The organism is Thalassobius vesicularis (assembly GCF_004799325.1).
In the GTDB taxonomy this organism is placed as follows: domain Bacteria; phylum Pseudomonadota; class Alphaproteobacteria; order Rhodobacterales; family Rhodobacteraceae; genus Thalassobius; species Thalassobius vesicularis.
The window spans coordinates 55,496-112,709 of sequence record NZ_SSMD01000005.1 but is presented as its reverse complement, the minus strand read 5'-3'; the positions used below and the strand labels follow the sequence as shown (position 1 = coordinate 112,709).

The following is a 57,214-nucleotide window of genomic DNA, read 5'->3' as shown; positions in this document are numbered from 1 at the left end:
GGGAAACACCGCCGGATCGGGGCGGGTCAGGCCGGGTGCGGGCGGCAGCACAAGGAAACCGCGCTGGTCGGGGATCGGGGAATGGACACCTAAGCAGTCGTAATCGCTCAGTAATTTCCACGCCTCATCCAGCGGGCCGGCGATAAACGTGTCGGTGTCGAGATACAGAAACGGCTCTGCCTGCGCTGCCTGATCGGCGATGGCGCGCAGTTTCATCAGCGGATCGTGCCAGTCCGAGGGGCGCTCGGCGACCGGGGAAACGACCACCTCGACCGGCAAATTCCACAGGTTTTGTGTGAAATCGGCCGAGGACCACACAACAATCCGCGCCTCGGGGTGCCATGCCTTCAGCGAGCGCACGGATTGCGCCAGCTGATCCGCATATTTCGCCGCGCCATAGGCGCAATAGACCACTTTCACGGCGTCCCTCCTGCCCTTGTCTTTGCATACGCCAAAACGGCCCATCGGAAAACCTGACGTGACGCTGCTGCGCGCGCCCTATGGTCAATCCCGATATCCCGGATTAGGGTGCACGGGAAACGTATGACAGATCCGTGGCCGCGACGATGAAGAAGACCGACAACCCAGCCGATCCGTTCAAGAAAGCCCTGGCCGAAGCGACCAAGGTGCTGGCGGACGATCCCGAATTGACCGTGAATTACTCGGTCGATCCGTCGGGCCTGACGGGCGACACGATGCGCCTGCCGCAGGTGACCCGCCGCATGACCGCGGACGAGGTGCTGCTGGCGCGCGGCACCGCCGACGCGCTGGCGATGCAGCGCAAGTATCACAACGACAAGATCCACGCGCGCTATGTGCCGCCGGGGGATATGGCGCGCTCGATCTACGAAGCGATGGAGACCGCCCGCTGCGAGGCGATGGGCGCGCGCGACATGCCGGGTACGGCGGGCAATATCGACGCCAAGATCCAGACCGACGCCAAGCGGCTGGGCTATGACCAGATCACGCAGGCCGCCGACGCGCCGCTGCACATGGCGGCGGGCTACATGGTGCGGCATCTGGCGACCGGGCGGGCCCTGCCCCCGGCTGCGGCCAACGTGATGGAGCTGTGGCGCGGGTTCATCGAGGACCAGGCCGGCGGCACGCTGGAAGACGTGAAGGAAAAGCTGTCGGACCAGGCGGAATTCGCGCGCTTTGCCCGTCAGATCATCGAAGAGCTGGGATACGGCGATCAGTTGGGCGATGACCCCGACCAGCCGGACGAAGACCAGCAGGACGAGGCGCAGGAAGACGCCGAAGAGCAAGAGGATCAGGAAAGCGGCCAGGATGATCAGGACGATCAGGACGCCGAGGCCGATCCCGAGCAATCGCAGGACGAGACTCAGGATAGCTCCGAGGCGCAGGTCACCATGGATGACATGGCGGACGAGCAGATGTCCGACGAGACCGAGCTGCCCGAGGGCGAGGCCCCGCTGGAGCCGCCGCCCCCTGCCCCGCTGTCGGACGCGGACCCGAATTATGGCGCCTACATCACCGATTTCGACGAGGAGATCGCCGCCGAAGAGCTGGCCGAACCCGCCGAGCTGGAGCGCCTGCGCGCCTATCTGGATCAACAGCTGGAGCCGCTGAAGGGCGCTGTCAGCCGACTGGCCAACAAGCTGCAACGCCGCCTGCAGGCACAGCAGAACCGCAGCTGGCTGTTCGACATGGAAGAAGGCATCCTGGACGCCGGACGTCTGGCGCGCGTGGTGGCGAACCCGACGACTCCGCTGTCGTTCAAGGTGGAAAAAGACACCGAGTTCAAGGACACGGTGGTGACGCTGTTGCTGGACAACTCGGGCTCGATGCGGGGTCGGCCGATTTCCATTGCGGCGATCTGCGCCGACGTTCTGGCCCGCACGCTGGAGCGGTGCGACGTCAAGGTCGAGGTGCTGGGCTTTACCACCCGCGCGTGGAAAGGCGGCCAGAGCCGTGAAAAATGGCTGGCCGACGGGCGCCCGCAGCTGCCGGGCCGCCTGAACGACCTGCGCCACATCGTCTATAAGCGCGCGGACGCCCCGATGCGCCGGACCCGCACCAATCTGGGCCTGATGATGAAAGAGGGCCTGCTGAAGGAAAACATCGACGGCGAGGCGCTGGAATGGGCGCACCGCCGCATGATGGCGCGGCACGAGCAGCGCAAGATCCTGATGGTGATCTCGGACGGTGCGCCGGTGGATGACAGCACCTTGTCGGTCAACCCCGCGAATTATCTGGAAAAACACCTGCGCGACGTGATCTCGATGATCGAGAAGAAAAAGATCGTCGAGCTGATCGCCATCGGCATCGGCCACGACGTGACGCGCTATTACCAGCACGCGGTGACGATCACGGATGTGGAACAGCTGGCCGGTGCGATGACCGAACAACTGGCCGCGCTGTTCGATCAGGACCCGCGCGCGCGTGCCCGCATGATGGGCATCAAGAAGGCCAGCTAAACCCTTGCACCCCCTGCGCGGATTTGCACAACTGTGCGTCAGCCAAGGGGGTGTGCTATGTTCCAGAGCTTTCACGAAACCTCGGACCCGTCGAAGGGGCCCGGACGTCTGGCGCAGCTGCGTGATCAGCTGCGGCGCGAGGGGCTGGCCGGGTTCCTGATCCCGCGCGCCGATGCGCATCAGGGCGAATACGTGGCCGCGCGCGACGACCGGCTGGCGTGGCTGACGGGGTTCACCGGCTCGGCCGGGTTCTGCGCGGCGCTGAAGGGCGTGGCGGGGGTGTTCATCGACGGGCGCTATCGCACGCAGGTCAAGGCGCAGGTCGATCTGGCGCATTTCACGCCGGTGCCGTGGCCCGAAACGCGGCTGGGCGACTGGCTGCTGGAGCAGTTGCCCAAGGGTGGCATCGTCGGGTTTGACCCGTGGCTGCACACCGCCGAAGAGGTCGAGGAACTGGAGCGCATCCTGCAAGGCTCGGACATCAGCCTGCGGGCGACGGATAACCTGGTGGATCGGATCTGGGCCGACCAGCCCGCCCCGCCGCAGGGCGCGATCATGATCTATCCCGACGATCTGGCGGGCGAGAGCCACGCCGCAAAACGCGCCCGGCTGGCCGAGGGGCTGCGCAAGGCGGGACATGAGGCCGCCGTCCTGACGCTGCCCGATTCCATCGCGTGGCTGCTGAATATTCGCGGCGCGGACATCCCGCGCAACCCGGTGGCGCATGCCTTTGCCATCCTGCACGACACCGGCCATCTGAGCCTGTTCGCGGACGCCGCCAAACTGAACAAAGACGTGCGCGCCCATCTGGGGGCCGAGGTGACGATCCGCCCGCCCTCGGGGTTCGAGGCGGGGTTGCGCTCCTTGACCGGGCCGGTGCGGGTGGACCGCGCGACCGCGCCCTTGCAGGTGAGCCTGGAGCTGGAGGAGGCTGGTGTGCCGGTCGCTTGGGCGCAGGATCCGTGCATCCTGCCCAAGGCCTGCAAAACGGATGCTGAGATCGCCGCCACCCGCGCCGCCCACCTGACCGACGCCGCCGCGATGTGCGAATTCCTGTGCTGGTTCGATGCGCAGACCCCCGGCAGCATCACCGAGATCGACGTGGTCAAATCGCTGGAGGGGTTCCGCAGGGCGACGAACGCGCTGCGGGATATCAGCTTTGACACGATCTCGGGCGCCGGGCCGAACGGGGCGGTGATCCATTACCGCGTGACTGAGAAGACCAACCGGACGCTGGAGGACGGCCAGCTGATCGTCGTGGACAGCGGCGGGCAGTACCTGAACGGCACCACCGACATCACCCGCACCCTGCCCATCGGCCAGGTCGGGGAGGAGGAGCGCGCCTGTTTCACCCGCGTGCTGCAGGGCATGGTCGGGATTTCGCGCGCGCGCTTCCCCCAAGGGCTGGCGGGGCGCGATCTGGACGCGATTGCGCGCTATCCGCTGTGGCTGGCGGGGTTGGATTACAACCACGGCACCGGGCATGGTGTGGGTGTGTTCCTGTGCGTCCACGAGGGGCCGGCGCGGCTGTCGCGGATTTCCACGATCCCGCTGAAGCCGGGGATGATCCTGTCGAACGAGCCGGGCTATTACCGCGAGGGCGCGTTCGGCATCCGGATCGAGAACCTGATCGTCGTGCAGGACGCCCCGGCGCTGGACGGCGCGGATGCGCGCGCGATGTTTGCCTTCGAGACGCTGACCTGGGTGCCCATCGACCGGCGCCTGATCGCGCGCGAGATGCTGTCGCCCGCCGAGATCGCCTGGGTGAACGCGTATCACGCTGCGTGCCGCGACAAAATCGGCTCTCGGTTAAGCGAGGCCGCTCGGATATGGTTGCGCGATGCGACTGCGCCGCTGTGAACCGGCTGTGACATCACTCTGTCATACCGGGCGGGCAGGACGCACAGGAGAGGGGAACTGAATTGGGGAATACGATGACGATACGCAAGGCCGAAGGCACATGGGTGGTGCGCGCAGGCGGTGCCGTTCTGGGCGAAACCAGCAACGCGCTGGAGCTGAGCGAGGGCGACAAGCCCGCCGCGATCTTTTTCCCGCGCGGGGATATCGCGATGGCGTTTCTGGACAAGACCGCCAAGGTGACCACGGGGGCCGCAGGCGCGGCCACGCATTATTCCATCGTCACCAAAAGCACGACGCTGACGGACGCCGCGCTGAGCTATGAGGCTCCGGTGGCGGATGCGGAACGTCTGAAGGACTACCTGTCGTTCTACGCGTCCGACAAGCTGGCGGTTGAGCGTCTTTAAGAGTGTTCCTCGGCCGCGGTTGCGGCCAGGGCGCGATTGAACGCTTTCAACGCATCGACATGGAACAAGGCGCCCCGGATCTGGGGCGCTTCGTCGTTTTCGCGGCTGATGACCGGCAGGAACGGCGCACCGGCGCGGTCGAACAGCGGCATGGCCTGTTCCAGCGTGGCGGTCATTTCAAGGTAGATGCCGTCCTCGACCATGTCCTCGCAGCGTTTGGGATCGGCGGCGCCGGGATCGTCGGGTTTGCGCATCAGCGTATCGGCCCGGAACATCGCCAACAGGTAGGCTTGCGGCCCGGCGGCAAGGTGGATATCGCGCCGCTCCAGCTGGGTCAGGAAGAACGACCGATCCACAAGGCGCGAGGCCAGCGCGGTGGACAGCGAGACGGTGACCATCACGGCCAGACCGGTCTGCCAGTCGCCGGTCAGTTCAAACACGATCATGGTGGTGGAAATCGGTGCACCCAGCACCGCCGCCGCCACAGCGCCCATCCCGGCCAGCGCGTAGAGGGTGTGCGAGCCCGAGACCTCGGGGAACACGCCGGTGGCGATCAGGCCAAAGGCCAGCCCGGTCAGCGCCCCCACCATCAGCGCGGGCGAGAACATGCCCCCGCCCATCCGCCCGGCCATGGTGATCGACACGGCGATCACCTTGAGCGCGGCAAAGACGATCGCCTCGTGCCACAACAGTTGCCCCGTCAGCGCGGCCGAGGTGGTTTCGTAGCCGACCCCGATGATATGCGGATAGGCGATGGCCAGCGCGCCCAGCAGCGCCCCCGCCACGGCGGGGCGCAGCCAGCGCGGCATGCCGGTGCCGGTCTGGATCTGGTTGGCGGCGTCCTCGGCGATGAAGACGGCGCGCATCAGGGCAAAGGCCACGACGCCGCAGATCAGGCCCAGCAGGATGAAGGCGGGAAGCTCGACATAGAATTCCAGCGTGTTGCCTTCGGGCAGGTGGAACTCGGTCACGCCGCCGAACTCTAGCCGGTTGATGATGGTGCCCGCGACGCTGGCAATGGCGATGGGCGCAAAGGCGTGGACGGCGAAATGGCGCAGCACCACCTCGAGCGCGAAAAGCGCCCCGGCGATGGGGGCGTTGAAGCTGGCCGAGACGGCGGCGGCCACGGCGCAGCCCAGCAGGTCGCGCCCGGTGATGCCGTTGGCGTGGATCTTTTCGCTGACCCAGCTGGACAGGACCGAGGCCAGGTGCACCACCGGCCCCTCGCGCCCGGTCGAGCCGCCGGTGGACAGGGTGACCAGCGAGGCAAAGGCCGAGGCGATGCCCGCCCTGCCCTCGACCCGGCCGTCATGCATGGCGGCGCCCTCGATCACGTCGGCGACCGAGCGGACGCGGCCATCGGGCGTGAACAGGTGCAGCACGATGCCGGTGATCAGCCCGCCGATGATCGGGACGATCAGCACCCAGTACCACGGCAGGCTTTCGGCAAAGCTGTGCAGGTGCGTCAGGTCACGGGTGCCGTAGATCGTGGATTGCAGCAGGTCGATGCCCTTGCGAAAGAACAGCGCCGCAAAGCCCGCCCCGACGCCGATGGACAGGGCCAGCAGCCAGAACTGCACCTGGCTGGGCCCCTGACGACGCATCAGCCGGAACGCGTCCACGGCGGATTGGCGCGCCTGTACCGCGACGCCAGCCAGCACTTTGCCCAGTTGCAATGCCATTAACCATCCCCGCAGTATCGGCGTATTCCTCTTTTCCGGCCCGCTTGCTTGGCCTAGTGTTCCCCAGCATCTTCCGGAGGAACAGTATGGCCATCCAGTCCGCGCTTGAGGAACTTTCCAACTTACTAGGACAACGGTTGAGCCGGTCCAAGTCCGATCTGGACCAACATGGCGCCTCTGAGACGCATTTTCCGCTGACCCCGCCCGATGCGGTCGCCTATCCCGAAACTGCCGAAGAGGTCAGCGAGATCGTCAAGATTTGCGCGCGGCACGGCTGTCCGGTGGTCGGTTGGGGGGCTGGCACCTCGCTTGAGGGGCAGGCACAGGCGTTTTCGGGGGGGATTTCCGTCGACTTCCGCAACATGAACAAGATCCTGCGGCTATCGCCCGAGGATATGGACGTGGCCGTCCAGCCCGGCATCACCCGCGAAGAGCTGAACACCGAATTGCGCGCCACGGGGCTGTTCTTTCCGGTCGATCCGGGGGCGAATGCCTCGATCGGGGGGATGGCGTCGACGCGCGCGTCGGGGACCACGGCGGTGCGCTATGGCACGATGCGCGACAACGTGCTGGGGTTGCAGGTGGTGCTGGCCGACGGGCGGATCATCCGCACCGGCACGCGCGCGCGCAAATCCAGCGCAGGCTATGACCTGACCGCCATGTTCGTAGGCGCCGAGGGGACGCTGGGCCTGATCACCGAGCTGACGCTGCGCCTGCGTGGCCAGCCCGAAGCCGTCACCGCCGCCGTCTGCGCGTTTGAACGGATCGAGGATGCGGTGTCAGCCGTGATCGACACCATCCAGATGGGCATTCCGATGGCGCGGATCGAATTTGTGGATGCCGCAACCGCGTCGGCGTTCAACGCCTATTCGGGGTCCGAGATGCCGGAATGCCCGCATTTGATGGTGGAATTCCACGGCTCGGAACAGGGCGTCGCGGAACAGGCCGAAACCTTTGGCGAGATCGTCGCAGATCACGGCGGCAAGGGGTTCGAATGGGCCACCAAGCCCGAGGATCGCACCGCGCTGTGGACGATGCGGCATCACGCGCATTGGGCGGTGATGGCCTCGAAACCCGGGGCGCGGTCGATCGTGACGGATATCTGCGTGCCGATCTCGCGCTTGGCCGAAGCGGTCAATGAAACCCGCGCGGATATCGAGGCGTCGCCGATCACCGGGCCGATCCTGGGGCATGTGGGGGACGGGAATTTCCACTCGATCCTGTTGTTCGATCCGACGAAGCCGGAAGAGGAACACGCCGCCGAGGATCTGGCTCACCGCATGGTCGAACGCGCGCTGGCGCTTGGCGGAACGGCGACGGGCGAGCATGGGATCGGCGTCGGCAAGCTGAAATACATGGAGGCCGAGCACGGCGATGCGTGGGACGTGATGGGACAGGTCAAGCGCGCGCTGGACCCGCAGAACATCATGAATCCGGGGAAAATGGTGCGCGGGAACTAAGCGCGGACCCGCGTCAGCCCGCCAGCAGCGCCTTGGCCGCGCCGCGCGCTTCGTCGGTGATCGAGTCGCCCGAGACCATGCGGGCGATCTCGTCCACGCGTTCCTCGGGGCTGAGCGGCACCACGGTCGAGGTGGTGATGTCCCCGTCCACCCGCTTTTCGACGCGCCAGTGATGCGCCCCCAGCGCCGCCACCTGCGGCGAGTGGGTCACGACCAGCACCTGCCCGCCCTGCGCCAGTGCCGCCAGACGGCGGCCCACCGCATCGGCGGTTGCCCCGCCGACACCGCGGTCGATCTCGTCGAAGATCATCGTCACGCCGTCCTGTTGCTGGCTCAGGCAGACCTTGAGCGCCAGCAGGAACCGGCTGAGTTCGCCGCCCGAGGCAATCTTGGCCAGCGGACCGGACGGCGCGCCGGGGTTGGTGGCGACGGTAAAGGCGACCTGATCCACCCCATCGGGCCCGGCATCGGCCAGTGTGATCTGGGTCAGAAAGACCGCGCGCTCCATCTTCAGCGGGGCCAGTTCGGCGGCGACGGCGCGGTCCAGACGCACGGCGGCCTCTTGCCGGGCGGCGGTCAGCCGGGCGGCGGCTTCGGCATAGGCGCTGTCTGCGGCGCGCAGCTCTGCGCGCAGACGTTCAAGATCGGCGTCGCCCTGATCCAGCGCGTGCAGACGGGCGCGCAGATCGTCGGCCAGCGCCCCCAGATCGTCTGCCAGAACGCCATGCTTGCGGGCGGCGGCGCGTATGGCGAACAGGCGCTCCTCGGTCTCTTCCAGCTCATGCGGGTTGAATTGCAGGCGGTCCAGCGCGGTTTCGACACCGGCGACCGCATCCGACAGTTCGGCAAAGGCGCGGCCAAGCGCGTCGATGGGGGTGTCCAGCATCCCCTCGGCACGGTCCGAGACCCCTTCGAGCCAGCGCAGCGCATCGCCCATCGAGCCCTCGGCCCCGTCATTGCCAAGCGCGTTCAGCGCCTTGGCGACGTCGTCGCGGATACGCTCGGCGCCCTGCATCATGCGGCGGTGGGTGTCCAGCTGGGTTTCCTCGCCGGGTTCCGGGGCCAGCTTGTCCAGCTCGTCCACGGCGTGGCGCAGGAAGTCCTCTTCTTTGCGGACCTCGGCCAGCGCGGTTTCGGCCTTTGACAGGGCCTTGCGGGCGGCGCTCATGGCGCGCCAGGCATCGCGGACGTCTGATTGCAGCACCGGGTAGGCCCCGAAGGCGTCCAGCAGCGCGCGGTGGCCCTTGGGGTCCAGCAGGCCGCGGTCGTCGTGCTGGCCGTGCAGCTCGATCAGCGTATCAGAGAGCGCGCGCAGCACCTCGCCCGAGCAGCGGCGGTCGTTCACCCAAGCGGTTTTGCGGCCGTCGCGGCTGTTGACGCGGCGCAGGATCAACTCTTCGCCATCCGGCAGGCCAGCCTCGGTCAGCACGTCATGGGCGGCGTGGCCATCGGGCAGGTCGAACACGGCGACGACTTCGCCCTGATCAGCCCCCGAGCGCACCAGTTCGGCGCGCCCACGCCATCCCAGCACAAAGCCCAGACTGTCCAGCAGGATCGACTTGCCCGCGCCGGTTTCGCCGGTCAGCACGTTCAGACCCGGCTGGAAATCCAATTCCAGCCGGTCGATGATCAGCATGTCGCGGATTTCAACGCTGCGCAGCATCGTGCCCTCGGAGGTAGATCAGATCCACTCGCCCTTGATCATCTGGCGGTAAACCTTGCTGAGCCAGTTGTTCCCCTTGGCCTTCATCTCCAGCCCCTGCCCGGTCAGCAGCTTGTAGCTGGCCTGATACCATTCGGTGGACTGGAAGTTGTGGCCCAGGATCGCGCCCGCGGTCTGGGCTTCGTCGGTCAGGCCCAGCGACAGGTAGGATTCGACCAGACGGTGCAGCGCCTCGGCGGTGTGGGTCGTGGTCTGGAAATCCTCGACCACCACGCGGAACCGGTTCACGGCGGCGGCGTAGTGGTGGCGCTTGAGGTAGTAGCGCCCGACTTCCATTTCCTTGGCGGCCAAGTGATCGAAGGCCAAGTCGAACTTCAGAATGGCCGAGCGTGCATATTCGCTGTCGGGATAGCGTTCGATCACGGCCCGCAGCGCCTGCAATGCCTGGAAGGTCAGGCCCTGATCGCGGCCGATCTCGTCGATCTGGTCGTAATAGGACAGCGCCAGCAAGTACGCCGCATAGGCCGCGTCATCCGAGGTCGGGTAGAAATCGATGTAACGCTGTGCGGCGGCGCGGCTGTTCTCGTAGTCCTGATCCTTGTGATAGGCAAAGGCCTGCATGATCAAGGCGCGCTTGGCCCAGTCGGAATAGGGGTACAGACGCTCGATCTCAGAGAAGAAGAAGGCCGCGCGCGCGGGCTTGCGCCGCTCCAGCTCAAACTCGCCGCGTTCAAAGATCTGTTCGGCCGTGTAGTTTTCCAGCGGAACTTCGCCGCGGTCCACCTTGCCGCCTTCGCCACAACCGGCCAGCACAACAGTGGCCAGAACCATGCCGAAGATCCATTTCCGGGAGCCGCCGCCTGTCATGCTGTAAATACCCTCGTCTGCACAAATGGGGGCACCGGGCCCCTCTGCTCAAACCGGTCCTAGCACAGAAATTTCCGGTGCAAAACGCCTTTGGTGCATTTCGGCGCAAGCGCGCCGCACCGCCATGCATGCCGCGTCAGGCGACGGCAGGCATCTCGTCCAGATGTGCGCCAACACCGGGCAAACGCGCCATTTTCACGGGGTCACACTCGACCATGCGAAAGTTGGTCGGATCGGCGAACAGGGCATGCAGCAAATCGTTGGTCAGCGCATGGCCCGCCCGGAACCCGGTGTAGTGGCCCAGAATCGGGGCGCCGGCCAGCGCCAGATCCCCCAGCGCGTCCAGCATCTTGTGGCGCACGGGTTCGTCGGCGTGACGCAGACCGCCGGGGCTGAGGATCGCGTCCCCTTCGACCACCACGGCGTTTTCCAGCGTGCCGCCCAGGGCCAGCCCGTTGGCATGCATGAAATCGACGTCGGCCTTGCGGCAGAAGGTGCGGCTGTCGCACAGCTCGCGCACGAAGGTGCCGTTGGACATTTTCAGCGACTTGTTCTGCACGCCGATCGCCGCGTCCTCAAAGTCGATGTGGAAATCGATGGTCAGATCGCTGCCGGGCTCCAGACGGGCCCAGGCCTCGCCCTTGCGGACCTCGACGGGTTTCAGCACTTCGATGGCGCGCACGGCGACATCCTGCGCGGCCAGGCCACGCAGCAGGAACGCGCGCACGAACGGGGCCGAGCTGCCATCCAGGATCGGCACTTCGGGGCCGTCGATCTCGATCAGGGCGTTGTGGATGCCGCAACCGGCCAGCGCGGCCATGACGTGTTCGACGGTCGAGACGCTGATGCCGCTGTCGTTTTCCAGCTTGGTGCACAGCGGCGATTGGTTGACCGCGCTCCAGCGCGCCTGAACTAGGGGATCGGTGTACAGAACGTCGGTCCGCTTGAACCAGATACCGTAATCGGCCGAGGCAGGGCGAACCGTCATGCGGACAGGTTTGCCAGAGTGCAGGCCCACGCCGTTGAAGGTGACGGCAGCTTTCAAGGTATTCTGCAAGGTTTTTCCCCAAGCCTTAACGGCTGTTTAACTTTGATTTGTGCACATAGTTATGCGTGACAACCTCTCGTCTCAATTCAATCTTTGTAACGGGTTGAAACATCCCTGAAACAAACTGGCACAAACCCGCTCACACCCCGCCTAACCGATTGTTACAAAACGAAAAAGCCGCCCCTGAGGGCGGCTTTTCGATCATCTTTTACTTAAGGTCAGTTTGCCTGACGACGCAGGAAAGCCGGGATCTCGATGCGGTCTTGCTCGGGATCGGCCTTCGGTTCGGCAGCCTGAACGCTGGGTTGCTGACGCGCGGCGGCCTGCGGGGCAGCCTCGTGGCCGTGGCCGGTCATGCGGTTGATCAGCGAGTTGATGCCGCCGAAACGACCAGCCTGTTCAGGCTTGGGCGCGGGCTTGGCGGCAACGCGTTCTGCGACGGGCGCGGCGGGGCGCTGGGGTGCGGCCGGGGCCTTTTGAACGGCGGCTTGCAGACGGGCCAGCGCCTCGGGCGAGGGCGTGCCAGCGGTCGGCGCTTTCGGGGCCACGAAGGTTTCGACCGGATCGTCGGCCACGTCAGGCTGCGGCTGGAAGCTGGCGACCTGCGGGCGGTACAGCGGCGGCGGCATGTCGTCCGCAGCTTCGAAATCGTCCTCGTAGGCTTCCTCGACCGGCGCTTTGGCCACGGGGGCGGCGACGGGCTTCGGTGCTTCCAGATCCTGGAACAGGCTGGGCTCTGCCGTTTGGGCAACGGGCGCTGCCTTGGCGGCGACGGGCTCGGCCTTCTTCTCTTCGACGGTGACGGTCTGCTTCAGCGGTGCGGCCATCGAGCGGCGCGGCACAGGGATTTCCGAGACCACTTCGGACGCGTCGATACCGGTCGCCACGACCGACACACGCATCATGCCGTCCATGTCGGTATCCAGCGTCGAGCCGACGATGATGTTGGCGTCCGGGTCCACTTCCTCGCGGATGCGGTTGGCGGCTTCGTCCAGTTCGAACAGGGTCAGGTCGTGACCGCCGGTGATGTTGATCAGCACGCCCTTGGCACCGCGCAGGCTGATTTCGTCCAGCAGCGGGTTGGCGATTGCCTTTTCGGCGGCCTGAATGGCGCGATCTTCGCCCGACGCTTCGCCGGTGCCCATCATCGCCTTGCCCATCTCGTCCATGACCGAGCGGACGTCGGCGAAGTCGAGGTTGATCAGGCCGGGCTTGACCATCAGGTCGGTCACACCCTTGACGCCCTGGTACAGCACGTCATCAGCCATTGCGAAGGCTTCGGTGAAGGTGGTTTTTTCGTTGGCCAGACGGAACAGGTTCTGGTTCGGGATGATGATCAGGGTGTCGACCATCTTTTGCAGGGTTGCGACGCCTTCTTCGGCCTGACGCATCCGCTTGGCGCCTTCGAACTGGAAGGGCTTGGTCACGACGCCGACGGTCAGCACGCCCAGCTCACGCGCGGCTTGCGCGATGATGGGGGCCGCACCCGTGCCCGTGCCACCGCCCATGCCGGCGGTGATGAAGCACATATGCGCGCCGGCCAGGTGGTCGACGATCTGTTCGATGCTTTCTTCGGCAGCGGCGGCGCCGACCGAGGCGCGCGCACCGGCGCCCAGACCTTCGGTGACCTTCACGCCCAGCTGGATGCGGTTGCCCGCCTTCGACTGTTGCAGTGCCTGAGCATCGGTGTTGGCAACGACGAAATCGACGCCTTCCAACTCTTTCTGGATCATGTTGTTGACGGCGTTGCCGCCTGCCCCGCCCACACCGAACACGGTAATACGGGGTTTCAATTCTTCCTGACCGGGCACCGAAAGGTTCAATGTCATTGATCTGTCCGCCTGATGTTGGCCTGCCTTGCGCAGGTGATTTTTCTGCCTATTAAGCGCCGAGTTTACTCGTAACAGGCCGGATCGTCACGCAAAAAAGCGCAAAAATACCCCAAAATATGGGATATTTTACAAGGCAACTACGCGGGATTTTGCCGAAATGACCAGATATTGGGCTTACCAGTTATCCCGGAACCATTTGACGGCACGACGCAGCGAACGGGCGGGGTAACGCTCGACCGGAAGGTCGAAATCCCACCATTCGTCCTGCGGATGGGCGGCGAACAGGCACAGGCCGACCGCGCTGGCGAAACCCGGTCCGGTGGCGGCCTGCGGCAGGCCGTGGACACGCAGCGGGCGGCCCAGGCGGACCTGGTGGCCCAGGATGCGGCTGGCCAGCCCGTCAAGGCCGGGGATCTGGCTGCCACCGCCGGTCAGCACGATCTGCTGGCTGGGCAGGTGGTCGAACCCGGCGGCGTCCAGACGGGCGCGCACCTCTTCCAGGATTTCCTCGACGCGGGGGCGCATGATGCCGATCAGTTCGGCCCGGCTGACGGCGCGGCGGTCGTGTTCCCAGTCGCCGGTGTCGCCTTCGAGGTCGATCATCTCGCGGTCGTCCATGCCGGTGGCGACGACGCCACCGTAGAAGGTCTTGATCCGCTCGGCGGTGTTGAACGGCACCGACAGGCCCATCGAGATGTCGCCGGTGACGTGATCGCCACCCATGCGCACGGTGTCGGCATAGATCATGTGTTTCTTCATGAAGATCGACAGGCTGGTCGCCCCGCCGCCCATGTCGATGCAGGCGGCGCCCAGTTCCTGCTCATCCTCGACCAGCGCGGAGATCCCCGCGACATAGGCCGAGCTGGCGATACCCGCCAGTTCCAGATCGCAGCGTTTGACGCAATGGGCCAGGTTCTGCACGGCGGTCGCATCCACCGTCAGCATGTGCATGTCGGTCGAGAGGGTCTGGCCGATCTGACCGCGCGGATCGGACAGGCCGGTGCGGTGATCCAGCGCAAAGTTCACGGGCTGGGCGTGCAGCACCTCGCGGCCCATGCCGTAGTCGGGCAGGTGGCAGGCGGCCAGCACGCGGCTGATGTCCTGCTCGGACACGACGTTGCCTTCGACGTCGATCGCCCCGGCCAGGCCATAGCTGCGCGGCTCGGCCCCCGAGAAGCAGGCGATCACGTGGTCCACCCGGATATTCGCCATCTTCTGCGCAGCCTGAATGGCGGTGCGAATGGCGCGTTCGGTTTCCTGCATGGCGTCGATTTCGCCAAAGCGCACCCCGCGCGAACGGGTCGTCGCGGCGCCGATCACCCGGAACCCGGCCTGCCCGGCCATCGGGCCAACCCCGTCGGTTTCCTTCAGCCGGTCCGAGCCGTCAAAGCGCAGAACAAGGCAGGCAATCTTGGAGCTGCCCACATCCAGAATGGCGATCACGCCTCGCTGCATGGCTGCCTTGCGCATGTTCCGCATCGCGCGTTGGGTTTCATAAAGCCCGGTCATGTCCCGTCAGTCTCCTGCACTGATCTTCTTGATACGCCACCATTCTGCCACCGCATCCGCATTCATCCGGATGGTCGGCCGTGCCGCGATGCGCATGTCCACATGCGCCAGATCGCGAGCCATCATGTCGTTCGACTGGTTCAGCACCAGCACGCGGTCCAGCGCCTGCACCGGATTGTCCACCGGCAGCAGGATGCGTTGGCCGCGATCCAGCACCATGTCCCAGCGCCGTTCGCCCATGCGGACAAGGCCGCGGATGCGCGGGGTCAGCGGTCCGGCGGCGGCCAGAAGGCGCATCGCCTCGCCCACCGCGCGATCGGCGCCCGCACCGGCCACGACCGGCAGATCCTTGTGTGCGGCGCGGGCCGTTGCCTCGCCGACATAGTTGCCCTCGGCGTCCAGCAGCACCAGCCCCTGGGCCGAGCGCCACAGCATCACCGGCACGCGTTCCTTCAGGTCCACCTGCAGCACGCCGCCCGGTTTGATCCGCACGCTGGCATCGGCCACGGCGGGCAGTTCCAGAATGGTGCTGCGGATTTCCTCGAGCGACAGATCGAACGAGCTGACCGGGAAGTCGATCCCGACGATCTCGCGGATGTCCTCGGCAATTTCGGGGCCGGCGCCGTCGACGGCCATCAGCTTGACCATGAATTCGGGGCGGGATTCGATCTTGTGCCGAATGTCCGAGACCGCAAGGCGGATATTGTCCACGCGCGCCTCGTCCGACAGGTAGATCCCGCCCGCCGCGATCGTAATCGCGAACGGAAGCCCAATGCGCAACAGACCCCGCACGAGCGGGGTCAGCATCATGCGCTGCATTCTGTAAGACAGGCGCGAGGGCGCCGGATCCGCGCGACGCATCACCTGTTGCATGAGGCGTCCTCCACCATCCAGCGGCACAGCTGGCCGAACGACATCCCGCATTTTTCCGCCTGCTCGGGCGATAGCGAGGTCGGCGTCATCCCCGGCTGGGTGTTGGTTTCCAGCAGGATCAGACCGTCCATGCCGCGCGCCTCGTCCCAGCGGAAATCGGTGCGGCTGACACCCCGGCACCCCAGCGCCTGATGCGCGCGCAGGGCATAGTCCAGACAGGCGTCGAAAATCTCTTGCGGCACCTCGGCGGGCACCACGTGGCGCGATCCGCCGGTGGCGTATTTGGCGTGATAATCGTACCAGCCGTCGGTGATGATATCCGTCACCGTCAGCGCGCGATCGCCCACCACGGTTGCCGTCAGCTCGCGCCCCGGCACGTATTGTTCGACCATCAGCACATCGGGCATCTGTTCGTTCAGCTGCGGCGGGCCGTGGGCGGCCTCTTGCACGATGTAAACGCCGACCGAGGAGCCCTCGTTATACGGTTTCACCACGTAGGGAGGCTCCATCACGTGGCGCGCCTCGACCTCGGCCTTGCTGGCCAGACAGCTGTCGGCCACCGGCAACCCGGCGGCGCGGTAAACCTGCTTGGTGCGCTCTTTGTCCATCGCCAGAGACGAGGCCAGCACACCCGAATGCGTGTAGGGAATGTTCAGCCATTCCAGCAGACCCTGAACGCAGCCATCCTCGCCCCAGCGGCCATGCAGGGCGTTGAACACGACATCGGGTTGGATTTCGGCCAGACGCGCAGGCAGATCGCGGCCTGCGTCGACCTCAACCACCTCGAATCCTTCGCCCCTCAGTGCCTTGACGCATTCGCGCCCGGATGACAGGGACACCTCGCGCTCAGCCGAGGGACCGCCCATCAACACCGCAACCTTGGGGTTTGTCCTGCTCGACATACCCACCGTTCGCCTCAATATTCCGGCCGTTTTTACGGCCTGTTCTGCTGCTTTTTCAGCCCGTCTTATGCGGACCTGATTTGGGGTTTGATCCCCGGATTACGCCGCCGGTTCGCCGACGCGCATGATTTCCCACTCTAGCGTGATCCCGCAGGAATCGTAAACCTTTTTTCGCACTTCTTCGCCCAATCCTTCGAGGTCAGCCGCCGTCGCCGCCCCCGTATTGATCAGGAAGTTCGAGTGCTTGGGGCTCATCTGAGCGCCCCCACGCGTGGCGCCACGCATGCCGGCATCGTCTATCAGCTTCCACGCCTTCAGGTCGTGCACATCGTCCGCACGCCCCGTGCTGGAGAACCCCGCCGGATTGCGGAAAGTGCTGCCTGCGCTGCGGTCCTTTGTCGGCTGGCTGGCGTCGCGCTTGGCGATCTGCTCGTCCATCCGCGCGGCCAGCTCTGCCGGGTCGCCTGCGGGGCCGTCAAACGTGGCCTCGACCAGCACCATGCCGTCGGGCAGGTGGCTCTGGCGGTACTCGAACCGCAGATCATCCGGCCCCAACGTCACCAGCGTGCCATCCCGCGCCACGGCCTGCGCGCTGACAAACGCATCCGCCACGTAAAAGCCATAGCAGCCCGCATTCATCCGCACCGCGCCGCCGATACTGCCGGGGATCGTGCGCAGGAATGTCAGGTCGACCCCCGCCTCGGCCGCCTTGCGCGCCACATGCGCGTCCAGTGCCGCGGCCCCTGCGGTCACACGGCGTCCATCCACCGAGATTCCGTTGAACCCGCGCCCCAGCCGGATCACCACGGCGCGCAAACCGCCATCCCGCACGATCAGGTTGCTGCCCACCCCCATCGGAAACACAGAAACGTCCGCACCAAGGCCGGCAAGGAAGCCCTGCAAATCCGCCAGGTCCGCCGGCTGGAACAGCCAGTCCGCCGGGCCGCCCACACGCAGCCAGGTCAGCTCGGACAGGGATTTGCCGGGGGTCAGCGCGCCCCGCACCTCAGGCATCTGCATCTTTCGCCTTTCCGCCGCGCTTGATCCAGCGCCACAGGTAGATCACGGGCCAGCGCAACACCGACATGGCAGCCGCCAGCACCAGCAGCCCGACCCAGGGACCCTGCTCATAGACCACCCAGCCCAGAATGGGAATGCCCACCGCGATCAGCCCATAGGCAAAGGGCCAATGCTTGCGCTTGCTGGGCAGCATCGCGCCGACATTGGCGATCACGAACCACGCACAGGCGGCAAACAGCGACATCATGAGCCCACCCCCAAGGTCATCGCCAGCGCCCCGGCGGCCAGCACCAGACCCACGACCGGCACCCACATCGCAACGGTGAAATCCGCCCGCGGTGCCTTGCGCTTGACCAGGATCAGCGCAGCATTCACCAGCACGAACACCGCCAGCAGGATCGACGAGGTCGTCCCCGCAAGCGACGCAATCGGCAGCCGCAACGCCGCCGCGATCACCCCGGCCCCCAGCAGAACCGTCGCCAGAACCGGCGTGCCAAAGCGCGGATGCGCGTGGTGGAACATCCGCAGCACCGCGTGTTTCTTGCCCAGCCCGAACAGCACCCGCGCGGCCATCACGATCTGCGCCAGAATGCCGTTCAATGCCGCCACAACGGCGATGCCTGCGAACATCGCAGCCCCGCCGCCAACGCCCGCCTCCCACACCAGCACCAAAGGCCGGTCCGAGTCGCCCAGCTCCTCCAGCGGAACCGCCCGGATCGCGGCCACCGCCACCAGCCCGTAAATCACGCTGGTCACCACCAGCGACAACAGGATCGCCCGAGGCAGCGTCCGCTCGGGGCGCTCGACCTCCTCGGCCATGTTCACGATGTCCTCAAACCCGATAAAGGCGAAAAACGCCAGCACGGCCCCTGCCCCCACGCCGCTCCACAACGGCGCCTCGGGCAGCGCAAAATCCGGCGAGGCCGGCGCCGCCCAGCCAGCATAGATTACCAGCCCCAGCCCGATCAGCTCGATCGCGGTGAACAGCGCGGCCATGGCCAGGCTCTCCAGCACCCCCAACACCGCCACCAGCGTCAGCGCCACGCCGACCCCGACAATCGCCCAATCAAACGGCACATCCACGATGCTGACCAGATAGCCCACGCCCCCACGCAACACCGCCGCGGCCGAGATCATGCCCGCCGCCACGATCGCCACCCCTACCAGCAGCGCCAGCAACGGCCAGCCGAAGCCCTTGGCGACATAGGCCGCCTCGCCCGCCGCCTCAGGCAGTCGCGTGGAAAACTCCGCATAGCTCAGCGCCGTCGGTGCCGCGATCAGCCCGGCCAGCACAAAGGCCAACGGCGCCCAGATCCCCGCCTCGGCCGCCACCGCGCCCACCAGCACGTAAATCCCCGCGCCGACCATGACCCCCACGCCATAGGCCGTCAGCAATCCCAACCCGATCCGTCGCTTCAACTGCTCTGTCACGACCAGCCCCTTCTTTCTGATCGAAAATACTCAACGGCGCAGGCCGCAAAGCCCACGCTGCGCTTCAGCATCAAGCCTATCACATTGCCGTCCCGGCAAAATGACGACGATCAAAGGGAAAGGGTCAGCCCTGCGAAAGACGCGCCGGCAACCCATGCGCCCAGGCGCTGATCGTGCCGGCACCCAGGCAGACCACCATGTCCCCCGGCCCGGCCTGTTCGCGCACCAGGCGCTCCAGATCGTCCTCGGTCAGGATGGCGCGGGCGTGGCGGTGGCCGTGGCGGATCAGCCCGGCGACCAGATCGTCGCGCGTCGCGCCCTCGATCGGAGCCTCACCGGCGGCATAGACCTCGGCGATACCCACCACGTCGGCATCGTTGAAACAGCTGCAGAAATCCTCGAACAACGAGTGCAAACGAGTATAGCGGTGCGGCTGATGCACGGCGATCACGCGCCCCTCGGACGCCTGACGCGCGGCCTTCAGCACGGCAGCGATCTCGACCGGGTGGTGGCCGTAATCGTCGATGATGGTGACGCCGTTGACCTCGGCCACCTTGGTGAAGCGGCGGTTCACGCCCCCGAACGCGGCCAAGGCGGCGCGGATTTCCTCGCCCTTCATGCCCAGGTGACGGGCCACGGCGACAGCGGCCAAGGCGTTGGAAACGTTGTGATCTCCGGGCATCGGCAGGGTGCAGCCCTCGATCTTGATGCCCTCGGGCTGCAGCAGGATGTCGAAATGCGCCACGCCCTTTTTATAGGTCAGGTTCGTGGCGCGCACATCGGCCTGCGCGTTGAAGCCAAAGGTCACGACGCGGCGGTCGGTGATCTTGCCGACCAGCGCCTGCACCTCGGGGTGGTCGGTGCAGCACACCGCCAGCCCGTAGAACGGGATGTTCGAGACGAAATCGAGGAACCCCTTGCGCAGGTTCTCGATGGTGCCCCAATGCTCCATATGCTCGGGGTCGATATTGGTAACGATGGCGATGGTCGCGGGCAGCCGGTTGAAGGTGCCGTCGCTTTCATCGGCCTCGACGACCATCCACTCGCCCTCGCCCATCCGCGCGTTCGAGCCATAGGCGTGGATGATCCCGCCATTGATCACGGTCGGGTCCACCCCGCCCGCATCCAGCAGCGTGGCGACCATCGTGGTGGTCGTGGTCTTGCCGTGGGTGCCGGCGATGGCGATGTTGGATTTCAGGCGCATCAGTTCGGCCAGCATCTCGGCCCGGCGCACGACGGGCAGGCCCAGACGGCGCGCCTCGTCCAGCTCGGGGTTGCCGGGTTTGATCGCCGACGAGATCACGACGACCTCGGCCCCGATCAGGTTCTCGGCGCGCTGGCCTTCGAAAATGGTCGCGCCCATCCCGGCCAGACGGTCGGTGATTTTCGAGGTTTTCAGGTCGCTGCCCTGAACGGTGTAGCCGTGGTTCACCAGAACCTCGGCGATGCCGGACATGCCGATGCCGCCAATGCCCACGAAATGGATGGGGCCCACATCGGTGGGCAGCTTGGTTGCGGCGTTCATGTCCTCAGTCCTTCCTTGCCAGTGCCTCGACCATTTGCACCAGCTCTTCTGTCGCTTCGGGCTTGCCCACGCTCAGCGCGGCATTCGCCATCATCTGCGCCCCACGGGGGTTGGTCAGCACCGTGGCTATTTGCTCTGCCAGCGTCGAAACCTCAAGCCGGTTTTCCGGGATCAGGATCGCAGCCCCTGCTTCCACCAGCCCGCGCGCATTGGCCGTCTGGTGATCGCCCGTGGCCGCCGCAAAGGGCACCAGGATCGAGGGACGCCCGATCACCGAGATATCCGCCACGCTGGACGCGCCCGAGCGCGAGATCACCAGCTGCGCCTCACTCATCCTTGCGGGAACATCGGTGAAAAACGGCTGCACGTCGGCCGAGATGCCGTGATCGGCGTAGAACTGCGTCACGCGGTCGAAATCCTCGTCCCGGGCCTGATGGCTGACGCGCAGGTGCTGCAGCACCTCGGGCGGCAGGGCGGCGATGGCCCCCGGCACCACGTCCGACAGGATGCGCGCCCCCTGAGACCCACCCATCACCAGAATGGACATCGGGTAGTCGCCCGGCGGGATATAGGCGGCCCCGGCGCGGTCATGCACGGCCTTGCGCACCGGGTTGCCGGTATGCACACCCTCGACCCCGGCAGGCAGGGTCGTCGGCCAGGTGCCGCAGGCCACCGCATCGACGCGGGTGGCGAAAATCTGGTTCACACGGCCAAGGATGCCGTTCTGTTCGTGGATCATGCGCGGCAGCTTCAGCAGCGTCGCCGCCCCGATCGCCGGAATGGACGGATAGCCGCCAAAGCCCACCACCACGGCGGGCCGGTCGCGGCGCATCCGCTTCATCATGCCCAGCACACCGCCCGCGATGCGGAACGGCACCGCCAGCTTGGCCAGAGCACCGCCACGAGCAAAGGTGGCGCTGGAAACCTGTTCAATCTCAACCATATGCGGGAAGCCGCCGGTGTAGCGCGCCCCGCGCGCATCGGTGGACAGCTTGACCCGCCAGCCCTTGCGCAGCATCGCCTCGGCCAAGGCCTGAGCGGGGAACATGTGCCCGCCGGTGCCCCCGGCGGCAATCACCAGCAGCGGCGCGTTCATCGGACGCGCCCCCGCAGGATGTCTCCGATCTCGCCCTGCGGACGCGAGCGCGTGAACGCCAGCAGCATCCCGACAGCCACCCCGCCCGCGATCAGCGACGAGCCGCCATAGCTGACGAACGGCAGGGTCATGCCCTTGGCGGGCAGCAGGCGCACGGCCACGCCCATGTTGATCATCGCCTGCACACCGAACATCGCGGTCAGGCCGGTGCCGGCCAGACGGATGAACGGGTCGCGTTCCTTCATCAGACGGAAGAACGAGCGCAGCACGATCACCGAGTAAAGCGCGATGATGAACAGCACCAGCACCAGCCCGTATTCCTCGGCCGCGACGGCGATGATGAAATCGGTATGCGCATCCGGCAGCGACCACTTGACCGAGCCTTCGCCGACGCCCGTGCCAAAGAAACCGCCCTCTTGGATGGCGTTGGTGGCATAGCCCAGCTGCGTGCGCGGATCGACCTCGGCGGTCAGGAAACCGTCGATGCGGCGGGCAAAGTGTTCCGAGTTGTTATAGGCGAACGTCCCTGCGGCCACGACCATCCCGGCCATGCCCACCAGCAGGGTCATCGGCGCACCGGCCACGAAATACATCACGCCCCAGCCGAACAGCACCAGCGAGGCCTGCCCGAAATCCGGCTGCAACGCCAGGATCGTCACGATGATGATGGTCAGCCCGAAGGACCACATCCGCCCCGGAGGGCCGTTGATCTCTTGCGCGGCGGCCAGCAGCCAGGCCGACACGATCACGAAGACCGGCTTCAGGAACTCGGACGGCTGCACGCTGGCAAAGCCCAGCGAGTACCAGCGCACCGCGCCCTTGCCGAAATCGGTGCCCAGAAACGGCAGGCCCAGCAGCGCAACAAAAGCGGCCAGAAAGCCCAGCGTCGCGATCCGGCGCACCATCTGCGGCGTCATCATCGAGGTCAGCAGCATCGCCACCATCGCCAGCCCGCCGAAAAACGCCTGACGCTGAACATAGTGGAAGGGGGCAAAGCCGTTCTTCTCGGCCAGCGGCGGCGAGGCGGCAAAGCCCAGCAGCAGCCCGACCGCGAACAGGATCAGGATGCAGGACATCGTCCATTTGTCGATTGTCCGCCACCACTTGGGAAGAACCGGATCGCCCGCCTGAATGGGAAGGGAACCATAGACCATCTCAGTCATGGGAATACCGCCGTTCGTTGCCTGTCTGTCTCTGCCTTCGCCCCGTTTTCGGGGTCTCGTGGGGCAACTGTACCGAATCACGCATCATCGCACCAGCGTTAAAAGGGGGCGCGGCGCGGCTCGGCACCCCCTTGCCAAGCGCGCGGGCTTCGGGCAGGGCTGGGCGCATGGAATTCGATACGATCATTCTGGGGGCCGGGGCTGCCGGCCTGATGTGCGCCGCCCATGCGGGCGGGCGTTGCTTGGTGCTGGACCATGCCAAGGCCGCGGGCGAGAAGATCCGCATCTCGGGCGGCGGGCGCTGCAATTTCACCAACATGGACCCGGGTCCGCGCAATTTCCTGTCGCAGAACCGGCACTTCGCCAAATCGGCGCTGGCCCGCTACACCCAGTGGGACTTCATCGAGCTGATCAGCCGCCACAACATCGCCTGGCACGAGAAAACGCTGGGGCAGCTGTTCTGCGACGGCTCGGCCAAGCAGATCGTCGCCATGCTGCTGGAGGAAGCCGCGAAAGCCGATGCCGCTGTCTGGCTGGAGGCCGCGATTGTCGAGGTCGCGCGCGAGGACAGCGGCTTTCGCGTGGTGACCGAGAATAACGGGCGGCGCAATACCCTGCGCGCGGCGAATGTGGTGGTCGCGACGGGCGGCAAATCCATCCCCAAGATGGGCGCGACCGGGCTGGCCTATGACATCGCGCGCCAGTTCGGGCTGGAGGTGACAGAGACCCGCCCTGCCCTCGTGCCGCTGACTTTTCCCGAGGGGCGTTTTGCCGGGCTGGCCGGCCTGTCACTGCCCGTGCGCATCACCGGCGGCGGCACCAGCTTTGACGAGGCACTGCTGTTCACCCATCGCGGCATTTCGGGGCCGTCGGTGCTGCAAATCTCGTCCTACTGGCGCGAGGGCGAGGCGATCTCGGTGAACCTGATGCCCTCGGGCACGCTGTTCGACCTGCTGCGCGCGCGGCGCACGCAAGACGGGCGCAAGAACCTGACCACCGTGCTGGGCCAGATCCTGCCCGGACGTCTGGCCGATCATCTGGCCACCGAATGGGGCCTGAGCGGCAACATGGCGGACCAGTCCGACAAGGCCCTGCGCGCACTGGTCGAGCGGGTGGAGAAATGGGACCTGGTGCCCAACGGATCCGAGGGCTACCGCACCGCCGAGGTGACGCTGGGCGGGGTGGATACGGGCGGGCTGAATTCGGCCACGATGGAGGCCAAATCGGTGCCGGGGCTGTATTTCATCGGCGAATGCGTCGACGTGACCGGCTGGCTGGGCGGGTATAATTTCCAGTGGGCCTGGTCCTCGGGCTGGGCCGCGGGACAGGCGATCCGGCAACGGATGCGCGGGTAGGACGGGCTGGGGCAGCTGGGGGCCAGCCCCCAGACCCCCGGAGTATTTCGATCAGAAAGAAGCCAAGGCCGCGCGGACGCGGGCGGTGAAGTCGTCGCCGCGTTCTTCGAAGTTGTTGTACTGGTCGAAGCTGGCAGCGGCGGGGGCCAGAAGGACGGTGTCGCCGTCTTCGGCCTCGGCCATGGCGCGGGCGACGGCGGTTTCCATCGTGGTGCAGATTTCGGCGTCGGTGCCTGTGAGCTGCATGGCGAAATGCGCGGCTTCGCGGCCGATCACGTAGGCCTTTTTGACGGAAGTCAGGGCGTCGCGCAGGCCGTCGAGGCCGCCCTCTTTTTCCAGGCCGCCGCAGATCCAGCGGATATTGGTGAAGGCACGCAGGGCCTTTTCGGCGCTGTCGACGTTGGTGGCCTTGGAGTCGTTGACGTAGCGCACGCCGTTCGCCTGGGCGATGGTCTGGCTACGGTGCGGCAGGCCGGCGAAGGAGTGGAAGGCGTCCTCGATCGTGCGCGGCGACAGGCCCAGGGCGCGGCAGGCGGCGTAGGCGGCGCAGGCGTTCTGGTGGTTGTGCGCGCCCGGCAGCCCGGGAATCGGGCGCAGATCGATGGAGGCGGTCTGACGCCCCTTGCGGTATTCAGCCAGGAACCCCTTGCGGGCGAAGACCTGCCAGCCCGGCCCGGTCAGTTTCTGCGCCGAGGAGATGCGGATCACCCGGTCATCCGCCGCCCCTTCGGAGAGTTGATTGGCGAGATACCGCCCCTCGTTTTCGTCGACGCCGATGATGGCGCGGTCGGGTCCGCCCTCGGCGAACAGGCGGCGTTTGGCGGCGAAATAGCCGCCTTTGCCGCCGTGGCGGTCCAAGTGATCGGGCGACAGATTTGTGAAGACGGCCACGTCCGGCGTCAGCGCGCGGGCGAGGTCGGTCTGGTAGCTGCTGAGTTCCAGCACCACGACGCCGCCATCCTCGGGCGGGTCGATGTCCAGCACGCCGCGGCCGATATTGCCCGCCAGCTGCGAAGGTTTGCCCGCCTCGGTCAGGATGTGGTGGATCAGCGCCGAGGTGGTGGATTTGCCGTTCGAGCCGGTCACCGCGACGACGCGCGGCGGGGTGTCGAACTCGTGCCACTCGCCCCCGGCCAGGGACCGGAAGAACAGGCCGATATCGTTGTCCACGGGCACACCGGCGGCCCAGGCGGCGGAGATCACCTTGTTGGGTTCGGGGTAAAGATGCGGGATGCCGGGGCTGACGATCAGGCTGGCGATCTCGTCAAAGGCGCCGGGCTGCATCAGGTCGGCGGTGGCAAAGCCCTCGGCCTCGGCCTTGTCGCGCGCGGCGGGGTTGTCGTCCCAGCAGACCGGGATCGCACCGCCTGCCTTCAGCGCCCGCGCCGTCGCCAGCCCCGAGCGCCCGAGACCCAGAACCGCCACCTTGTGTCCATCGAAGCCCTTGACCGGAATCATGCGTCTTCTCCCCTGCCCGCTGTCAGACTATCGCTACCCGATCCCGCGCGTTGCGGCCAGATGGCCTGCGTTCAGCGGACCTTTAGCGTGGCCAGGCCGATCATTGCCAGGATCAGCGCGATGATCCAGAAGCGGATCACGATCTGCGGCTCGGCCCAGCCCTTTTTCTCATAGTGGTGATGGATCGGAGCCATCAGGAACACGCGCTTGCCCGTGCGCTTGAAGTACAGCACCTGGATGATGACCGACAGCGCCTCGACCACGAAGAGGCCGCCGACGATGGCCAGCACGATCTCATGCTTGGTGGCCACCGCGATGGCACCCAAAGCGCCGCCCAAGGCCAGCGATCCGGTGTCGCCCATGAACACGGCCGCGGGCGGCGCGTTGTACCACAGGAAGCCCAGCCCGCCCCCGATCAGCCCTGCGACAAAGATCAAAATCTCGCCGGTGCCGGGGACGTAATGCACGTCCAGATATTCGGAAAAGTCAACGCGGCCAACGGCATAGGCGATCACCCCCAGCGTGGCCGAGGCGATCATCACCGGCATGATCGCCAGCCCGTCCAGACCGTCGGTCAGGTTCACGGCATTGGCCGCGCCCACGATCACGATCATCGCAAACGGGATGAACAGCAGGCCCATGTTGATCAGCACGTCCTTGAACACCGGCAGCGCCAAGCGGAATTGCAGCGCCTCGGGGTGCGAGACGGTGGCCCAGTAGCCCGCGATCCCGGCGATCACGAAGCCCAGCAACAGCCGCACGCGGCCCGGAACGCCCTTGGTGTTCTGCTTGCTGACCTTGGCGTAGTCGTCCAGGAACCCGATCAGGCCAAAGGCCATCGTCACGAACAGCACCATCCAGACATAGGCATTGTCCAGCCGCGCCCACAGCAGCGTCGCCACCACCAGCGCCGACAGGATCAGCAGCCCGCCCATCGTCGGCGTGCCTGCCTTGACGAAATGCCCGGCGGGGCCGTCCTCGCGGATCGGTTGACCCTTGCCCTGCTTCTTGCGCAACACGTTGATCAGCGGCTGCCCGAAGATGAAACCGAAGATCAGCGCCGTCATGAACGCTCCGCCAGCACGGAAGGTGATGTAGCGAAACAGGTTGAAGACATCGCCACCGTCCGACAATGCGGTCAGCCAATACAGCATGGTTCAGGTCCTTCCAGCCCGGCGCATCGCCGGTTAGTCGAGGGTTATTCGGGTTGCCGTGCCCCTTGGCCCAGTTTCTTGATCGCGTCAACAACAAGCGAGACCTTGCTGCCCTTCGAGCCCTTGACCAGCACCACATCCCCGGCGTCAATCAGCCGATGCGCGCGCTCGGCCATGGGTTTGGCCTCTTCGGTCCAGTCGCCGCGCTTGGCGGCGGGCAGCGCGTGCCACATCCGGTTCATGCGCGGGCCGACGCAATGGATCACGTCGATGTCCTGAATGAACGGCAGCGCGGCGATGCCTTCGTGCAGCGCCATCTCGTCGGGGCCCAGCTCCAGCATATCCCCCAGGATTGCCACCCGGCGCCCCTTGGCCACGCGGCCCAGCCCGTCGGTGGGTTTCGCGGCGGCCAGCACCTCCAGCGCCGCGGCCATCGAGGTCGGGTTGGCGTTGAACGCGTCGTCGATCAGATCCATGACCTGTTCGTCCAGCACCTTGTCCAGCTGCACCTTTTCGCGGAAACCACGCCCCGCCGGCGGCAGCCATTGCGCCAGATCGGCGGCGGCCATCGTGGTGTCCAGTTTCAGCGCCTGCGCCACGGCCATGACACCCATCGCGTTGACCGCGAAATGCCGCCCCGCCGCCATCACCTTGAACAGCACCGGACGCCGCCACGCGCGGCCCTGAGCCACGGTGACATCATCGACCAGTTGCACCTGGCTCAGACGGTGGTGGTTCTGCGGCCCCTCGCCAAAGGTGATGATCCGCGCGCCGCGTGCCTTGGCCGCGTCGATCAGGATCGGGCTGGTGGGCAGATCGCCGTTCAGAACGGCCACGCCGCGGGGTTCCAGCCCTTCGACGATACTGGCCTTTTCGCGGGCGATCCCTTCAATGTTTTCAAAGGCTTCCAGGTGGGCCGCCGCAACGGTCGTCACCATCGCCACATGCGGGCGCGCCAGCTTGGTCAGCGGCGCGATCTCGCCCGGGTGGTTCATCCCGATCTCGATCACCGCGAATTGTGTGTCCTGCGGCATCCGCGCCAGCGTCAGCGGCACGCCCCAATGGTTGTTGTAGCTGGCCTCGGCCGCGTGGGTGCGCCCCTGCCCGCCCAGCACCGTGCGCAGCATCTCCTTGGTCGAGGTCTTCCCGACCGAGCCGGTCACCGCCACCACCTTGGCCTTGGTGCGCTTGCGGGCGGCGCGGGCCAGATCCTCCAGCCCTGCCAGCACGTCCGGCACGATCAGCAGCGGCGCATCCGCGGCCACGCCCTCGGGGATGCGGCTGACCAGCGCGGCCCCCGCCCCGGCGGCCAGCGCCTGCGCCACGAAGTCATGCCCGTCGCGCGCGGCCTTTAGTGCCACGAACAAATCGCCGGGCTGGATCGTGCGCGTGTCGATCGAGACCCCCTCGACCGCCCAATCCCCAACGGCCTGCCCGCCGGTTGCGCGGGCGGCCTCTGCTGCGGTCCACAGGCTCATGCCAGTCCCCCGTCCAGTGCCATCACGGCCATGCTGGCCTGTTCCACATCGTCAAAAGGCAGCACCCGGTCGCCGATGGTCTGGCCGGTTTCGTGCCCCTTGCCCGCGATCAGCAACGCATCGCCCGGCCCCAAGGCATCGACGCCACGCAGGATCGCCTCGGCCCGGTCGCCAAATTCCAGCGCATCGGGACAACCCAGCAAGACGGCCTGACGGATGCTGGCCGGGTCCTCGCTGCGCGGGTTGTCGTCGGTCACGATGACCAGATCGGCATGTTCCGCCGCCGCCTGCCCCATCAAGGGCCGCTTGGTGCGATCACGATCCCCGCCTGCGCCGATGATGGCGATCAGGCGGCCCATCACATGCGGGCGCATCGCCTTCAGCGCCGTCGCCACCGCGTCGGGGGTATGAGCGTAATCGACGAACACCGCCCCGCCATTGGCCCGCGTCGCGGCCAACTGCATCCGCCCGCGCACGCCGCTCAGATGCGGCAGGGTTTCGAACACGCGCGCCGGTTCCTCGCCGCAGCCGATGACCAGACCGGCGGCCAGCAGCACGTTTTCCGCCTGGAACCCGCCGATCAGCGGCAGGCGCAGCATGTAGGTTTCGCCCTCGTACGAGAACCGGATCTGCTGACCCGCCGCTTCGAAGCGTTGGCCCAGCAGGCGCAGCCGCGCATTCGGCCCCCGCCCGACCGAGATCACAGCCTGCCCGCGCGTCCCCGCGATCCGCGCCATGTCCGGGCCCTTGGGGTCGTCGACGTTGATGACGGCGACGCCGTCCTCGCTCAGCACGCGATCAAAGAGGCCCGCCTTGGCGGCGAAGTATTCCTCGAACGTGGCGTGGTAATCCAGGTGGTCTTGCGTGAAATTCGTGAACCCCGCCGCGCGCAGATGCACCCCGTCCAACCGACGCTGAGACAGCCCGTGCGAGGACGCCTCCATCGCCGCATGGGTCACCCCGGCAAAGGCGCATTCCGACAGCAGCCGGTGCAGGGTGATCGGCTCGGGCGTGGTGTGGTGCAGCGGGGCGACATAGGCGCCCTCGACCCCGGTCGTGCCCAGGTTCACCGCGTCATGGCCCAGCTCGGCCCAGATCATCCGCGTGAAGGTGGATACCGAGGTCTTGCCGTTCGTCCCCGTCACCGCCGCCATGATCGGCGGCTGCGCGCCGAACCACAGCGCCGCGGCATAGGCCAGCGTCTGGCGAGGGTCTTCGGCCACGATCAGCGCGGCGGACGAGGCGGCCAGCGCATCAGCGGCCAGTTTCGCGCCCTCGGCATCGGTCAGGATCGCTGCCGCGCCCCGTTCCAGCGCGGTGGCGATGAACGTCGCGCCATGCACCTTGGTGCCCGGCAGCGCAAAAAACAGGTGGCCCGGACGCACCTCGCGGCTGTCCACGCTCAGGCCGGTGACCTGTGCGTCACGGCCCGCCTGAGCCGTCAGCCCCAGTTCGGATAGAGATTTTCGCTGCCCCGGCATACGCCTTCCCCGGCTTAGTTCTTTGCCAGCGTTATACCAGCCGCAGCGGTGGGTTCAATCGTGGGGCGCAGTCCCAGCAGGGGCGCGACACGCCGGATCATCTCGGCGGCGACCGGCACGGCGGTCCAGCCTGCGGTGCGGCGCGGCTCCTCGCCCATCGTGTCGACGGGTTCGTCCAGCGTCACCACCAGCACGTATTTCGGGTCCGACACCGGGAACATCGAGGCAAAGGTGGCGATCACCTTGTCATCATAGTACCCGCCGCCCTTTTCCTTGGGCTTGTCGGCGGTGCCGGTCTTGCCGGCGACCTCGTAGCCCTCGACCTCGCCAAAGCTGGCAGTGCCTTCGGTGACGACCTTGCGCAGCATGTCGCGCGCAGCAAGGGCGACCTTTTCGGACATCACGCGCTCGCCCTTCTGGATCAGCGGCTGGCGCAGGATCGTCGGGTAGACGCGGTAGCCGCCATTCGCCACCGCCGCATAGGCCGAGGCCAGGTGCAACGGCGTCGCCGACAGCCCGTGACCGTAGGAAATCGTCATCGTCGACAGCTCGGACCATTTCGGCGGCAGCAGCGGCTTGCCACCCGAGGCTTCGGTGATCTCCAGCGGGGTTTGCTCAAAGAAGCCCAGCGATTTCAGGAATTGCTGCTGGCGTTCCGCGCCGATCATCATGGCCACCCGCGCCGTCCCGATGTTGGACGACTTCACGATCACCTTTTCCAGCGTCAGCTTCGGCCCGTAATTGTGGAAATCGCGGATGGTGAAGCGGCCCCATTTCATCGGGCCCTTGGTCTCGATCTCGGTTTGGGGATTGACCAGGCCCAGTTCCATCCCCTGCGCGGCGGCGAAAATCTTGAAGGTCGAGCCCAGCTCGTACACGCCCTGCACCGCGCGGTTGAACAGCGGGCTGTCCGAGGGCGAGCCCTCGACCGCCGGGCGCGGCCGGTCGTTCGGATCGAAATCGGGCAAGGAGACCAAGCTGATCACCTCGCCGGTTTTCACGTCCATCAGCACCGCGGCGGCGCCCTTGGCGTTCATCAGGCGCATGCCGCCGGCCAGCACCTGCTCGGTCGCGTCCTGCACCGCCAGATCCAGCGACAGCTGCAACGGCTTGTCGGCACGGGCCGGATCACGCAGGCGTTCATCGAACATACGCTCGATCCCGGCGACGCCGATCACTTCGGCGGCGTTCACATCCTCGGCGCCAAAACTGGCACCGCCCAGCACATGCGCGGCCAGACTGCCGTTCGGATACAGCCGCATCTCGCGCGGGCCGAATTGCAGACCGGGTTCGCCGATGTCATGCACCAGCTGCTTTTGCTCGGGGCTCAGCTTGCGCCGCAGCCAGATGAATTTGCGCTTGCCGCTGAAATCGCGCAGCAGGCGTTCCTCGTTCAACTCGGGAAAGATCGAGGCCAGCTGGGCCGCCGCATAGGCCGGATCGACCATGTTCTGCGGTGTGGCATACAGCGAGTAAGTCTCGATATTCGTTGCCAGAATGCGGCCCTGACGGTCCACGATATCGGCCCGTTGCGCGCGGATCGTCGCCTCGGTCACCGAGGCGCGCGGCTCGACCGGGTCGCTGGCGGCCAGCGTCCCCATCTGCACCCCGATCACGCCGTACGCACCGACAAAGGCCAGCGCCAGCACCAGCAGGCGGCTTTCGGCCCGCAGACGCGAGCGGTCGCGCATTTCCTCGTGCCGCAGACGGATGTTTTCACGCTCGATCGCATCGGGGTTTTCGCCCTTGGTGCGGGCGTCCAGAATACGGGCCAGAGGACGCAGCGGCGTACGGATCACGGCTTGCTCTCCTCGGTCATCCCATTGGCCGAGGACACCTCGATCGGTTCAACAATCGGCTCCAGATCCGGCGGCAGCGGGTAGGACACCTGATCGACCCGGCCGAATTGCTCGGGCGCAAAGGGCATCAGCTCCAGCCGGTCAAAGTTGATCGCCGCCAGTTCGCGCAGGCGTTCGGGGCGGTTCAGATAGGCCCATTCGGCCCGCAGCATCCCCAGACGGGCGCGCGCATCGGCGATCTGGCCGTGCTGACGCTCGACCCGGTCCAGCGCTGCCTGTGTCTGGTAATTCTCGCGATACGCCCAAAAGGCCAGGCCGATCACGGCCATTGCTGTCAGGACATAAAGCAGGCTGCGCATCACTTCTTCCCCTTGCTCAGCATCGGCATACCCAGTTGCTTGCGGTCGGTTTCGCCCGGCGCCGCATCCGTCCGCACCGCCACGCGCAGCTTGGCACTGCGGGCGCGCGGGTTTTCGTCCAGTTCCTGATCGTCCGGGCCGACGGCCTTGCGGGTGACCAGCTCGAATTGTGCAGGCGTTTCATGGGCTTCGGGGGCATAGCGGTTGCCCCCCGACTTACCCGCACGGCTTTGGAAGAACCGCTTGACCATCCGATCCTCGATCGAGTGGAAGGTCACCACCGCCAGCTTTCCGCCCGGCTTCAGCGCGCGTTCGGCGGCTTCCAGCCCACCGACCAGCTCGCCGTATTCGTCATTCACCGCGATCCGCAGCGCCTGGAAACTGCGCGTCGCCGCGTGCGATTGCCCCGGCTTGACGCGCGGCATGATCCGTTCGATCAGCCCGGCAAGTTGCAGCGTCGTGGTGAAGGGCACCGCCTCGCGGTCTTTCACGATGGCCCGCGCGATCTTGCGGCTGGCGCGTTCCTCGCCGTAGTTGAACAGGATGTCGGCCAGATCGGATTCCGAGGCCGTGTTCACGATATCCGCCGCCGAGGGGCCGGATTGGCTCATCCGCATATCCAGCGGGCCGTCCTTCATGAAGGAAAACCCCCGCTCGGCCAGGTCCAGCTGCATCGAGCTGACGCCCAGGTCCAGCACCACCCCGTCCAGATCGCTGGCATATTCGTCCAGCTTCGAAAACACGCCCTGCACCAGCTCCAGCCGGTCGCCATACTCGCTTGCCCAAGGGGCGGCCATCTGGAACGCCAGCGGGTCACGGTCCACGCCGATCACCTTGTCGGCCCCGGCGGCAAGCAATCCACGCGTATATCCGCCTGCGCCGAACGTGCCGTCCAGCCAGACCCCAGAGACAGGCGCGACCGCTTTCAGAAGCGGCCGCAGAAGAACGGGAATGTGGGGGCGATCAGCCGAGGACATCACAGATCCCCCGCTTCATCCAACAGCGACAGAGGGTTGGCGTTCGGCCCCATCTCGGCCAGCCAATCCTCGGCAAAGCTGGCCTGCTCGGCCTCGTGCGTTTCGGGCTTCCAGATCTCAAAGGTCTCGCCCATCCCGGCGAAATACGCCGTGCCGTCCAGCCCGATCTTGTCGCGCATCATCTGCGGCAGCACAAAGCGGCCGTCATTGTCCAGCTCGATCGGCTTGGCCAGGTTCAGGATCATGCGCTCCATGATGATCCGGCGCTTGGATCCACGCGGAAGCCCGCGGATTTCCTCGGCCAGGGCGCGGAAGCCCTCGAAGGTGTGGACGATCAGTTGTTTCTGGGATTCGTGACCGTAGACGATCACCATGCGGGGACGGCCAGTTGCGGCGGCTTGGGGGTCACCCTCGGTCAGCTCATTGCGAAAATCGGCAGGGATCGACACGCGTCCCTTTCCGTCCACCTTGAAGGTGTGTTCGCCTATGAACATGCCGGCCAACGCGGCGCTCCTTTACCTGTCCCTGACCCGTTTCCGGGCCGTATTACGGAAAACGGCGGATTGAGCTGCTGCCACTGCCCAATCCGCCGCCCTCGTCCCGCTTTGCGGGGTGTGTCCAGCTGCACGCGCCACCTGGGGGGATGTCTGCTCGCTCGCGCGCCGGATCTCTTGGTTCGAAGAAAGCGGAGCCTGTATGAAACCTGCTTTTTTTATTTTTGACCGGGGCTCTGTGTCCCCGTTCCGTCTTTTTTCGATACACAAGGGATGCCATGGGAATTCATGGAAATCAACAGGAATTGGCGGGATTTTTCCGGGACAAGGCCAGTACAACACCCCGAAACAGAGAGTTATCCACCGGTTATCCACAGATTATTTGGCATAATTTGCCCATAAATGAAAATCAACCACTAGATATAGTAATGTCGCGGAGCTGAAAATTTTTCCCGTGCAATCCCGGAAAATTTCAAGATTTGGTAGCCCAAAGCAGCAAAAACCGGCGCAACCCCGGTCGCGCGGGCCTGTTTTCCTACAATTTTCAACGGAAAGTGATTCGGTTCGGCGGGAACTGGCGCAGTCATTCCCGTGAATTCCCGGAAATCCCGCGCAATCCCGCCGAATTCCCGTGAATGCCCGTGATCGCGGCAGACAATCCCGCCGCGATCGGTGTCAGATCAAGCCATACCGCCCTGGATCAGACGTTGCGCCACCTGCGCATAGGCCTGCGCCATCGCGCTGTCGCCCGCCGCAATCGGCGTACCCGCATCGCCCGCCAGGCGGGTTTCCAGGTCGATCGGCAGCTCGGCCAGCAGCGGCACGCCCAGCTTCTTGGCCTCGTCCGCCACGCCGCCATGGCCAAAGATATGCGCCTCGTGCCCGCAATTGGGGCAGTGGAACACCGACATGTTCTCGATCAGGCCCAGCACCGGCGTGTTCAGCGTCTTGAACATGTCCAGCGCCTTGCGCGCGTCGATCAGCGCCACGTCCTGCGGGGTCGAGACCACGATGGCCCCGGTCAGCAGCGTCTTCTGGCACAGCGTCAGTTGGATGTCGCCCGTGCCCGGCGGCAGGTCCACGATCATCACGTCCAGATCGCCCCAGGCCACCTGCCCCAGCATCTGCTGCAACGCCCCCATCAGCATCGGCCCGCGCCAGATCACCGCCTTGTCGGGGTCCATCATCGCGCCGATCGACATCATGGTGACGCCATGTGCGTGCAGCGGCTCGATCGTCTTGCCGTCCGGGCTCGAGGGGCGCTTGGTCGTCCCCATCATGCGCTGCTGCGAGGGGCCGTAAATGTCCGCGTCCAGCAGGCCAACCCGCCGCCCCGCCTTGGCCAAAGCCACCGCCAGGTTGGACGAAACCGTGGATTTGCCCACGCCACCCTTGCCCGAGCCCACGACGATGATCTTGTCCACGCCCGCCGGTTTCGTCGGCCCCGCCTGCGGAGTCGGATGTCCGCCGATCTTCAGACTGGGGGCGGGTTTCTTGGGCGCCGGGCCGTGCGCGGTCAGCGCAACCATCACCTTGCCCACGCCGGGCAGCCGCTTCAGCTGGTCCTCGGCGTCGGCCTGCACCATCTCCATCGCGCGGGCGGCCTCGGGGCTGGGCGCCTCGATCACAAAGCGCACATCGCCCCCCTCGACCACCAATGCCCGCACCAGATCGCGCGTTATCAGCGTCCCTCCTCCGGGCACTTCGATCCGGGACAGAACCTGTTCCACCTGCTGGCGCGTGACTGACATGGCGATCTCCTGCGAAAAATTCGCCGCAATAGGTGCTGTTTTTTGGCGCCAAGGCAAGGCCCGCCACCGCCGAAACCGGAAACTGCGACAATACACATCCAGAATGCAGGTTTACGATAGGTCAACAATGCTTATGCATTTTTTGCATAGCTGCAATGCAGCATCGGGCATTGTGCAACTGCAGCAATTCCCCCATCTTCAATCCAACAGCGCAGGAAACTGCAAAGACGCGAACAGAACGAAAGAAGCTGAACATGGCATACGCATCGGATATCCGCACCTCCGAAGGTGGCATCGCAGATCGTTTCGCCGCCCTGACCAAGTCTGTGGGCGCGCGTTTCGCCCGCTACAAAACCTACCGCCGGACCCTGGTCGAGCTGGCCTCCCTGTCCGACATGGAACTGCGTGACCTCGGCCTGTGCCGCTCGCAGATCCGCTCGGTCGCATACGAGCACGTCTACGACGCGCACTAAGATATCTCTTCGGAAATCCCTCTCCTCCTCCCTGGGATTTCTGGAACAGCGGTGACATCTCTCCTCCTCCCTGATGTCACCGCACCAAATTCCGGGCCAAACGGCCCAAACAGATACGGACCCCTTCCTCCTCCCTTTCGGGGTCCGTTGCAAAGAGCGGCGATCCTCCCTCCTCCTCCCTGAGGATCGCCGCACTTGCACAACAGATACGAAGGGCCCCCTCCTCCCTAGGCCACTTCGTAGTCAAGAGCGGTGGCCCTCCCTCCTCCTCCCTGAGGGCCACCGCATCCTTGACCAGCATACGTCGGCCCTCTACTCCTCCCTGGGCTGGACGTAACAAAGACGGCGGTGCCCCCTCCTCCTCCCTGGGCGCCGCCGTTTTCTTTTTCCAAATCCCCAAAAGACAGCACCGGCCCCGAATGCAGGGCCATGAGTATTTGGATCAGAAAGAAGCCTGAATGCCGTCCTTCCCCTCACCGCGCGCGGGCGGAGAAGGACGCCGCATTTCTGCTTCTTTCTGATGAAAATACTCAAATCCGACGCGGCCACGCGCGCCGGGGGGCGAGGTCAGAACGGGATGTCGTCGGCCGCTGACACAAAACGCGCGACGATTTTCTTTTCGCCGGCCTTGTCAAAGGCGATTTCCAGTTTGTCGCCTTCGATGCCCAGCACAGACCCGTAGCCGAATTTCTGGTGGAAAATCCGGTCGCCCACCGCAAAGCTGCTGGTGGCGGTCAGGTCGATCACAGGGGCGCGGCTTTCGCGGGGTTGGCTGACGGGGCGTTGTGAGGCGCGGGCCTGCATGCGTTGCCAGCCCGGCGAGTTGTAGACGTCGGCCTTTGTGGCGCGTTCCTCGATGCTGCTGGTCGGGCGTGCGGCGCCGAATCCGCCGCCGTATAGGCCCGGGGGCGTCAGGACTTCGACGTGATCTTCGGGCAGCTCGTCGATGAAGCGCGAGGGCAGTTGCGATTGCCATTGCCCGAACACCCGCCGGTTGCCTGCGAACGAGATCGTGCACAGTTCCTCGGCCCGGGTGATGCCGACATAGGCCAGGCGGCGTTCTTCCTCGAGGCCCTTGAGGCCGGATTCGTCCATGCTGCGTTGGCTGGGGAACAGGCCGTCCTCCCATCCCGGCAAGAAAACCGCGGGGAATTCCAGCCCTTTGGCCGCGTGCAGGGTCATGATGCTGACCTTTTCGCCGCCGTCGTCCTGATCATTGTCCATGACCAGGCTGACATGTTCCAGAAAGCCTTGCAGGTTTTCGAATTTTTCCAGCTGTGTGACCAGTTCCTTCAGGTTTTCCAGACGGCCGGGCGCTTCGGGCGTCTTGTCGTTTTGCCACATCGTCGTGTAGCCCGATTCGTCGAGGATGATCTCGGCCAGTTCCATATGCGAAAGGTCGTCGTCCCCCGCCATGCGGCCCCAGCGGTCGATGCCCTCGATCAGGGTGCGCAATTGGCCTGCGCCCTTGCCGCTGATGCCGCCGTCGCGCAACAGCAGGCGCGCGCCGTCGACCAGGCTGGTGCCGTTTTCGCGGGCCACGGCGCGGATGTTTTGCTGGGCCTTGTCGCCAAGCCCGCGTTTGGGGGTGTTCACGATCCGCTCGAATGCCAGATCGTCGCTGGGCGAGGTCACCACGCGGAAATAGGCCATCGCATCGCGGATTTCGAGCCGCTCATAGAAACGCGGGCCGCCGATCACGCGGTAAGGCAGGCCGATGGTCAGGAAGCGGTCCTCGAAGGCGCGCATCTGGTGGCTGGCGCGGACCAGAATCGCGATCTGGTCCAGCCCGAACTTGCGCATTCCGCGGGTACCGCGTTGCAGGGATTCGATCTCTTCACCGATCCAGATTGCCTCTTGCTCGCCGTCCCAATGGCCGATCAGGCGGACTTTTTCGCCCTCTTCGGCCTCGGTCCAGAGGGTCTTGCCCAGCCGCCCCTCGTTGCAGCGAATGACGTTCGAGGCCGCTGCCAGGATGTGCGGGGTCGAGCGGTAGTTCTGCTCCAGCCGGATCACCGCCGCGCCGGGAAAATCCTTTTCGAACCGCAGGATATTGCCCACCTCGGCACCGCGCCAGCCATAGATCGACTGGTCGTCATCGCCGACGCAACAGATGTTCTTGTGCCCGCCGGCCAGCAGGCGCAGCCACAGGTATTGGGCGACGTTGGTGTCCTGATATTCGTCCACAAGGATGTAGCGGAACCAGCGGCGGTATTGCTCAAGGATGTCGTCGTGTTTCTGGAAGATCGTGACCATGTGCAGCAGCAGGTCGCCGAAATCGGTGGCGTTCAGCTCGCGCAGGCGGGTCTGGTATTGGTCGTAGAGTTCCGTGCCGCGATGATTGAAGGCACCCGCCTCGCCCGCTGGTACTTGGGTTGGGGTCCAGGCACGGTTTTTCCAGTTGTCGATGATCGAGGCCAGCTGGCGCGGGGGCCAGCGTTTCTCGTCTATATTATTGGCCTGGATCAATTGCTTGAGCAGGCGGACCTGATCGTCGGTGTCCAGAATGGTGAAGTTGGATTTCAGCCCGACCAACTCGGCATGGCGGCGCAGCAGTTTCACGCAGATCGAGTGGAAGGTGCCCAGCCACGGCATCCCCTCGGCCGGTTGGCCCAGCAGGCGGGAAACGCGGTCCTTCATCTCTCGCGCGGCCTTGTTGGTGAAGGTGACGGCGAGGATCTCGTGCGGTTGCGCGCGGTGCGTCGTCAGCAGGTGCACGATGCGGGTGGTCAGCGCCTTGGTCTTGCCGGTGCCCGCACCCGCCAGCATCAGCACGGGGCCATCCAGCGCCTCGACCGCCTGACGTTGGGCGGCGTTGAGCCCGTCCAGATAGGGCATCGGGGCGAGCGCCATCGCGCGGGCGGACAGGGAGGGTTTGGGCTGGGGCAGGTCGGGATCGCTCATGCGGCGCAATCTAGCGGGCGGAGGGCGTAAGGGGAAGGGTTGTTCCCGTTGTGTTCGCATAATTTGTGCATTCGCCTGCGGCGGGCGGGGTCAGGGGGGCCAGCCCCCCGTCGCTGCGCGACTCCCCCCGGGATATTTGGGAAAAGAAGAAGCAAGGGGGCTGGACAAGATCGAAGGTCGGGCCGCTAATGCGCGCATGGATCTGTTTCAGAAATACCCCGCGATCAGCGATCTGAAGGCGAAGGCGCGGCGGCGCATTCCCTGGTTCGTGTTTGAATATCTGGATAGTGCGACCGGCACCGAAGCCACACAGGCGCGCAACCGGGCCAAGCTGGACGAGGTGCTGCTGATGCCCTCGATCCTGCATGGGGAGTTCAAGCCGGACCTGTCGGTAGATATGTTCGGGCGGCGCTATCCCTTGCCGTTCGGGGTGTCGCCGGTGGGGATGTCGGGGCTGTTCTGGCCGAATGCCGAGCGGTTGCTGGCGGCCGAGGCGACGCGGCAAGGTTTGCCTTATGGGCTGTCCACCGTGGCCAGCCGCACGCCCGAGGATGTGGCCGATTGTCTGGATGGCAATGGCTGGTTCCAGGTCTATCCGCCGCGCGATCCAGGGATTCGGGCGGATATGCTGAAGCGGGCCAAGGATGCCGGGTTTCATGCGCTGGTGCTGACGGTCGATGTGCCGGTGGCCAGCCGGCGCGAGCGGCAGACGCGATCCGGCCTGACCAGCCCGCCCAAGCTGACTCCGCGGCTGTTGACGCAGGTGGCGCGCTGTCCGGCCTGGGCGCTGGGGACGGCGCGGCTGGGGATGCCGCGGATGCGGTTGATCGACGGCTATGCGGACAAGGTGACGGGGCTGAGCTCGACCGAGCATGTGGGCTATCTGCTGCGCACCTCGCCCGACTGGGACTATCTGAAGGCGTTGCGCGATGGCTGGGACGGGCCGCTGATCGTCAAGGGTGTGCTGGATGCGCGCGACGTGCCCGCGCTGGAGGCTGCCGGGGTCGATGCGATCTGGGTCAGCAACCATGCCGGGCGGCAGTTCGACGGCGCCCCTTCGAGCATCGAGGTATTGCCGGGTATTCGCGCTGCGACCCGCCTGCCGGTGATCTTCGACAGCGGGATCGAGGGCGGGCTGGATATCTGCCGCGCCCTGGCCCTGGGGGCCGATTTCGTGATGATGGGCCGGGCTTGGCATTTCGCGCTGGGTGCACTTGGGGCTGCTGGCCCTGCGCATCTGGTGGACATGCTGACGAAGGACATCGTCTCGAACATGGGGCAGCTGGGCACGCCGCGTCTGGCCGATCTGCGCAGCCGCTTGATCTGATTCGACCGAATTTGTGACCTAGCGTCATTCTCACCCACTGAAATATCGTTATTTTGCGCAAATATCGGTTTAATTGTCGCAATCGGGCGGTCTATGCTGGCGTTCATGGGGTGAAATGTTACACAAATCTTTCACACTCAGCATGACTGGGTATTGCGCTGCGCTGCGGCAGACCGTTAGCAATGCGCGCATGGGACCGGAATGACCAAAGAGGGGAACCATTCGATGCCTGATTTCAAGAAAATCCTGATCGCCAACCGTGGTGAGATTGCGATCCGCGTGATGCGGGCGGCGAACGAGTTGGGCAAGAAGACGGTTGCCGTCTATGCCGAAGAGGACAAGCTGGGTCTGCACCGCTTCAAGGCGGACGAGGCGTATCGGATTGGCGAGGGCATGGGGCCGGTTGCGGCCTACCTGTCGATCCCCGAGATCATCCGCGTGGCCAAGGAATCCGGGGCGGACGCGATCCATCCGGGCTATGGCCTGCTGTCGGAAAACCCGGAATTCGTGGATGCCTGCGCCAAGAACGGCATTGCCTTCATCGGGCCCAAGGCCGAGACGATGCGCGCCCTGGGTGACAAGGCCAGCGCGCGCAAAGTGGCGATTGCCGCCGGTGTGCCGGTGATCCCCGCGACCGAGGTGCTGGGCGATGACATGACCGCCATCAAGGCCGAGGCGGCCGAGATCGGCTATCCGCTGATGCTCAAGGCGTCCTGGGGCGGCGGCGGGCGCGGCATGCGTCCGATCTACAGCGAGAAAGAACTGGCCGAAAAGGTCATGGAGGGCCGCCGCGAGGCCGAGGCCGCCTTTGGCAATGGCGAGGGCTACCTGGAAAAGATGATCCAGCGCGCCCGCCACGTCGAGGTGCAGATCCTGGGCGACCAGCATGGCCAGATCTATCACCTGTGGGAACGCGATTGCTCGGTCCAGCGCCGCAACCAAAAGGTTGTTGAGCGCGCCCCTGCCCCCTATCTGACGCAAGCTCAGCGCGAGGAGATTTGCGAACTGGGCAAACGCATCTGCCAGCATGTGAACTATGAATGCGCGGGCACGGTCGAATTCCTGATGGATATGGACACCGGTGCGTTTTACTTCATCGAGGTGAACCCGCGCGTGCAGGTCGAACACACCGTGACCGAGGAAGTCACCGGCATCGACATCGTGCAGGCCCAGATCAAGATCGCCGAGGGCAAGACCCTGGCCGAGGCCACCGGCAAGGCCAGCCAGGACGACATCCGCCTGAACGGCCACGCCCTGCAAACCCGGATCACCACCGAGGACCCGCAGAACAACTTCATCCCCGATTATGGCCGCATCACCGCCTACCGCTCGGCCACCGGGATGGGCATCCGTCTGGACGGCGGCACCGCTTACGCGGGCGGCGTCATCACGCGGTATTACGACTCGCTGCTGGTCAAGGTGACGGCCCATGCGCAAACGCCCGAGGCGGCGATCGCCCGCATGGACCGCGCGCTGCGCGAATTCCGTATCCGCGGCGTCTCCACCAACATCGCCTTTGTGGAAAACCTGCTGAAGCACCCGACATTCCTGTCGAACAAGTACACCACCAAGTTCATCGACGAGACCCCGGGCCTGTTCAACTTTGCCAAGCGCAAGGACCGCGGCACCAAGGTGCTGACCTATATCGCGGACATCACCGTGAACGGGCACCCCGAAACCACCGGCCGCGCCAAACCGGCCGAGGCCAAGCTGCCCCGCGCCCCCAAGCTGAAGGCCGAGCCCGCCCCCGGCACCCGCAACCTGTTGCAGGACAAGGGCGCCAAGGCCGTCGCCGACTGGATGCTGGATCAAAAGCAGCTGCTGCTGACCGACACCACCATGCGTGACGGGCACCAATCCTTGCTGGCCACCCGGATGCGCTCGATCGACATGATCAAGGTGGCACCCGCCTATGCCGCCAATCTGCCGCAGCTGTTCTCGGTCGAATGCTGGGGCGGGGCGACGTTCGACGTGGCCTATCGCTTCTTGCAGGAATGCCCCTGGCAGCGCCTGCGCGACCTGCGCGCGGCCATGCCCAACCTGCTGACGCAGATGCTGCTGCGCGCCTCGAACGGGGTTGGCTACACCAACTACCCCGACAACGTGGTGCAAGAGTTCGTGCGCCAGGCGGCCGAGACCGGCGTCGACGTGTTCCGCGTCTTCGACAGCCTGAACTGGGTCGAAAACATGCGCGTCGCGATGGATGCGGTCGTTGAGTCGGGCAAGATCTGCGAAGGCACGATCTGCTATACCGGCGACATCCTGGACCCCGCCCGCGCCAAGTATGACCTGAAATACTACGTCTCGATGGCCAAGGACCTGGAGGCCGCAGGCGCCCATATCCTGGGGCTGAAGGACATGGCCGGCCTGCTGAAACCCGCCGCCGCCCGCGTGCTGGTCAAGGCGCTGAAGGACGAGCTGTCGATCCCCGTCCACTTCCACACCCACGACACCAGCGGCATCGCCGGAGCCACCATCCTGGCTGCCGCCGAGGCGGGCGTCGATGCCGTGGACGCCGCGATGGACGCGTTCTCGGGCGGCACCTCGCAGGCCTGCCTTGGCTCGATCGTCGAGGCGCTGCGCCACACCGACCGCGACACCGGGCTGGACATCAACGCCGTGCGTCAGATCAGCGACTACTGGGAACAGGTGCGCGGCCAATACGTGGCCTTCGAATCCGGCCTCGCCGCCCCGGCGTCCGAGGTCTACCTGCACGAAATGCCCGGCGGCCAGTTCACCAACCTCAAGGCGCAGGCCCGCAGCCTCGGCCTTGAAGACCGCTGGCACGAGGTCGCCCGCACCTATGCCGACGTCAACCAGATGTTCGGCGATATCGTCAAGGTCACGCCGTCCTCCAAAGTCGTCGGCGACATGGCCCTGATGATGGTCAGCCAGAACCTGACCCGCGCCGAGGTCGAAAACCCCGACCGCGAAGTCGCCTTCCCCGACTCGGTCATCGACATGATGCGCGGCAACCTGGGCCAGCCCCCGGGCGGCTTTCCGGCGGGCATCCTGAAAAAGGTGCTCAAGGGCGAGGCCCCCAACACCGAGCGCCCCGGCAAGCACCTGCCCCCCGTCGATCTGGACGCCACCCGCACCCAGCTGCAAGCTGAGCTGGAGGGCCTGATGGTCGACAACGAAGACCTCAACGGCTACCTGATGTACCCCAAGGTCTTCCTGGATTACGCAGGTCGCCACCGCATCTACGGCCCCGTCCGCACCCTGCCCACCCGCACCTTCTTTTACGGGATGGAACCGGGCGAGGAGATCAGCGCCGAGATCGACCCCGGCAAGACGCTGGAGATCCGCCTGCAGGCCATCGGCGAAACCGATGATCAGGGCGAGGTGAAGGTGTTCTTCGAACTCAACGGCCAGCCCCGCGTGATCCGCGTGCCCAACCGCCTGATCAAGGCCACCACCGCCGCCCGGCCCAAGGCCGACGCCGGCAACCCCGGTCACATCGGCGCGCCGATGCCCGGCGTGGTGGCCTCGGTCGCCGTCACCGTCGGCCAGAAAGTGGCCGAGGGCGACATGCTGCTGACCATCGAAGCCATGAAAATGGAGACCGGCATCCACGCCGAACGTGCCGGCACCGTCAAGGCGCTGCACGTCACCCCTGGCGCCCAGATCGACGCCAAGGACCTGCTGGTCGAGCTGGAATAACGCCGTACGAAAACGCCGCAAAACCTTACGATTCTGCGGCCCAACAAACCCTGAACGCCCCGCCCGGTCCCCACCGCGCGGGGCGTTTCTCTTTTGGTGACGGGGCGCTTCAAAAAATACGCACGACTGTCATTTTCCACTTGCAGCCCCGCGCGACATTTACTATTTCACGCCTCACCCAAGGAAGCGGGCGTAGCTCAGGGGTAGAGCATAACCTTGCCAAGGTTAGGGTCGGGCGTTCGAATCGCCTCGCCCGCTCCAAAATCTCCCTCACGGGAACACGAAAGACGCGGCTTCGGCCGCGTTTTTTCGTTTTGGAACAGGCGCTTTCGGGACAAACCTCATGCGATGCATCAGGTTTGAAACGGGCCGCCAGGCCGGGTAAAAAATCTGTCTTCGGGGCGTGATTTTCCGCTTGCAGACGGCCGCGGGAATGCCTAATTACCCCCTACGAACTGGTTTGCGGGCGTAGCTCAGGGGTAGAGCATAACCTTGCCAAGGTTAGGGTCGGGCGTTCGAATCGCCTCGCCCGCTCCAGTTTGAAACCTCCCTCACATGGCTGAAAGACACACCGCCCCGGCGGTTGAGCTTTGTCGTCTAACTGTCTGGCGCGCATAAAAAATGGCGCCCGAAGGCGCCATTCTTTGGGTCTGTCGCTGGCCTCAGGCGGCGCGCGACATCAGGACCTCATCCACCTGTTTGGCGGCCGAACCTTCGTCGCTGCCCGACACGGCAGCCACTTCGCGGGTCAGGCGCTCCAGGGCCGCTTCGTAAAGCTGGCGCTCGGAATAGCTCTGCTCGCGTTGATCGTCCGTGCGGTGCAGGTCGCGGACCACCTCGGCAATCGCGATCAGATCGCCCGAGTTGATCTTCTGCTCATATTCCTGAGCCCGGCGCGACCACATCGCCCGTTTGACTTTTGCCTTTCCTTTCAAGGTCTTCATCGCCTGACTGACCACGTCCGGAGTGGACAGCGACCGCATGCCGATCTCGACGGCCTTGTTGGTCGGGACGCGCAGGGTCATCTTGTCCTTTTCGAACGAAATAACGAACAGCTCCAGCTTGATACCGGCGATTTCCTGTTCTTCGATCGAGAGGATCTGCCCCACACCGTGCGCCGGATAGACCACGTAATCGTTGGGGCTGAACTCGTTTTTCTTCGTTTTGCTCATGCAATCCTTCCTTGCAAGGATCACCGTCCCGGGCGACAAAAAAGACGGGCGAGAGCACCGAAATACGCTCGTCAGTCTGGAATTTTCGCAGAAAAGCCCATCCACGGGCCGAGGCGTGATGGGTTGGGTTTCAGGTGATCTTCGTCATGTGACAGAGAGCATACCACAAAAACAGGCTTACTGGAAGCATCATAAGGTCGTGAACGGAAAAAGCCCTTTGAAACAAAGGGCTTTCTCGAAAATCTTAAAGCTCGCATGCGTCCGAAAGGCCGCGAATCGGGCTTAGCTGCCTTCGCCTGGCGCTTCCGAGAAGTACTTGGTCACCTTGTCCGGCTCGCCGTCGCGCTCTTCGTAGCCGGGCAGCGGGTCTTTCTTGGCCACGATCACCGGCCACATTTCCGAGTATTTGCGGTTGAACTCGACCCATTTCTCCATGTCCGGCTCGGTGTCCGGGCGGATGGCATCGGCGGGGCACTCGGGCTCGCACACGCCGCAGTCGATGCATTCGTCGGGATGGATCACCAGCATGTTCTCGCCTTCGTAGAAGCAGTCCACGGGGCATACTTCGACGCAGTCGGTGTATTTGCAGGCAATGCAGTTATCGATGACGACGTAAGTCATATCTCTCTTCCATCTTATCGGTCAGGGCTTAGCTAGAACATGCGCCCGGATCATTCAAGTTCCCCTTGGCCTTCGGGCGCGATCAGGTCGATCATTCGCCGGTCACGCTTGGTCGGGCGTCCTTTGCCCTCATATCGAGGAGCAGGCGGGACCGCGTCCTTGACCTCGGTCAAATCGGCGTACAGCGTTTGCGCTTCGGGCGCGGGGCCGCGGCGGGTGCCCAATTCCAGGACACGAACAACGCGAATCTGGTTACCCTGCGGCAGGGTCAGAACGTCGCCAGGGCCAATCGAGTGAGAGGCCTTGGCGATCTTGTTGCCATTCACCCGGATGTGCCCGCCGTTGACCATGGTGCTGGCCAGTCCGCGCGTCTTGTAGAAGCGCGCGAACCACAGCCATTTGTCGACCCTCAGCTTGGCGACGGGCTCGCTCATCCGGGGATCAGGACTTGCCCTTCAGCCCCATCAGAGCTGCGGCGAAGGGGTTGTCGGGATCGATGGCCTTTTCCTTGCGGGGCGGACGCGCCTCGAAGGTTTTGGCACCTTGCTGGCGGGGCTTGTCGCCACGCGGCTTGCCGCCCTTCTTGGGGCCGCGCGGGCGATCGCCCTGCTTTTCGCTGCGTTCGCCGCGATCCGCGGGCTTGCCACGCGGACGTTCGGAACGCTCGCCACGCGGTTTGCCGCCCTGACGACGGTTACCGCCCCAAGTGAAGGTGAAAAACACTTCGATTTCAGGCGCTTCGGGTTCTGCGGGGGCCTCAGCAGCCTCGGCGGGTGCTTCGGTGGTCTCAGCGGCTTCGCCTTCAGCGGCAGGCGCTTCGACGACCGGCTTGGCCTTCTCACGCTCGCCACGCTCAGCGCTGTAGCCCAGGCCCTGCATCAGGTCGGCGAACTGTTCCAGCGTCATGCCGGTGATCGACAGTATGTCGGCGTTGGCCTCAAAGCCCGCGCGGCTGTCTTGGGCGCGCAGCAGATCGGCCAGACGTTCCAGCATGTCGATGCGGATCGCGCGCTCGCCTGCGGCACGATAGCCAGACATGGCAAAGAACCCGTCGGGCATCCCGGCCAGTGCCGGCACGGTGACCATACCCGGAGGCGGCGCCTCGGGGAAATCATCCAGACCGCGCGACAGCGACCACAGCACCAGACGCAGACGGGTCGGAGCGGGCTTCAGCACCAGCGGCAGGAAGATGGTGAACTGGCCGAAACGGACGCCATGCTTGCGCAGCGCGCCGCGGGCATCCTGGTCCAGCTCCTTGACCTGATCGGCGACCTGGCCACGCGGGATGATCCCGAAATTCTCGACCAGCTGGAAGGCAAAACCACGCGCCAGACCCGACAGGGCCTCGTCACGGGCCAGCGCCAGCAGCGGCTCGAACAGGGCTGCGATCTTGCGGTCGATGAAGTGCTGCAGACGGCGCTGCACCTTCTGGGCCACGTCGGCACCGGCTTCGTCATCAACGAAGGCCACGACCGACGGCTTCAGAGCGTCGTCGCCCTTGACCAGCCTACCCACGGCCTGATCGCCCCACATGAGGCCACCCTGCTCGGTGAAGTCGATCTCGGTATCCGGCGCGTTATAGAACCGGTCCGCCCGCAGGTGGAAATGCGGCGCCAATGCCTGAAGGCTGGCCTGACGAAGTGTCTTCGCCTCCTGCCCTGTTGCGTCCTTGTCCTGACGGAACCGGAACCCTTCCAGACGACCGACGAATTCGCCTTCGACGGTCACTTCACCCTGATCATTCACTTCGGCCAAAAGGGCCTCCTTCTGTTTGAGCCGCCGCAGCAACACGGATGTGCGCCGGTCCACAAATCTTTGAGTCAGACGCTGATGCAGCGCATCCGACAATCGGTCTTCTACAGCGCGCGTCTCGTCACGCCAATGGGTTTCATCGTCCACCCAGCCTGCCCGCTGCGCGACATATGTCCACGTGCGGATAAAGGCCAGACGTTTCGACAATGTGTCAATGTCGCCTTCGACCCGGTCGATCCGCTGGATCTGCCGCGCCATCCAGTCGTTGGGCACCCGTCCGTTTTCGTGCAGAAAGCGGAAGATCTGCTCCAGCAGGCTGGCGTGTTCATTATGGCTGATACCACGGAAGTCGGGAATGCGGCATACGTCCCATAGCAACCGGACCGAAGCAGCATCCGACGCGCGCGCCCGAATTTCCGCCACGGACTGCAGCGATTTAAGCGCCATGAGGTCATCTGCCTCGCGCGCGCGGTGCAACAATTGGTGTTGCGGCACCTCTTCCAGACTGCGGATCAGGCTGTCAATGGTGGCAAAGCGCAGCGCGGCGCTGCGCCATTGCAGTTTGCGGACCGGCTCGAAGCGGTGCTCCTCGATGGCGTCGACGGTTTCCTCGGGCAGGTTCGGCGCCTCGCCGGTCACCCCGAACGATCCGTCCGCCATGCCCCGCCCTGCCCGTCCGGCGATCTGGGCCAGCTCGTTGGATTGCAGATAGCGCATCCGCCGCCCGTCGAACTTGATGATCGAGGAAAACGCGACGTGGTCGATGTCCAGGTTCAGGCCCATCCCGATGGCATCCGTCGCCACCAGAAAATCCACGTCGCCGTTCTGGTACAGCTCGACCTGGGCGTTGCGTGTCCGAGGGGACAGCGCCCCCATCACCACCGCTGCCCCGCCCCGCTGACGGCGGATCAGCTCGGCAATGGCGTAGACATCCTCGACCGAGAAGCCGACGATGGCGCTGCGCGGCTTCATCCGGCTGATTTTCTTGGGGCCGGTGTAGGTCAGCTTCGACATGCGTTCGCGGCGCATGAACTCGACCCCTGGGACCAGCTGCGCGATGGGGCCGCGCATGGTGTCCGACCCCATGAAAATCGTCTCTTTCAGCCCGCGCGCGCGCATCAGCCGGTCAGTAAAGACATGGCCACGCTCAGGGTCGGCGCAGAGCTGGATTTCGTCGATGGCGACGAAATCGGCGCCCATGCCTTCGGGCATCGCCTCGACCGTGCAGACCCAGTATTGCGCGCGGGGCGGAACGATGCGTTCCTCGCCTGTGACCAGCGCCACGACAGACGGCCCACGCGCCGCAACGATCTTGTCGTAAACCTCGCGCGCCAGCAGGCGCAGCGGCAAGCCGATCACGCCCGAGCGATAGCCCAGCATCCGCTCGATCGCGTAATGGGTCTTGCCGGTGTTGGTCGGCCCCAGGACCGCCGTGATGCGTGCGTTCTGGGCCATGGCCCGTCCTTGTCCAGGGGCGTCAGAGGTCGCGGCCGCCGGCCTGCGCCTCGATCCGCGCGATGGCGTTCTTCGCATCCTCGTAGTGCGGGTAAATGGCCAGCGCAAGCCGATAGGCATCCGCCGCCAGATCGGGTTTGCCCAGGTGCTCCATGATGGTGCCCAGTCCGAACAGCGCCTGAAACTGGTTCGGATTCAGCGAAAGCGTGCGTTCCAGATCGTGCAGGGCCAGGCCAAGCTGCTGATTCTGAAAGAAAGCATTGGCGCGCATGTGCCAGCCTTCGGCAAAATCGGGAGCGTGATCCGTCAGCGCGGTCAGATGCTCCAACGCCTGATCCATGTCGCCGCGTGCGACGGCATCCTTTGCCCGTTTGACCAGCAGATCCATCGCCGGAGAGCCGGACGCCTCCCACCTAACGGCCAGCTCATCGGCCAGCCGTTTCGCCTCGGCGGGTTCAGCCTGCCGAAGCGCACCAAGCATGTCCGCAGGCAAAGTGCCCTCAGCCTCGTTTTCCGCCCATATGGGTAAGGAAAACGTGACTGTGATCAGTGTTGCCGCGACGATAGGTTTGAGAAAGTGTATCTTCACGCTCATAACAGGCCGAGTGTAACGCGCAGGCCGGGAAAGAACAGTCCCGGCACATCAAATAAAAGGGAAGAGACCATGAGCGACAAGATCGAAGCGGCCCTGGCGGCTCTGAACGAGAAACTGGCCGACGCGGGCTTTGAAGGTTCGGCCAAATTCGTGATCGAAGGCGAAGGTTCGATCGTCGTGGACGCCGCTGGCGCGCGTCTGGGCGATGACGAAACCGACGTCACCCTGACCGCCGATGCCGACACGTTCGAAGCGATGATGACCGGCGACATGAACCCCACCGCGGCCTTCATGACCGGCAAGCTGAGCGTGGACGGCGACATGGGCAAAGCCATGCAGCTGGGCGCGGCTCTGGCCTGATCGCAATGCAGCAAGCGCCGTTCCTGTCCGAGATTTGCGAAACCGCCCCCGACGGGCGCGCCTACTGGCTGGATACGGCGGACGGGCCGCGCATTCGCGCGGTCCTTTGGCCTGCTGAAAACGCGCGGGGAACAGTTCTGATGTTCCCCGGTCGCACCGAATACGCCGAGAAATACGCCCAGACCGCCGCCGATTTCGCCAAAGAGGGTTACGCCACCTTTGCCATCGACTGGCGCGGTCAGGGTCTGGCCGAACGTCTGTTGGACAATCCCAAGATCGGCCACGTGGGGGTCTTCTCGGATTATCAGCGTGATGTCGCGGCGCTCATCGCTGCCGCAGAACATCTGGAACTGCCCAAGCCGTGGTATCTGATTGCCCACTCGATGGGCGGCGCAATCGGTCTGCGCGCCTTGATGGAGGGGCTGCCGGTCAACGCCAGCGTCTTTACCGGGCCGATGTGGGGTATCATCCTGAACGCCGCCGCGCGTCCCGCCGCCTGGGCCATCACCTGGGCCAGCCGCAAACTGGGTACGTCCAATGGCCTGGCCCCTGGCACCCGACAAGACGCCTATGTTCTGACCGAGCCGTTTGCGGACAACACCCTGACCACCGACCCGGACATGTTCGAAATGATGCGCCAGCACCTTCTGACCCATCCGGAGCTGTCGCTTGGGGGGCCGTCGCTCAATTGGCTGCACGAGGCGCTGAAAGAGACGCTGGAGCTAAGCCGCCAGCCCTCGCCCGCCGTGCCGTGCATCACCTTTGTCGGCACGAACGAGCGTATCGTCGATCCGCGCCGCATCCAGTCGCGCATGGCCTGCTGGCCTGACGGGCAACTGGTCGAAATCGACGGGGCCGAGCACGAGGTGCTGATGGAAACCCCGGCGATTCGCGCCTCGGTCATCCGCCAATGCGTCGATCTGTTCGAAGCGCATTGCGACCGGGACGAGCAAACCGCACCGGTCGCCTGCTGATCTTACGCGTCCTGCTGGACCTCTTGCCGCTGGCTGCCCAGCCCTTCGATCCGCAGCTCCATCACATCGCCGGCCTTCAGGAATAGCGGCGGTTTCATCCCCATCCCGACACCCGGAGGCGTCCCGGTGGCGATCACGTCGCCCGGATGCAGGCTCATCATCTCTGACAGATGCTCGATGATCTGTGCGACAGTGAAAATCATCGACGAGGTATTCCCGCGCTGCGCCTTCTGGCCGTTCAGGTCCAGCTCCAGCGACAGGTTCTGCGGGTCGGCGACGTCATCGCGGCTGACCAGCCACGGCCCCACCGGCCCGAAGGTGTCGCAGCTTTTGCCCTTGGTCCACTGGCCGCCACGCTCGGTCTGGAACGCGCGCTCGGACACGTCGTTGACGATTGTGTAGCCGGCAACGTAATCCAGCGCATCCTCTGCCTTCACGTATTTCGCGTGCTTGCCGATGACGACGCCCAGCTCGACTTCCCAATCCGACTTCAGCGAATTGCGCGGGATCGAGACCGGATCGTTCGGCCCGCTCAGTGCGCTGAGCGCCTTCATGAACACGATGGGTTCGACAGGGATCGCCATGCCCGCCTCTTCGGCGTGGTCGCGGTAGTTCAGGCCGATGCAGACCAGCTTGCCGATGCCCGCAACGGGCACGCCCAGACGCGGATTGCCGTCGACCAGCGGCAAGGTTTCCGGGTCCACTTGCGGCAGGTCGCCCAGCACCGCGCCCGACAGATCGGCCACGACACCCGACAGGTCGCGCACACGGCCTGCTGCATCCAGAACGCCGGGCTTCTCGGCCCCCGGCTGACCGTAACGAACATAACGCATCTCACCCCTCCTTGGTTGCTCGGCGCCACTCTAACCGCCCATGTGGCGCGCACAAGCACTTGAGGCGGGCGACACGGGGGCCTATGTCTGACGGGCAGACAAACCAAGAGGTGTTTCATGTTCCAGCTTCCCTTCCCCGTGCGCGATGCCAATGCCGGGTCCGGCTCCAAGGATCTGGGCGATCTGCCGGAATGGGATCTGAGCGATCTGTATGCGTCCGAGGATGCGCCGGAGCTCAAGGCCGATCTGGACTGGCTGGAAACCGAATGCGCCGCATTCGCCGCCGATTACGAGGGCAAGCTGGACACGCTGGACGCCGAGGGCCTGCTGGCTTGCGTGAAGCGCAACGAGATGATCAGCACCAAGGCCGGGCGCGTCATGTCCTTTGCCGGCCTGCGCTATTACCAGCTGACGCTGGACGCGACGCGGGCGAAATTCATGTCCGATTGTCAGGAAAAGATCACCAACTTCACCACCCCGCTGGTGTTCTTCACGCTGGAACTGAACCGGCTGGAAGACGCCAAGCTGGACGCCATGTTTGCCGCCAATGCCGAACTGGCGCGCTACAAGCCCGTGTTCGACCGCATCCGCGCGATGAAGCCCTATCAGCTGTCCGACGAGATGGAAAAATTCCTGCACGATCTGGGCGTGGTCGGGGACGCGTGGGAGAAGCTGTTCGATGAAACCATCGCCGGACTGGAATTCGTGGTGGACGGCGACGAACTGAACATCGAAGGCACACTGAACCTGCTGACCGAGCAGGACCGCTCCAAACGCGAGGCAGCGGCCCGCGAGCTGGCCGATGTGTTCGCCGCGAATATCAAGACCTTTGCCCGTGTCCACAACACGCAGGCCAAGGAAAAAGAGGTCATCGACCGCTGGCGCAAGATGCCCTCGGCCCAGACCGGCCGCCACCTGTCCAACGATGTGGAGCCCGAAGTGGTCGAGGCTCTGCGCAACGCCGTTGTCGCCGCCTACCCGCGCCTGTCGCACCGCTATTACGAGCTGAAGCGCAAATGGCTGGGTCTGGACAAGATGCAGGTCTGGGACCGCAACGCGCCCCTGCCGATGGAGGACACCCGCGTTGTCGGCTGGACCGCGGCCAAGGACATCGTGATGGAGGCCTACAACGCTTTTGACCCACGCATGGGGCAGATCGCGCAGCCGTTCTTTGACAAGGGCTGGATCGACGCAGGCGTGAAGCCCGGCAAGGCCCCGGGTGCGTTTGCGCATCCGACCGTGACCGAGGTGCACCCCTACGTGATGCTCAACTACCTGGGCAAACCGCGCGACGTGATGACCCTGGCGCACGAGCTGGGCCACGGTGTCCACCAGGTTCTAGCCGCAGATCAGGGCGAAATGCTGTCCTCGACCCCTCTGACGCTGGCGGAAACCGCCTCGGTATTCGGCGAGATGCTGACTTTCCGGAAGATGCTGGAAAAAGCCAAATCCAAGGCCGAGCGCAAGGTGATGCTGGCCGGTAAGGTCGAGGACATGATCAACACGGTCGTCCGCCAGATCGCGTTCTACGACTTTGAATGCAAACTGCACGCCGCGCGCCGCCAAGGCGAGCTGACGCCTGAGGACATCAACGATCTGTGGATGTCCGTGCAGGCCGAAAGCCTGGGGCCGTCGTTCGAGTTCATGGACGGGTACGAAACCTTCTGGGCCTATATCCCGCATTTCGTGCACTCGCCCTTTTACGTCTACGCCTATGCCTTCGGCGACGGGCTGGTGAACGCGCTCTACGCCGCCTATGAGGCCGCGCCCGACGGATTCCAGGACAAGTATTTCGACCTGCTGAAAGCGGGCGGATCGAAGCACCACAAGGAACTGCTGGCCCCGTTCGGGCTGGATGCGTCGGACCCCAGCTTCTGGGACAAGGGCCTGTCGATGATCGAAGGCTTCATCGACGAGTTGGAAGCGATGGAAGAGTGATCAAAGGCGCGACCCGGAATTTTTGAAACATTCCGGACAAAATTCTTTGAAAGAATTTTGTACCGCCGCGCTTACTTCAACTGACTGTCCTTCGAGCCCCGCCGGTTGATCCCCGCGCGGGGCTTGTACGTTGCATCCCGCTCCTGCTGGCAGTCGATGCAGAGTTTCACGCCCGGGATCGCGACACGCCGGGCCTGCGGGATTTCCTCCTCGCAATCGGCGCAATGGGTCAGGCTTTCGCCGACAGGCTGACGCTTGGCTTTCAGTCGGGCCAACTCATCGGCGATCGAGGCTTCGATCTGTTCGTTCACAGCGCCGTCGCGCGACCAACCTCCGGCCATGTTCACTCTCCCTGCATATCCGTTCAGGATAGACCGATTGCCGAGTGACGCAAGCGGCGCCACGTCATGCTTGGGGGAATCATCCTCGATTGCGTACCGTTTGCGAAACCGAGGAGGGTGTCATGAGGACTTTTGGTAAGTGGTTGGGGCGGTTGCTCTTTGCCGTCATCGTTCTGGCGGGGCTGGGGCTAGTCGGGTTCTGGATTTTTGGGCCGGGCATCGCGGGAAGCCGCATGAACAACGTCGTCGCGCATGACCCGTATCCGGTGTCCTCTGACGGGGCTGCCCTGCATGACACGCTGATCGTAGGCGACTGGCATGCCGACAGCCTGTTGTGGAAACGTGATCTGACCGAGCGCGGCAGCTACGGCCAAGTTGACCTGCCGCGCCTGCGCGAGGGCGGCGTTTCCGTGCAGGTTTTCACCGCGGTGACGAAATCGCCCGCCGGTTTGAACTATGACCAGAACAGCGCTGAGGCGTTCGACAACATTACCCTTTTGGCCTTTGGTCAGCTTTGGCCGATCCGCACGTGGCAAAGCCTGCTGGAGCGCGCGCTTTATCAGGCCGAAAAGCTGCACGGATTTGCCACCAAGGAGCCGCATCATCTGAAAGTCGTCACCTCCGAGGCCGATCTGGACGAGGTGCTGGCGCGCCGCGCCAAGGGTGAACAGGTCGTTGCCGGCATTCTAGGCATCGAAGGCGCGCACCCGTTGGAGGGCAAGCTGGAGAACCTGGATCGCTTGCAGGCGGCGGGCTATCGGCTGATCGGGTTGCAGCATTTCTTTGACAACGAACTGGGCGGATCACTGCATGGCGAAGGCAATCACGGGCTGAGCGAATTTGGCCGTCAGGTCGTGGCAGAGGTTGCAAAGCGCGGCCTGATCCTGGACGTGGCGCATTCCAGCCCGCAGGTCGTGCGCGACGTGCTGGATATGGTGGACATCCCGGTCGTGCTGTCGCACTCGGGCATCCACGCCCATTGCCCGGTCAAGCGCAACATTCCCGACGAGTTGATGCAACGGATTGCCGGAACCGGTGGAGTGATCGGGATGGGATATTGGGCCGAGGTCGCCTGTGACGAGATCACTCCGAAAGGCATCGCCAAGATGATCGTCGCCGCGATCGCGACGGTGGGCGAGGATCACGTCTCGTTGGGCTCGGATTTCGATGGCTCGGTGGAGACGGCGTTCGACACGTCGGAGCTGCCGGCGTTGACCAGTGAATTGTTGGCGGCCGGGCTGAGCGAGGGACAGATCCGCAAGGTCATGGGTGAGAACATGCTGCGGGTGCTGCGCGCGCGGCTGGAGTGAGGCGATACAGGGCTGAGGCTGGGGGTTTCACCCCCAGACCCCCAGAGTATTTGGCGTCAGAAAGAAACAGGTCAGTCCAGCTCGGTCCAAGGCCATGGTTTGACGTTGCTGGCGGCAGTCATGTAACGCACGGCCTTGGCCATCCAGACCCCCAGATCGGTGCCGAAATTGGCGAGGTTCTCGTTCGGGGCGCCTTTGTTCAAAGCCATGATGATGATCTGGATCAGCGTCAGCGCGCCCAGGATGGTTTGCGTGACACTCATCATAGCGCCAATAAGCAGGGTGTGGACGATGCGCATCAGCATCCCCTCGCCCTGATCGGGTTCGAACTGTTCGCCGTGAATGCGGCCGCTGAGTTTGTCTTCGTCGGTCATAATGCACCTATTTGAAATGGGACCGGCCCCGCGTGGGGCCGGTTGGGTCAGGCAGAGGTGAGCATGCCCTTTTCGGAGGCAAGCTCGCGCATGCGTTTTTGCAGCTTTTCGAATGCGCGCACCTCGATCTGCCGGATGCGTTCGCGGCTGACGTCATACTGCGTGCTAAGGTCTTCGAGGGTGACGTTTTCCTCGGCCAAACGGCGCTGGACCAGAATGTCACGCTCGCGCTCGTTCAGCACGCTCATGGCTTCGGCCAGCAACTCGCGGCGGGCGTCCATCTCGTCGCGCTCGGCATAGGCGGTGGCCTGGTCGGCGTCTTCGTCCTCCAGCCAGTCTTGCCACTGCATCGAGCCGTCCTCGGACCCGACCGTCGCGTTCAGCGATGCGTCGCCGCCCGACAGGCGGCGGTTCATGCTGATCACTTCGTCCTCGGTCACGCCAAGATCGGTGGCGATACGGGCGACATTTTCGGGGCGCAGGTCGCCCTCCTCCAGCGCGCCGATGCGGGCCTTGGCCTTGCGCAGGTTGAAGAACAGTTTCTTCTGTGCCGAGGTGGTGCCCAGCTTCACCAGCGACCACGAGCGCAGGATGTATTCCTGGATCGAGGCGCGGATCCACCACATCGCATAGGTCGCCAGACGGAACCCTTTTTCCGGGTCAAAGCGTTTGACCGCCTGCATCAGGCCAACGTTCGCTTCCGAGATCACCTCAGATTGCGGAAGGCCGTAGCCGCGATAGCCCATCGCGATCTTGGCGGCCAGGCGCAGGTGGCTGGTGACCATCTTGTGAGCGGCCTCGGTGTCCTCTTGCTCGACCCAGCGTTTGGCCAGCATGTATTCCTCTTCGGGCTCCAGCATCGGAAACTTGCGGATTTCCTGCAGATAGCGGTTCAGGCCGTTCTCGGCCGAAGGCACCGGAAGATTTGCGTAGTTGCTCAAGCTCTTGTCCCTCCCAATGTTTAGGGGCTTAACATTCACATAGGAGACGTCGCGCAGCGTTTCAAGCCCCGGGTTCGTCACTTTACTAACGGAATATTGTGTCCGTTCCGTCGCAGGACGAGGGTTGTGACAGTGCGCTCACGCGCATGTGCTGTTTGTTGCAGTTCGCACGCGAAGATGGATTTTTTTGATCATGCGGTCAATAAAGATGCCGAACGGAGGCCCGACATGAAAGAGTTTACCACATCGGCCCGATTTGCGGGCCTGCTGTATCTGGGGATCATCATGCTGGGGATCGGGGCCGAGGCTGGATTGCGCGGTCCGCTGATTGCCTGGTCCGACCCTGAGGCGACCCGATCTGCGTTGGCGGCGCATGAGCCCCTGTTCCGCCTATCGATCTTGGCGGATCTGGGCATGGCGGTTCTGGATATTGCGCTGGCCGTGGTATTTTTCAGGATGCTGCGTGCTGTGAACCCGCAGCTTTCGCTGATGGCAATGGTGTTTCGCCTGATGCAGGCCGCTGTGATCGCGGGCAACGTGATGATGCTGTTTGCGGCGCTGCAGGGCGATCCCCTGCCCTGGCTGGAACGACATGCCGCCGGATACGATCTGGGGCTGCTGTTCTTTGCCGTGAACACGCTGATCATGGCGCGGTTGCTGAGGGGGCTTGCGCCGCGCTGGATATGCTGGGCACTGGGCGCTGCGGGGATGGTCTACGCATTTGGCAGCATCACGCGGTTCGTCGCCCCAGACGTGAACGCACTGATGCAACCCGCCTATCTGGTGCCCGTGATCGCCGAGGTGTCGCTGATGCTGTGGCTGCTGATCTGGGCGCCACGCCAGACCTAGCCGCGCATCACCGCAAGCAGATCCAGCATGTCTTGCGGCATCGGCGCCTCAAAGCGCATCTGCTCGCCCGTCACGGGGTGTTCGAACCCCAGCACGGCCGCATGGAGCGCCTGACGGGGAAAATCCTTCACCGCCTCCAGCGCCGCGTCAGGCAGCGCCTTTTGCGCCAGTTTGCGCCGCCCGCCATAGGTCTGATCCCCGATCAGCGCATGCCCCGCATGGGCCATATGGACGCGGATCTGGTGGGTGCGCC

The 57,214-nt window shown here is 64.8% G+C and carries 49 protein-coding genes and 2 tRNA genes (2 of these 51 cut by a window edge); 15 read left to right on the top strand and 36 right to left on the bottom strand.

All coding sequences use genetic code 11. The features are described 5' to 3' along the window. A protein-coding gene (locus E7681_RS11570) for a hypothetical protein (protein ID WP_136339459.1) crosses the window boundary here: on the bottom strand, positions 1-420 show its 5' portion. The gene continues 354 nt to the left of window position 1, outside the view; 420 of the gene's 774 nt are visible here — the first part of the coding sequence; its start codon is at positions 418-420; the stop codon falls past the left edge of the window. Positions 421-566: 146 nt separating this feature from the next. Here E7681_RS11570 and cobT point away from each other — a divergent pair, with 146 nt between their 5' ends. The 3 genes from cobT to E7681_RS11555 all read left to right on the top strand — a co-directional run bounded on the left by cobT (position 567) and on the right by E7681_RS11555 (position 4,702). Next, positions 567-2,438 carry a cobaltochelatase subunit CobT gene (cobT, locus tag E7681_RS11565; RefSeq protein WP_136339679.1) on the top strand — a complete coding sequence of 624 codons (1,872 nt, stop codon included), beginning with the start codon at positions 567-569 and terminating at the stop codon, positions 2,436-2,438. Positions 2,439-2,495: 57 nt separating this feature from the next. Further along, entirely contained in the window at positions 2,496-4,298 is a 1,803-nt protein-coding gene (locus E7681_RS11560) for an aminopeptidase P family protein (RefSeq protein WP_136339458.1), read from the top strand. A 74-nt stretch (positions 4,299-4,372) separates the two neighbouring features. Next, positions 4,373-4,702 (top strand): DUF427 domain-containing protein, encoded by a 330-nt coding sequence (locus E7681_RS11555; protein ID WP_136339457.1) that lies wholly within the window; start codon positions 4,373-4,375, stop codon positions 4,700-4,702. On the opposite strand, the gene E7681_RS11550 is transcribed toward E7681_RS11555, so the two are convergent. Beyond that, positions 4,699-6,384 (bottom strand): chloride channel protein, encoded by a 1,686-nt coding sequence (locus E7681_RS11550; RefSeq protein ID WP_136339456.1) that lies wholly within the window; start codon positions 6,382-6,384, stop codon positions 4,699-4,701. The genes E7681_RS11555 and E7681_RS11550 overlap by 4 nt on opposite strands. Positions 6,385-6,470: 86 nt before the next feature. Here E7681_RS11550 and E7681_RS11545 point away from each other — a divergent pair, with 86 nt between their 5' ends. Then, on the top strand, positions 6,471-7,844 hold the full coding sequence (locus E7681_RS11545) for an FAD-binding oxidoreductase (RefSeq protein ID WP_136339455.1): 1,374 nt from the start codon (positions 6,471-6,473) through the stop codon (positions 7,842-7,844). A gap of 13 nt (positions 7,845-7,857) precedes the next feature. Here E7681_RS11545 and recN read toward each other — a convergent pair whose 3' ends face one another. From recN to E7681_RS11480, 13 genes are all read right to left on the bottom strand, one after another. Further along, positions 7,858-9,507, bottom strand: coding sequence for a DNA repair protein RecN (gene recN / locus E7681_RS11540; protein ID WP_136339454.1), 1,650 nt, complete (start codon positions 9,505-9,507; stop codon positions 7,858-7,860). Between the two features lie 18 nt (positions 9,508-9,525). Then, positions 9,526-10,374, bottom strand: coding sequence for an outer membrane protein assembly factor BamD (locus E7681_RS11535; RefSeq protein WP_136339453.1), 849 nt, complete (start codon positions 10,372-10,374; stop codon positions 9,526-9,528). A gap of 136 nt (positions 10,375-10,510) precedes the next feature. Continuing rightward, positions 10,511-11,431, bottom strand: coding sequence for a UDP-3-O-acyl-N-acetylglucosamine deacetylase (gene lpxC, locus E7681_RS11530; protein ID WP_136339452.1), 921 nt, complete (start codon positions 11,429-11,431; stop codon positions 10,511-10,513). 209 nt (positions 11,432-11,640) lie between these two features. Beyond that, positions 11,641-13,251, bottom strand: coding sequence for a cell division protein FtsZ (gene ftsZ / locus E7681_RS11525; protein ID WP_136339451.1), 1,611 nt, complete (start codon positions 13,249-13,251; stop codon positions 11,641-11,643). Positions 13,252-13,428: 177 nt separating this feature from the next. Then, entirely contained in the window at positions 13,429-14,763 is a 1,335-nt protein-coding gene (gene ftsA, locus E7681_RS11520; protein ID WP_136339450.1) for a cell division protein FtsA, read from the bottom strand. Positions 14,764-14,769: 6 nt separating this feature from the next. Then, entirely contained in the window at positions 14,770-15,636 is an 867-nt protein-coding gene (locus tag E7681_RS11515) for a cell division protein FtsQ/DivIB (RefSeq protein ID WP_136339449.1), read from the bottom strand. Next, entirely contained in the window at positions 15,624-16,544 is a 921-nt protein-coding gene (locus E7681_RS11510) for a D-alanine--D-alanine ligase (protein ID WP_211089794.1), read from the bottom strand. Before E7681_RS11510 ends, E7681_RS11515 begins: the two co-directional genes overlap by 13 nt. A 93-nt stretch (positions 16,545-16,637) precedes the next feature. After that, on the bottom strand, positions 16,638-17,558 hold the full coding sequence (gene murB, locus E7681_RS11505) for a UDP-N-acetylmuramate dehydrogenase (protein WP_136339447.1): 921 nt from the start codon (positions 17,556-17,558) through the stop codon (positions 16,638-16,640). Beyond that, the gene (locus E7681_RS11500; RefSeq protein WP_136339446.1) at positions 17,545-17,805 is read right to left on the bottom strand and encodes a DUF2484 family protein; all 261 of its coding nucleotides are present in this window, start codon (positions 17,803-17,805) and stop codon (positions 17,545-17,547) included. Before E7681_RS11500 ends, murB begins: the two co-directional genes overlap by 14 nt. Continuing rightward, on the bottom strand, positions 17,802-18,989 hold the full coding sequence (locus E7681_RS11495) for an APC family permease (RefSeq protein ID WP_136339445.1): 1,188 nt from the start codon (positions 18,987-18,989) through the stop codon (positions 17,802-17,804). Before E7681_RS11495 ends, E7681_RS11500 begins: the two co-directional genes overlap by 4 nt. Before the next feature lie 124 nt (positions 18,990-19,113). Then, entirely contained in the window at positions 19,114-20,514 is a 1,401-nt protein-coding gene (murC, locus tag E7681_RS11490; RefSeq protein WP_136339444.1) for a UDP-N-acetylmuramate--L-alanine ligase, read from the bottom strand. Between the two features lie 4 nt (positions 20,515-20,518). Next, complete coding sequence (locus E7681_RS11485) at positions 20,519-21,610, bottom strand: UDP-N-acetylglucosamine--N-acetylmuramyl-(pentapeptide) pyrophosphoryl-undecaprenol N-acetylglucosamine transferase (RefSeq protein ID WP_136339443.1); 1,092 nt, start codon at positions 21,608-21,610, stop codon at positions 20,519-20,521. Next, entirely contained in the window at positions 21,607-22,773 is a 1,167-nt protein-coding gene (locus E7681_RS11480; RefSeq protein ID WP_136339442.1) for a peptidoglycan glycosyltransferase FtsW, read from the bottom strand. The genes E7681_RS11485 and E7681_RS11480 overlap by 4 nt, the downstream gene beginning before the upstream one ends. Before the next feature lie 167 nt (positions 22,774-22,940). Here E7681_RS11480 and E7681_RS11475 point away from each other — a divergent pair, with 167 nt between their 5' ends. Further along, positions 22,941-24,128, top strand: a complete 1,188-nt coding sequence (locus E7681_RS11475) for a BaiN/RdsA family NAD(P)/FAD-dependent oxidoreductase (protein ID WP_136339441.1) — start codon at positions 22,941-22,943, stop codon at positions 24,126-24,128. Positions 24,129-24,179: 51 nt separating this feature from the next. On the opposite strand, the gene murD is transcribed toward E7681_RS11475, so the two are convergent. From murD to E7681_RS11425, 10 genes are all read right to left on the bottom strand, one after another. After that, entirely contained in the window at positions 24,180-25,586 is a 1,407-nt protein-coding gene (gene murD, locus E7681_RS11470) for a UDP-N-acetylmuramoyl-L-alanine--D-glutamate ligase (protein ID WP_136339440.1), read from the bottom strand. Between the two features lie 71 nt (positions 25,587-25,657). Further along, entirely contained in the window at positions 25,658-26,740 is a 1,083-nt protein-coding gene (gene mraY, locus E7681_RS11465) for a phospho-N-acetylmuramoyl-pentapeptide-transferase (protein WP_136339439.1), read from the bottom strand. Positions 26,741-26,784: 44 nt separating this feature from the next. Continuing rightward, positions 26,785-28,218, bottom strand: a complete 1,434-nt coding sequence (locus tag E7681_RS11460) for a UDP-N-acetylmuramoyl-tripeptide--D-alanyl-D-alanine ligase (protein WP_136339438.1) — start codon at positions 28,216-28,218, stop codon at positions 26,785-26,787. Continuing rightward, positions 28,215-29,699 (bottom strand): UDP-N-acetylmuramoyl-L-alanyl-D-glutamate--2,6-diaminopimelate ligase, encoded by a 1,485-nt coding sequence (locus tag E7681_RS11455; protein ID WP_136339437.1) that lies wholly within the window; start codon positions 29,697-29,699, stop codon positions 28,215-28,217. The genes E7681_RS11460 and E7681_RS11455 overlap by 4 nt, the downstream gene beginning before the upstream one ends. A 14-nt stretch (positions 29,700-29,713) precedes the next feature. Then, positions 29,714-31,498: a peptidoglycan D,D-transpeptidase FtsI family protein gene (locus E7681_RS11450; protein WP_136339436.1), complete on the bottom strand. Its 1,785-nt coding sequence runs from the start codon at positions 31,496-31,498 to the stop codon at positions 29,714-29,716. After that, positions 31,495-31,857, bottom strand: a complete 363-nt coding sequence (gene ftsL / locus E7681_RS11445; protein ID WP_136339435.1) for a cell division protein FtsL — start codon at positions 31,855-31,857, stop codon at positions 31,495-31,497. The genes E7681_RS11450 and ftsL overlap by 4 nt, the downstream gene beginning before the upstream one ends. Continuing rightward, positions 31,857-32,834 carry a 16S rRNA (cytosine(1402)-N(4))-methyltransferase RsmH gene (gene rsmH, locus E7681_RS11440; RefSeq protein ID WP_136339434.1) on the bottom strand — a complete coding sequence of 326 codons (978 nt, stop codon included), beginning with the start codon at positions 32,832-32,834 and terminating at the stop codon, positions 31,857-31,859. Before rsmH ends, ftsL begins: the two co-directional genes overlap by 1 nt. After that, positions 32,834-33,328, bottom strand: coding sequence for a division/cell wall cluster transcriptional repressor MraZ (gene mraZ, locus E7681_RS11435; protein ID WP_246032472.1), 495 nt, complete (start codon positions 33,326-33,328; stop codon positions 32,834-32,836). The genes rsmH and mraZ overlap by 1 nt, the downstream gene beginning before the upstream one ends. A gap of 416 nt (positions 33,329-33,744) precedes the next feature. Next, positions 33,745-33,915, bottom strand: a complete 171-nt coding sequence (locus E7681_RS18835) for a hypothetical protein (protein ID WP_168733197.1) — start codon at positions 33,913-33,915, stop codon at positions 33,745-33,747. A 93-nt stretch (positions 33,916-34,008) separates the two neighbouring features. Beyond that, complete coding sequence (locus tag E7681_RS11425) at positions 34,009-35,079, bottom strand: Mrp/NBP35 family ATP-binding protein (protein WP_136339431.1); 1,071 nt, start codon at positions 35,077-35,079, stop codon at positions 34,009-34,011. A gap of 254 nt (positions 35,080-35,333) precedes the next feature. Here E7681_RS11425 and E7681_RS11420 point away from each other — a divergent pair, with 254 nt between their 5' ends. Beyond that, positions 35,334-35,552, top strand: coding sequence for a DUF1127 domain-containing protein (locus tag E7681_RS11420; protein WP_136339430.1), 219 nt, complete (start codon positions 35,334-35,336; stop codon positions 35,550-35,552). A gap of 567 nt (positions 35,553-36,119) precedes the next feature. On the opposite strand, the gene E7681_RS11415 is transcribed toward E7681_RS11420, so the two are convergent. Next, entirely contained in the window at positions 36,120-38,456 is a 2,337-nt protein-coding gene (locus E7681_RS11415; protein ID WP_136339429.1) for an ATP-dependent helicase, read from the bottom strand. Positions 38,457-38,652: 196 nt separating this feature from the next. On the opposite strand from E7681_RS11415, the gene E7681_RS11410 reads away from it, so the two are divergent. From E7681_RS11410 to E7681_RS11395, 4 genes are all read left to right on the top strand, one after another. Then, positions 38,653-39,783 carry an alpha-hydroxy acid oxidase gene (locus E7681_RS11410; RefSeq protein WP_136339428.1) on the top strand — a complete coding sequence of 377 codons (1,131 nt, stop codon included), beginning with the start codon at positions 38,653-38,655 and terminating at the stop codon, positions 39,781-39,783. A gap of 225 nt (positions 39,784-40,008) precedes the next feature. Continuing rightward, a complete protein-coding gene (locus E7681_RS11405; RefSeq protein ID WP_136339427.1) occupies positions 40,009-43,446 on the top strand; it encodes a pyruvate carboxylase in 3,438 nt (1,145 codons plus the stop codon). A gap of 186 nt (positions 43,447-43,632) precedes the next feature. Beyond that, positions 43,633-43,707 (top strand) — tRNA-Gly (locus tag E7681_RS11400). Between the two features lie 201 nt (positions 43,708-43,908). Then, positions 43,909-43,983, top strand: a tRNA-Gly gene (locus E7681_RS11395). A gap of 125 nt (positions 43,984-44,108) precedes the next feature. Here the strand turns inward: E7681_RS11395 and E7681_RS11390 are convergent. The 5 genes from E7681_RS11390 to E7681_RS11370 form a co-directional block, all read right to left on the bottom strand. Beyond that, positions 44,109-44,618 (bottom strand): CarD family transcriptional regulator, encoded by a 510-nt coding sequence (locus E7681_RS11390; protein WP_136339426.1) that lies wholly within the window; start codon positions 44,616-44,618, stop codon positions 44,109-44,111. A 282-nt stretch (positions 44,619-44,900) separates the two neighbouring features. Then, the gene (fdxA, locus tag E7681_RS11385; protein ID WP_136339425.1) at positions 44,901-45,239 is read right to left on the bottom strand and encodes a ferredoxin FdxA; all 339 of its coding nucleotides are present in this window, start codon (positions 45,237-45,239) and stop codon (positions 44,901-44,903) included. 50 nt (positions 45,240-45,289) lie between these two features. Next, entirely contained in the window at positions 45,290-45,673 is a 384-nt protein-coding gene (locus E7681_RS11380) for an RNA-binding S4 domain-containing protein (protein WP_136339424.1), read from the bottom strand. A 7-nt stretch (positions 45,674-45,680) separates the two neighbouring features. Continuing rightward, positions 45,681-48,446 (bottom strand): helicase-related protein, encoded by a 2,766-nt coding sequence (locus tag E7681_RS11375; RefSeq protein WP_136339423.1) that lies wholly within the window; start codon positions 48,444-48,446, stop codon positions 45,681-45,683. A 22-nt stretch (positions 48,447-48,468) separates the two neighbouring features. Then, positions 48,469-48,927, bottom strand: a complete 459-nt coding sequence (locus E7681_RS11370; RefSeq protein ID WP_246032467.1) for a tetratricopeptide repeat protein — start codon at positions 48,925-48,927, stop codon at positions 48,469-48,471. A gap of 183 nt (positions 48,928-49,110) precedes the next feature. On the opposite strand from E7681_RS11370, the gene E7681_RS11365 reads away from it, so the two are divergent. Both E7681_RS11365 and E7681_RS11360 read left to right on the top strand, forming a co-directional pair. Then, positions 49,111-49,401, top strand: a complete 291-nt coding sequence (locus tag E7681_RS11365; protein ID WP_136339421.1) for an SCP2 sterol-binding domain-containing protein — start codon at positions 49,111-49,113, stop codon at positions 49,399-49,401. A gap of 5 nt (positions 49,402-49,406) precedes the next feature. After that, positions 49,407-50,375 carry an alpha/beta fold hydrolase gene (locus tag E7681_RS11360; protein ID WP_136339420.1) on the top strand — a complete coding sequence of 323 codons (969 nt, stop codon included), beginning with the start codon at positions 49,407-49,409 and terminating at the stop codon, positions 50,373-50,375. Positions 50,376-50,377: 2 nt separating this feature from the next. Here the strand turns inward: E7681_RS11360 and E7681_RS11355 are convergent, their stop codons facing one another. Continuing rightward, a complete protein-coding gene (locus E7681_RS11355) occupies positions 50,378-51,208 on the bottom strand; it encodes a fumarylacetoacetate hydrolase family protein (protein ID WP_136339419.1) in 831 nt (276 codons plus the stop codon). A 117-nt stretch (positions 51,209-51,325) separates the two neighbouring features. On the opposite strand from E7681_RS11355, the gene E7681_RS11350 reads away from it, so the two are divergent. Next, positions 51,326-53,146, top strand: a complete 1,821-nt coding sequence (locus E7681_RS11350; RefSeq protein ID WP_136339418.1) for a M3 family oligoendopeptidase — start codon at positions 51,326-51,328, stop codon at positions 53,144-53,146. Positions 53,147-53,217: 71 nt separating this feature from the next. Here the strand turns inward: E7681_RS11350 and E7681_RS11345 are convergent, their stop codons facing one another. After that, positions 53,218-53,487 carry a DksA/TraR family C4-type zinc finger protein gene (locus E7681_RS11345; protein WP_136339417.1) on the bottom strand — a complete coding sequence of 90 codons (270 nt, stop codon included), beginning with the start codon at positions 53,485-53,487 and terminating at the stop codon, positions 53,218-53,220. Between the two features lie 122 nt (positions 53,488-53,609). Here E7681_RS11345 and E7681_RS11340 point away from each other — a divergent pair, with 122 nt between their 5' ends. Further along, positions 53,610-54,797 (top strand): dipeptidase, encoded by a 1,188-nt coding sequence (locus E7681_RS11340; protein ID WP_136339416.1) that lies wholly within the window; start codon positions 53,610-53,612, stop codon positions 54,795-54,797. A 71-nt stretch (positions 54,798-54,868) separates the two neighbouring features. On the opposite strand, the gene E7681_RS11335 is transcribed toward E7681_RS11340, so the two are convergent. Both E7681_RS11335 and rpoH read right to left on the bottom strand, forming a co-directional pair. After that, positions 54,869-55,171, bottom strand: coding sequence for a DUF4389 domain-containing protein (locus E7681_RS11335; RefSeq protein ID WP_136339415.1), 303 nt, complete (start codon positions 55,169-55,171; stop codon positions 54,869-54,871). A gap of 47 nt (positions 55,172-55,218) precedes the next feature. Further along, on the bottom strand, positions 55,219-56,112 hold the full coding sequence (gene rpoH / locus E7681_RS11330) for an RNA polymerase sigma factor RpoH (protein ID WP_136339414.1): 894 nt from the start codon (positions 56,110-56,112) through the stop codon (positions 55,219-55,221). 228 nt (positions 56,113-56,340) lie between these two features. On the opposite strand from rpoH, the gene E7681_RS11325 reads away from it, so the two are divergent. After that, the gene (locus E7681_RS11325) at positions 56,341-56,961 is read left to right on the top strand and encodes a DUF4386 domain-containing protein (protein ID WP_136339413.1); all 621 of its coding nucleotides are present in this window, start codon (positions 56,341-56,343) and stop codon (positions 56,959-56,961) included. Here the strand turns inward: E7681_RS11325 and E7681_RS11320 are convergent. After that, positions 56,958-57,214, bottom strand: the 3' end of a protein-coding gene (locus tag E7681_RS11320) for an RluA family pseudouridine synthase (protein WP_136339412.1). The gene runs 769 nt beyond the window's last position; 257 of the gene's 1,026 nt are visible here — the last part of the coding sequence; its start codon lies beyond the right edge, outside the window — the gene reads right to left on this strand; its stop codon occupies positions 56,958-56,960. The genes E7681_RS11325 and E7681_RS11320 overlap by 4 nt on opposite strands.

What these genes read in the sequence shown, in the direction of transcription:
- cobT (WP_136339679.1), top strand. Translation starts at nt 567, where the DNA reads ATGAAGAAGACCGACAACCCAGCCGATCCGTTCAAGAAAGCCCTGGCC.
- E7681_RS11560 (WP_136339458.1), top strand. Translation starts at nt 2,496, where the DNA reads ATGTTCCAGAGCTTTCACGAAACCTCGGACCCGTCGAAGGGGCCCGGA.
- E7681_RS11555 (WP_136339457.1), top strand. Translation starts at nt 4,373, where the DNA reads ATGACGATACGCAAGGCCGAAGGCACATGGGTGGTGCGCGCAGGCGGT.
- E7681_RS11550 (WP_136339456.1), bottom strand. Translation starts at nt 6,384, where the DNA reads ATGGCATTGCAACTGGGCAAAGTGCTGGCTGGCGTCGCGGTACAGGCG.
- E7681_RS11545 (WP_136339455.1), top strand. Translation starts at nt 6,471, where the DNA reads ATGGCCATCCAGTCCGCGCTTGAGGAACTTTCCAACTTACTAGGACAA.
- recN (WP_136339454.1), bottom strand. Translation starts at nt 9,507, where the DNA reads ATGCTGCGCAGCGTTGAAATCCGCGACATGCTGATCATCGACCGGCTG.
- E7681_RS11535 (WP_136339453.1), bottom strand. Translation starts at nt 10,374, where the DNA reads ATGACAGGCGGCGGCTCCCGGAAATGGATCTTCGGCATGGTTCTGGCC.
- ftsZ (WP_136339451.1), bottom strand. Translation starts at nt 13,251, where the DNA reads ATGACATTGAACCTTTCGGTGCCCGGTCAGGAAGAATTGAAACCCCGT.
- ftsA (WP_136339450.1), bottom strand. Translation starts at nt 14,763, where the DNA reads ATGACCGGGCTTTATGAAACCCAACGCGCGATGCGGAACATGCGCAAG.
- E7681_RS11515 (WP_136339449.1), bottom strand. Translation starts at nt 15,636, where the DNA reads ATGCAACAGGTGATGCGTCGCGCGGATCCGGCGCCCTCGCGCCTGTCT.
- murB (WP_136339447.1), bottom strand. Translation starts at nt 17,558, where the DNA reads ATGCAGATGCCTGAGGTGCGGGGCGCGCTGACCCCCGGCAAATCCCTG.
- E7681_RS11500 (WP_136339446.1), bottom strand. Translation starts at nt 17,805, where the DNA reads ATGATGTCGCTGTTTGCCGCCTGTGCGTGGTTCGTGATCGCCAATGTC.
- murC (WP_136339444.1), bottom strand. Translation starts at nt 20,514, where the DNA reads ATGAACGCCGCAACCAAGCTGCCCACCGATGTGGGCCCCATCCATTTC.
- E7681_RS11485 (WP_136339443.1), bottom strand. Translation starts at nt 21,610, where the DNA reads ATGAACGCGCCGCTGCTGGTGATTGCCGCCGGGGGCACCGGCGGGCAC.
- E7681_RS11480 (WP_136339442.1), bottom strand. Translation starts at nt 22,773, where the DNA reads ATGACTGAGATGGTCTATGGTTCCCTTCCCATTCAGGCGGGCGATCCG.
- E7681_RS11475 (WP_136339441.1), top strand. Translation starts at nt 22,941, where the DNA reads ATGGAATTCGATACGATCATTCTGGGGGCCGGGGCTGCCGGCCTGATG.
- murD (WP_136339440.1), bottom strand. Translation starts at nt 25,586, where the DNA reads ATGATTCCGGTCAAGGGCTTCGATGGACACAAGGTGGCGGTTCTGGGT.
- mraY (WP_136339439.1), bottom strand. Translation starts at nt 26,740, where the DNA reads ATGCTGTATTGGCTGACCGCATTGTCGGACGGTGGCGATGTCTTCAAC.
- E7681_RS11460 (WP_136339438.1), bottom strand. Translation starts at nt 28,218, where the DNA reads ATGAGCCTGTGGACCGCAGCAGAGGCCGCCCGCGCAACCGGCGGGCAG.
- E7681_RS11455 (WP_136339437.1), bottom strand. Translation starts at nt 29,699, where the DNA reads ATGCCGGGGCAGCGAAAATCTCTATCCGAACTGGGGCTGACGGCTCAG.
- ftsL (WP_136339435.1), bottom strand. Translation starts at nt 31,857, where the DNA reads ATGCGCAGCCTGCTTTATGTCCTGACAGCAATGGCCGTGATCGGCCTG.
- rsmH (WP_136339434.1), bottom strand. Translation starts at nt 32,834, where the DNA reads ATGTCCTCGGCTGATCGCCCCCACATTCCCGTTCTTCTGCGGCCGCTT.
- mraZ (WP_246032472.1), bottom strand. Translation starts at nt 33,328, where the DNA reads ATGTTCATAGGCGAACACACCTTCAAGGTGGACGGAAAGGGACGCGTG.
- E7681_RS18835 (WP_168733197.1), bottom strand. Translation starts at nt 33,915, where the DNA reads ATGACTGCGCCAGTTCCCGCCGAACCGAATCACTTTCCGTTGAAAATT.
- E7681_RS11425 (WP_136339431.1), bottom strand. Translation starts at nt 35,079, where the DNA reads ATGTCAGTCACGCGCCAGCAGGTGGAACAGGTTCTGTCCCGGATCGAA.
- E7681_RS11420 (WP_136339430.1), top strand. Translation starts at nt 35,334, where the DNA reads ATGGCATACGCATCGGATATCCGCACCTCCGAAGGTGGCATCGCAGAT.
- E7681_RS11415 (WP_136339429.1), bottom strand. Translation starts at nt 38,456, where the DNA reads ATGAGCGATCCCGACCTGCCCCAGCCCAAACCCTCCCTGTCCGCCCGC.
- E7681_RS11410 (WP_136339428.1), top strand. Translation starts at nt 38,653, where the DNA reads ATGGATCTGTTTCAGAAATACCCCGCGATCAGCGATCTGAAGGCGAAG.
- E7681_RS11405 (WP_136339427.1), top strand. Translation starts at nt 40,009, where the DNA reads ATGCCTGATTTCAAGAAAATCCTGATCGCCAACCGTGGTGAGATTGCG.
- E7681_RS11390 (WP_136339426.1), bottom strand. Translation starts at nt 44,618, where the DNA reads ATGAGCAAAACGAAGAAAAACGAGTTCAGCCCCAACGATTACGTGGTC.
- fdxA (WP_136339425.1), bottom strand. Translation starts at nt 45,239, where the DNA reads ATGACTTACGTCGTCATCGATAACTGCATTGCCTGCAAATACACCGAC.
- E7681_RS11380 (WP_136339424.1), bottom strand. Translation starts at nt 45,673, where the DNA reads ATGAGCGAGCCCGTCGCCAAGCTGAGGGTCGACAAATGGCTGTGGTTC.
- E7681_RS11375 (WP_136339423.1), bottom strand. Translation starts at nt 48,446, where the DNA reads ATGGCCCAGAACGCACGCATCACGGCGGTCCTGGGGCCGACCAACACC.
- E7681_RS11370 (WP_246032467.1), bottom strand. Translation starts at nt 48,927, where the DNA reads ATGCTTGGTGCGCTTCGGCAGGCTGAACCCGCCGAGGCGAAACGGCTG.
- E7681_RS11365 (WP_136339421.1), top strand. Translation starts at nt 49,111, where the DNA reads ATGAGCGACAAGATCGAAGCGGCCCTGGCGGCTCTGAACGAGAAACTG.
- E7681_RS11360 (WP_136339420.1), top strand. Translation starts at nt 49,407, where the DNA reads ATGCAGCAAGCGCCGTTCCTGTCCGAGATTTGCGAAACCGCCCCCGAC.
- E7681_RS11355 (WP_136339419.1), bottom strand. Translation starts at nt 51,208, where the DNA reads ATGCGTTATGTTCGTTACGGTCAGCCGGGGGCCGAGAAGCCCGGCGTT.
- E7681_RS11350 (WP_136339418.1), top strand. Translation starts at nt 51,326, where the DNA reads ATGTTCCAGCTTCCCTTCCCCGTGCGCGATGCCAATGCCGGGTCCGGC.
- E7681_RS11345 (WP_136339417.1), bottom strand. Translation starts at nt 53,487, where the DNA reads ATGGCCGGAGGTTGGTCGCGCGACGGCGCTGTGAACGAACAGATCGAA.
- E7681_RS11340 (WP_136339416.1), top strand. Translation starts at nt 53,610, where the DNA reads ATGAGGACTTTTGGTAAGTGGTTGGGGCGGTTGCTCTTTGCCGTCATC.
- E7681_RS11335 (WP_136339415.1), bottom strand. Translation starts at nt 55,171, where the DNA reads ATGACCGACGAAGACAAACTCAGCGGCCGCATTCACGGCGAACAGTTC.
- E7681_RS11325 (WP_136339413.1), top strand. Translation starts at nt 56,341, where the DNA reads ATGAAAGAGTTTACCACATCGGCCCGATTTGCGGGCCTGCTGTATCTG.